Here is a 56,058-nt window from a genome sequence, read left to right on the forward strand (position 1 = left end):
ATGCGGTCGAGGTTACGCTCGGCGACCGAGGAACCACCGACGGACGACTGCATGCCGCCACCGAACATGTCGGACAGGCCGCCGCCCTTCCCCTTGTGCATCAGCACCAGCAGCATCATCAGCAGGCTGAAGACGATCAGGGCGATCGAGAACCCCAAAACCACGGCTGGACCAACTTCCTCGGATTCGGATGGACGGGGGCACAGCACCATGGCCGTGCCCCCGCAAGGGTACGACGTATCGCCGCTACCGCCTACTCTCGGCCGCGGCTACTGATCACGGAAGCGGACGATCTTGACGAACTCGTCCGCGTCCAGCGAGGCCCCGCCGACCAGGGCGCCGTCGATGTCGGCCTTGGCCATGATCTCGGCGACGTTGCCCGCCTTGACGGAGCCGCCGTACTGGATGCGGATCTTGTCGGCCACGTCCTGCGAGTACAGCTCGGCGAGCTTGCCGCGGATGGCGCCGCAGACCTCCTGGGCGTCGTCGGAGCCGCAGACCTTGCCGGTGCCGATGGCCCAGACGGGCTCGTAGGCGATCACGATCGACTCGGCCTGCTCGGCCGGGAGGTCCTTCAGACCGCCTTCGAGCTGCTCAAGGGTGTGGTTGACGTGGTTGCCCGCCTCCCGGACGTCCAGTTCCTCGCCGATGCACAGGATCGGGGTCAGGCCGTGCTTGAAGGCGGCCTTGACCTTGGCGTTGATCAGCTCGTCGGTCTCGCCGTGGTACTGCCGGCGCTCGGAGTGGCCGATCGCCACGTACGTGCACTTCAGCTTGGCGAGCATCGGGCCGGAGATCTCGCCGGTGTAGGCGCCGGAGTCGTGCTGCGAGATGTCCTGGGCGCCGTACTTGATCTTGAGCTTGTCGCCGTCGACCAGGGTCTGCACGGAGCGCAGGTCGGTGAAGGGCGGCAGAACGGCGACCTCGACGGCCTCGTAGTCCTTGTCGGTCAGGGCGAAGGCGAGCTTCTGGACGTGCGCGATGGCCTCAAGGTGGTTGAGGTTCATCTTCCAGTTGCCCGCCATCAGCGGCGTGCGCCCGGCAATGTTTGATGCGGCCATTGAGGTCAGTCCTCCAGTGCGGCGAGGCCGGGGAGCGTCTTGCCCTCGAGGTATTCGAGGGAGGCGCCGCCACCGGTCGAGATGTGACCGAATGCATTCTCGTCGAAACCGAGCGTACGCACGGCCGCGGCGGAGTCACCGCCGCCCACGACGGTGAAGCCGTCCGAGTCGACGAGGGCCTGGGCGACCGCCCTGGTGCCGTCGGCGTAGTCGGGGTGCTCGAAGACGCCCATGGGACCGTTCCAGAAGACGGTGGCTGCGTCGGCGAGCTTCGAGGCGTACAGCTCTTGCGACTTCGGGCCGATGTCCAGGCCCAGCTGGTCGGCGGGGATCTTGTCCGCGTCGACCACGGTGTGCTCGGTGGGGGCCTTGGCCTTCAGGTCCGGGAAGGCCGGGGCGGCCACGACGTCGACGGGGAGCACCAGCTCGACGCCGTTCTTCTTGGCGCGCTCCATGTACTCGGTGACGGCCGGGATCTGGTCCTCCTGGAGGAGGGAGATGCCGACCTCGTGGCCCTGGGCCTTGAGGAAGGTGTAGGCCATGCCGCCGCCGATGAGCAGGCGGTCGGCCTTGCCGAGGAGCTCGTCGATGACGGCGAGCTTGTCGGAGACCTTGGCGCCGCCGAGGACGACGACGTAGGGGCGCTTGACGTCCGCGGTGAGCTTCTTGAGGACGCCGACCTCGGTGGCGATGAGGTAGCCGGCGTAGTGCGGCAGCCGGGCCGGCAGGTCGTACACGGAGGCGTGCTTACGGTGCACCGCGCCGAAGCCGTCACCGACGTAGACGTCGGCGAGGGCGGCCAGCTGGTCGGCGAACTCGCCGCGCTCGGTGTCATCCTTGGAGGTCTCGCCGGGGTTGAAGCGCAGGTTCTCGACGACCGCGACCTGGCCGGGCTGCAGGCCGTCGACAGCGGCGTGAGCGGCGGGGCCCACGGTGTCCTGGGCGAAGGCGACCGGGGCGCCGAGGAGTTCGCCGAGGCGCTCGGCGACGGGCAGCAGCGAGAAGGCCGCGTCCGGCGCACCCTTGGGGCGGCCCAGGTGCGAGGCGACGACCACCTCCGCGCCCGCGTCCGCGAGCGCCTTCACGGTGGGCAGCACGGCGCGGATACGGCCGTCGTCGGTGATCGTCCCGTCGGCGAGCGGCACGTTGAGGTCGGCGCGGACGAAGACCCGCTTTCCGCTCACGCCGTCGGCGAGAAGTTCGTCGATCGTCTTCATTGAGTGGACTCCTGATGAGGGCTTTTTATGCCCCTGATCGTAAAAGGACGTGGGCCGGGCGCAGGACAGGGCCCGGACGGCGCGACGTTGCGCTGCCCGAGCCCTGCTCTCACTTCGAGGTCCTGCTGGGGGCGATCAGAGCTGGCTGCCGACGAAGACCGTGAGGTCCACGAGGCGGTTGGAGTAGCCCCACTCGTTGTCGTACCAGCCCAGGATCTTCACCTTGTTGCCGTCCTGGACCATGGTCAGGGACGAGTCGAAGGTGCAGGAGGCCGGGTCGCCGACGATGTCCGAGGAGACGATCTCGTCCTCGGTGTAGGCCAGGTAGTCCTTGAGCGCGCCGTCCTCGGAGGCCTTCTTGAACGCGGCGTTGACCTCGTCCTTGGTGACCTCGCGCGACAGCTCCACGACCAGGTCGGTGGCGGAGCCGGTCGGGACCGGCACGCGCATCGCGATGCCGTCCAGCTTGCCCTTGAGCTGCGGCAGCACCAGGGCGGTGGCCTTCGCGGCACCGGTGGTGGTGGGGATGATGTTCTCCGCGGCGGCGCGGGCGCGGCGCAGGTCCTTGTGCGGGAAGTCCAGGATGCGCTGGTCGTTGGTGTAGGCGTGCACCGTCGTCATCAGGCCGTTGACGATGCCGAAGTTCTCGTCCAGGACCTTCGCCATCGGCGCCACACAGTTGGTGGTGCAGGAGGCGTTGGAGATGACGTGGTCCTTCGCCGGGTCGTACTTCTCCTGGTTGACGCCCATCACGATGGTGATGTCCTCGTTCTTGGCCGGAGCCGAGATGAGGACCTTCTTGGCGCCGCCCTCGAGGTGCTTGGCGGCGTCCTCGCGCTTGGTGAAGATGCCGGTCGACTCGATGACGATGTCGACGCCCAGCTCGCCCCACGGAAGGTCCGCGGGGTTGCGCTCGGAGAGCACCTTGATGGTGTGTCCGTCGACGGTGATCGTGTCGGCGGTGTGCGTGACCTCCTGCTTGAGGCGGCCAAGAATCGTGTCGTACTTGAGCAGGTGAGCCGTGGTGGCGGTGTCACCCAGGTCGTTGACAGCCACAACCTCGATGTCCGCACCCTGCTGCAGGAGTGCGCGGAAGTAGTTACGACCGATACGACCGAAGCCGTTGATGCCTACGCGGATCGTCACGAACCGATCTCCTCGTTGGTACGCCGGCCATGCGATGCCGGCGAGCTGTATTTGGGATGTCCCCGACCACCCCCGACCCTACCCCTCTGGGGCCCCCGCGGTGACATCGAGATGCCGCATACACGGGCAGGCTGTCCGTACCCATCGGTAGGGGTACGGACCATCCCGGATCGAAGGTCGTTTCACTCCTGTTTGTTAGGGAGTGACGGTGCTTCTTGACGGTCTTTTCACTCGTTCGTGAGCGGGTCGGCTCACCTGATGCACGACGTTTCCGCGCACCGTTGAGAGGGGGTTCCGCTCACCTGTTGCGTGATGCCGGAACGCACGCCGCGAACATCGCCGGCCGCGACCCGCGATCCGCCGCGCATGCCCAACTGCCAAGGCACTGGAGGCAATCGACCGCACCCCTCACCGCACGCGTTCGACGCCCCGTACCACCGCGTCCACCGGCGCCACGCCAAGGAGTGAGGCATGACCTCATGGTGCCCGGTCCGTTGGTGCCCGAGTAGTGCCCGATGGCCGGTACTTGACCCTCACCGAACCCAGCGCTCAGCGCTCAGCGCTCGGCACTCGGTACTCGGCACTCGGCACTCGGCACTCGGCACCCGGTTCTCGCGGAGATGCCGTGGGGACACAAATGCCGGTGCCGACCACCCGAACGGACGTCGGCACCAGCTGTTTGACACTGTGTCGGCTAGCCCCGGCTAGCCCACCAGGTTGTCCGCCAGTTCCTCGGACAGGTTGGCCTCCGTGCCCGGGATGCCCAGGTCGGATGCGCGCTTGTCCGCCATCGCCAGCAGCCGGCGGATCCGGCCGGCGACCGCGTCCTTGGTCAGCGGCGGGTCGGCGAGCGCACCCAGCTCCTCCAGGGAGGCCTGCTTGTGCTCCATGCGCAGCCGCCCTGCCGCCGCGAGGTGTTCGGGAACCTCCTCGCCGAGGATCTCCAGGGCCCGTTGCACCCGGGCGCCGGCGGCCACGGCCGCACGTGCCGAGCGGCGCAGATTGGCGTCGTCGAAGTTGGCCAGCCGGTTGGCGGTCGCCCGCACCTCGCGCCGCATCCGGCGCTCCTCCCAGGCCAGCACGGACTCGTGCGCGCCGAGCCGGGTGAGCAGGGCGCCGATGGCGTCACCGTCGCGGACGACCACCCGGTCCACCCCGCGCACCTCGCGGGCCTTCGCCGCGATGGACAGCCGGCGGGCGGCGCCGACCAGGGCGAGCGCGGCCTCGGGCCCCGGGCAGGTGACCTCCAAGGAGGAGGAGCGGCCGGGCTCGGTCAGCGAGCCGTGCGCCAGGAAGGCCCCGCGCCAGGCCGCCTCCGCATCGCAGGTGGCCCCCGAGACCACCTGCGGGGGCAGCCCGCGGATCGGGCGTCCCCGGCCGTCGACCAGACCGGTCTGGCGGGCCAGCTGGTCGCCGCCCGCGACCACGCGCACGACGTAGCGCGAACCGCGGCGCAGTCCGCCGGGCGCCATCACGATCAGTTCGGAGCTGTGTCCGAAGATCTCCAGGATGTCCCGCTTGAGGCGCCGGGCCGCCATCGCGGTGTCCAGCTCCGCCTCGATCACGATGCGCCCGCTCACCAGGTGGAGGCCGCCGGCGAACCGCAGAATGGCGGAGACCTCCGCCTTCCTGCAGCAGGTCCGGGTGACGGGGAGCCGGGAGATCTCGTCCTTCACCGCTGCCGTCATCGCCATGGGCCGATCCTTCCATGCATCCGAAAAATACGGTCGTACGCGGCGGCCAACAGCTCCGGGTCGTGCCGGGGGCTTCCGTCGGTCCGGGCCACCGGGGCCAGCTCGACCGCGGCTCCGAGCCGCTTGGCGGCCTCGGTGAGCGAGTCCCGGTCGGGCACGGCGGCCTCGTCGGCCAGCACCACGTCCAGGGCGAGTTTAGGGGCGTGTCGCCCCAAAACCTCCAAATGACGCTGCGGGGAGAAGCCGTCGGTTTCTCCCGGCTGCGGAGCGAGGTTCAGGGAGAGGACTTTGCGTGCCTTGGTCGCGGTGAGCGCGTCGAGCAGTTCGGGGACGAGCAGGTGTGGGATGACCGAGGAGAACCAGGAACCGGGTCCGAGCACCACCCAGTCCGCGTCCAGGACGGCGGCCACGGCCTCGGGGACGGCGGGCGGGTCGTTCGGCACGAGGTGCACCGACTGGACCTCGCCCGGGGTGAGGGCCACGGTGGCCTGGCCGCGGACGGTGTCCACGTCGTCCGGCCGCTCCGGGTCGTGCCCCTTGACCAGGGCCTGGAGTTCCAGCGGCACGGCGGACATGGGCAGCACGCGCCCGTGCGCGCCGAGGAGCCTGCCGACCAGGTCGAGTGCCTGGACGTGATCGCCGAGCTGCTCCCACAGGGCGACGATCAGCAGGTTGCCGACCGCATGGTCGTGCAGGTCGCCCTGGGAGTGGAAGCGGTGCTGGATGACGCGGGCCCAGGTCTGGCCCCAGTCGTCATCACCGCACAGCGCGGCCAGGGCCTTGCGGAGATCGCCGGGCGGGAGCACGCCCAGTTCGTCGCGCAGACGCCCGCTGGAGCCGCCGTCGTCGGCCACCGTGACCACGGCGGTGAGGTCGCCGGTGATCCGGCGCAGTGCGGCCAGGGAGGCGGACAGGCCCATGCCGCCGCCGAGGGCGACCACCTTGGGCTGGGCGCCGCGCCTGCGGGGGCGCCCGCCGCGGGCCTCGGCGGGCCGGGCCGTGCGGGCCTCCGCCGTGGTGCGGCCCGTGCGGCCCTCCGGCACCATCCGGCGCAGCCTGCTCAGCCGGGGTGTGCGGTCCGTCATTCCCGTCCCATGTCCCGGTGTACGACCACCGTCTCCACGCCTTCGGCCGCGAGGCGCGCGGCGAGCTTCTCCGACATCGCCACCGAGCGGTGCTTGCCGCCGGTACAGCCGATGGCGATGGTCACGTACCGTTTGCCCTCACGCCGGTAGCCCGCCGCGATGAGCCGTAGCAGCTCGGCGTACCGGTCGAGGAACTCCTTGGCGCCGGGCTGGTTGAAGACATAGGCGGCGACCTCGTCGTTGAGGCCGGTGAACGGGCGCAGCTCCGGGACCCAGTGCGGGTTGGGCAGGAACCGCATGTCCGCGACCAGGTCGGCGTCGACCGGCAGGCCGTACTTGAAGCCGAAGGACATCACGGTGGCCCGCAGCTCGGGCTCCTCGTCCCCGGCGAACTGGGCGTCCATCTTCGCGCGCAGTTCGTGCACGTTGAGGCTGGAGGTATCGATCACCAGGTCGGCGTCGCCGCGCAGCTCGCGCAGCAGCTCGCGTTCGGCGGCGATGCCGTCGACGATGCGGCCGTCGCCCTGGAGAGGGTGCGGGCGGCGCACCGACTCGAAGCGGCGGACCAGCGCCTCGTCGGAGGACTCCAGGAAGACGATCCGCCGGGTCACGTTCCGGGTGGCGAGGTCGGCGAGGGACTCGCGCAGGTTGTCGAAGAAGCGCCGGCCGCGCACGTCGACGACGACCGCGATCCGTGCCACGTTGCCCTGGGAGCGGGCGCCCAGCTCCACCATGGTGGGGATCAGGGCGGGCGGGAGGTTGTCGACGACGAACCAGCCCAGGTCCTCCAGGCACTTCGCCGCTGTTGAGCGGCCCGCTCCGGACATGCCGGAGATGATCACCAGCTCGGGGATGGCCACCTCGGCCCCGGCGGGTGTGACGTCCGTGGTCACCTGTGCTCCGTTTTCCTGCACCGCTTCCTGCGGTTCACCGGCCGCCTGTTCTCGCTCCGGTGTGGGCTGTGCGTCGTGCTCGGTCATGGCTCCTGCCCCCGTCGTCCGTCCGGGACGCCCGCGGTCGCGGGCTCCCCCGGGGAACCCGCCGTCGCGTCGGGTTCCTCGTCCTCAATGATCTCTCCGGTCGCCGTGTTCACGGCGGGTGCGGCCGGAGCCGCCTGGGCGAGGGCCGCGGCGATGGTCTCCGCCGTCTTGCGGCCTATCCCGGGCACCTCCTGGATTTGCTCGATTGTGGCGGAGCGTAGCTTCTTCACCGAGCCGAAATGCTTGATGAGCGCCTGTTTGCGGGTGTCGCCGAGGCCGGGCACGTCGTCCAGGGGGCTGGAGCGGAATCGCTTGGCGCGTTTGGCGCGCTGGTAGGTGATCGCGAAGCGGTGGGCCTCGTCGCGGACGCGCTGCAGCAGGTAGAGACCCTCGCTGGTGCGGGGCAGGACCACCGGGTCGTCCTCGCCCGGCACCCAGACCTCCTCCAGGCGCTTGGCGAGGCCGCACACGGCGATGTCGTCGATGCCCAGCTCGTCCAGGGCACGCCGGGCCGCCGCGACCTGTGGCTGCCCGCCGTCGACCACGACGAGCTGCGGCGGGTACGCGAACTTCCTGGGACGGCCGTCGTCGTCCTTGAGGGAGGAGGCCAGGGAGTCGGTCAAGGAGCCGGTGAGGGAGCTGGTGAGGGAATCACCGTCGACGTGAGCCGTCCCGCCGGTGGACGTGTGTTCGCCGTCGCCGGGGGTGTGCTCGCCGTTGGTGAGCGTGTCCGCGCCGTCGGCCCACTCCCCCGTCCTCTCCTTCTCGGCGAGGTAGCGCCGGAAGCGGCGGGTGATCACCTCGTGCATGGAACGGACGTCGTCCTGGCCGGCGAAGCCCTTGATCTGGAAGCGGCGGTACTCGCTCTTGCGCTGGAGCCCGTCCTCGAAGACCACCATGGAGGCGACGACGTCGTCGCCCTGGAGGTGCGAGATGTCGTAGCACTCGATGCGCAGCGGAGCGCTGTCCAGGTCGAGGGCCTCGGCGATCTCCTCCAGGGCACGCGAGCGCGTGGTCAGGTCGGAGGCGCGCTTGGTCTTGTGCAGGGCGAGGGCCTGCTGGGCGTTGCGCTGCACGGTCTCCATGAGCGCCTTCTTGTCACCGCGCTGCGGGATACGCAGCGACACGTTCGCCCCGCGGCGGACGGTCAGCCATTCCTGGACCGGCTCGACCGGCTCGGGCAGGGCCGGGACCAGGACCTCCTTGGGGACGGCGTCCCCAGTCTCCTCACCGTAGAGCTGCTGCAGGGCGTGCTCGACGAGGGCTGCGGTGGTGACCTCCTCGACCTTGTCGGTGACCCAGCCGCGCTGGCCGCGCACCCGTCCGCCGCGCACGTGGAAGATCTGGACGGCCGCCTCCAGCTCGTCCTCGGCCACGGCGATGAGGTCGGCGTCGGTCGCGTCGGCGAGCACGACCGCGCTCTTCTCCATGGCCTTCTTCAGCGCCCCGATGTCGTCGCGCAGGCGGGCGGCCCGCTCGTACTCCATCTCCTCGGCGGCCTCCGTCATCTGCTTCTCCAGACGGCGGAGGTAGGTGCCGGTGCGCCCGGCCATGAAGTCGCAGAACTCCTCGGACAGCTCCCGGTGGTCCTCAGGAGTGATCCGGCCCACGCAGGGGGCGGAGCACTTGCCGATGTAGCCGAGCAGGCACGGGCGGCCGGTACGGGCCGCGTTCTTGAAGACACCGGCCGAGCAGGTACGCACCGGGAAGACACGCAGCAACAGGTCGACGGTGTCGCGGATGGCCCACGCATGGCCGTACGGCCCGAAGTACCGCACGCCCTTCTTCTTGTGACCGCGCATCACCTGCACGCGCGGGAACTCCTCGCTCATCGTCACCGCGAGGTACGGGTAGCTCTTGTCGTCGCGGTACTTGACGTTGAACCGGGGGTCGTACTCCTTGATCCAGGAGTACTCCAGCTGCAGGGCCTCGACCTCCGTGGACACGACCGTCCACTCCACGGACGCGGCGGTGGTCACCATCGTCCGGGTACGCGGGTGCAGGTTCGCCAGGTCCTGGAAGTAGTTCGCCAGGCGCTGGCGCAGGCTCTTCGCCTTTCCGACGTAGATCACCCGGCGGTGCTCGTCACGGAACCTGTACACCCCCGGAGAGTCCGGGATCTCACCCGGCCTGGGGCGGTAGCTGGAGGGATCGGCCATGTCTCACACCCTACTGGCGAGCACCGACACCGCGTCGTGCCTGTGGACAACGCCCGCGCCCATGATCCCCGGCCGCACGACGGTCCTCTCGCAGCGCGCCCGTACCAGGGCGCACAGGGGGCCACCGCACCCGAGGGAGCGCCAAAGGGGCATGGTTCGGCCCGTATGGCCACGACGCCGTCCGAGGTGTTGTCGGGGCCTGGTCAACACGCTTCAATGCGGGGGAACTCCGGGCCGTGCACACCCGCGCACGCGTACGCCACACCCGCCTACGGGCGCCCCCCGTGACCCGCGGGGCGGCCCGGAACCCGCCTCCACGGTCTGACCAGCCGTGGCGACCCCTCACAGAAAGGCTTCCGTGCATGCGGCATGCCACAGAGCACGCGGACCTCACCCCCATGGAACTGGACAGGGCCCTGCGGGGCGGCCCCTTCCATGTGGCGTTGCGCGCCGCGATCGCCGCCCGCGGGCTGCCGCTCCAGCGCGTCCAACATCATCTGTCGCGCCACGGCGTCAAGGTCGGCGTGACCAGCCTGAGTTACTGGCAGCAGGGCGCCCGGCGCCCGCAACGCCCCGAGTCGCTGCGCGCCGTCCGTGCGCTGGAGGAGATCCTCCGACTGCCGGAGGAGTCCCTGATCCGGCTGCTCACCGACGCGGACACGCCCTCGGCTGCCGGTCACCCGGCGGCGCCCCGCTTCGCCGGCTCCCCGGTGAAAACCTCGGACGTCGTGTCCCGGCTCCTGGCCGAGCTGGGCTGGCCCCTCGACAGCGGCCTGCACACCCTGGGCCATCACGAACGCGTCCGCATCGGCGCCCGCCGCGAACTCGCCGGCCGCGAGTCCCAGCACATCGTGCGGGCCCAGCGTGACGGCGTGGACCGCTACGTCGCCGTCCACCACGGCGACCCCGGCTGCAGCCCCCGCGACATGACCGTCCACGCCCTGGAGAACTGCCGCACCGGACGTGTCCGTCCGGACCACGACTCGGGCGTGCTGCTGGCCGAGATCCTCTTCGACACCCGGCTGCGCTCCGGCGACACCTTCCTCTTCCGGTACGGCATCGTCGACGGCACCGCCGGCGTCTCACGCGAGTACGTCCACCGCTACGGCTCGGGCGGCCAGTACGCCCTCCAGGTCCGCTTCAACGAGGGCGCGCTGCCGACCCGCTGCCACCGCTTCACCCAGCACACGCCCACGGCCCCTCGCGGCGGCCACCAGGAACTCCCCGTCAACCGCCCGCACCGCAGCGTGCACCTGGTCGAACCCCGGATCCGGCCGGGCATGGTCGGCATCGGGTGGGAGTGGGAGTGAACGGCCGGCCGGAAGCACCCGGTGAGTGCCAGGACCGCACCCGGTGAGTGCCGGGATCGGGTGAGCGGGCCGGGGAGAGAAGGGCACCGCCCGCCCTGATCCGCAGGCCCGTCAGGCCTCAGGCCCCCGGACCGGCGATGATCCTGCCCTTCGCCGTCTTCACCGGGAGCTCGTTCAGCGGCACGGTGGCCGGCGACTCGACCACCTTGCCGGTCAGTGCGTCGAACTCGCTGCCGTGGCACGGGCAGATCAGCGTCGTCCCCTGGAGCTTGTTGATAGCGCATCCCGCGTGCGTGCAGATCGTGCTGTACGCCTTGAGGGCGCCGCTCCCGTCCCTGCTGACCACCACGTTGTGGTCCCGGTAGAGCTTGGCTCCGCCCTTCGCGACCTCGTTCTCGGCGCCGAGGTCGACGGACGCGGTCGGAGCCGCCTCGGCGGAACCGTTGCCAGGAGCCGAGCAAGCGGCCAGTCCGAGCCCGGCGACCGGAGCCACGGCGGCCCCTCGAAGGACGGTACGACGGCTCGCGGACTGTCGGGCGGGCATCTGTGTCTCCACTGCTGAGGGGGCTGGGAGGCCGACGATACCCGGACGGAACGACGGTGCTGGGGTGGGGGGCGGCGCACTGGAGGAGAGGCACGTGAGCGCCGTAGGGGCGCGCGGGCGTCGAATGGAGAAGTAGGTCGAGGTCGGGTTCGTGCACGTAAACGCTTACGCAAGCGTTTACGCGCGGGCCGTCGATGGGGTACGTTCCCGCTCAGGAGGTCTCACAGCCACTCGGGAGGTCTCACAGCCGCCCGGGAGGTTGCACGGCCATCAGGGAGGTCTCACAGCCGCCCGGAGGTCGCACAGCCGGGCACCTAGGTCGCCGACCGGTCGAAAGGTCGCGCGGGCCGGTAGCCACCGGCTGGGCCGGGAAAACTCCCGCGGCAGCTCACCACCGCAGTGGCCTCCGCCCCATCAGCCCCAGGGAGAGGGTCAGCAAGATGCCCACCATGGCCGACGTCGCCCGGAGCGCCGGGGTCTCCGTGGCGACCGTCTCCCACGTACTCAACGGCACGCGTCCGGTGCTGCCCCACACCCGCCAGGCCGTGCTGGACGCCGTCGACACGCTCGGCTACACGCCGAACACCCTCGCCCGTTCTCTGGTGACCTCACGCACCCGCTCCATCGGCCTCGCGGTGTCGGCGATCAGCAACCCGTACTTCACCGAGATCCTCCAGGGAGTCGAGGCCGCCGCCCTGGACGCGGGCTACAGCCTGCTCATCGCGGACCCGCACGACGACCCCGAGCACGAGCTGAAGGTCGCCCAGCTCCTGCACGAGCGCCGGGTCGACGGCATGATCGTCGTTCCCTCCGCGGACCCGCACGACCTCCTGACGTACCTGGGTCGTCATGCCGTACCCACCGTGTTCCTGGACCGGGTGATCACGGCCCATGGCGGCGCCCGACAGGCCACCTTCGACCAGGTCTGCGCCGAGAACACCGACCCCATGGCCCGTCTGGTCACCCACCTCGCCGATCTGGGCCACCGCCGCATCGGCCTCGTCGCCGGCCTGTCCGGGCTCAGCACCACCAGCGAGCGCGTCAACGGCTACCGCCAGGGCCTCACCACCGCCGGTCTCGCCCATGCCGACGATCTCGTGGTGTCCGGCAGCTCCGAGTCGGCCGGCGCCGAGCGTGCCACGGCCGACCTCCTCTCCCTCGCGGATCCGCCCACGGCCCTCGTCACCGCCAACAACACAATGACCATCGGGGCCCTGCGCGCCCTGCGCCGACAGGGCCTGAGCGTGCCGGACGACATCGCCCTGTGCTGCTTCGACGACTTCGCCTGGGCCGACCTGTTCTCTCCCCGGCTCACCGCCATCGCCCAGCCCAGCAGGGAGATCGGTGCGGAGGCGGCCCGAGTGCTCCTGGACCGTCTGGCCACGCCGGACCGGCCCGCCCGGACCGTACGGCTGCCCTGCGCCTTCGTCCACCGCACCTCCTGCGGGTGCCCGGAGGAGCCGGTCGCAGCCCCAGGCCCCCCATCGCCCGACGTCCGGAATCGAACCGACGCCGGGAACCCAACCGAACCAGCAGCGCAGTCCGAGCAGTCCGAGAAGGGAACCACCCCGTGATCGTCGTCGCCGGTGAAGCACTGATCGACCTGGTACCGCAGGGCCCGGGTGCCCTGGCGGGCCTGAAGCCGGCGCTCGGCGGCGGCCCTTACAACACCGCCGTGGCCCTCGGCCGCCTCGACTCGGCCACCGCCTTCCACTCCCGCACGTCGTACGACGCCTTCGGTGAGGCCCTGCTCGACGGGCTGCGCAGGGCGGGGGTGGACGTGTCCGGCGTGCAGCGCGGCGCGGAGCCGACCACGCTCGCGGTCGCCACCATCGACGCCGGCGGTTCGGCCGCCTACTCCTTCTACGTCGAGGGCACGGCGGACCGTCTGTTCAGCGCCCCGTCCGGCCTGCCCGCCGGGACGCGGGCAGTGTCCTTCGGTACGTGCTCGCTCGTCCTGGAACCCGGGGCGAGCGCCTACGAGGAGCTGATGCGGACCGCCGCGGAGCAGGGCGTGTTCACCGCGCTCGACCCCAACATCCGGGCGGGACTCATCCCGGCCCCGGACGCCTACCGGGCGCGTTTTTCCAGCTGGCTGCCCTCGGTCACGCTGCTGAAGCTCTCCGCCGAGGACGCCGAGTGGCTGGGCGGCACCCCGCGCGAGTGGCTGGCTTCGGGACCGTCGGCCGTGGTGGTCACGCGAGGCGGTGACGGCCTGACCGTGTTCACCCGGGACGGCGGGGAGTATTCCGTGCCGGGCGAGAAGGTCGAGGTCGTGGACACCATCGGCGCCGGAGACACGGTGAACGCGGCCCTCCTGCACGGTCTGTCCGTCCAGGACGCGCTGTCACCGCAGGCACTCGCCGCCCTGGGCGGGGACGGCTGGACCCGGCTGCTGCGGTTCGCGGCGCGTGCTGCGGCGATCACTTGCTCGCGGGCGGGGGCGGAGCCGCCGTACGCGGCCGAGCTGGGCGAGCTGTGAGCGGTCTGATTCCCCTGTTCTGCTGTCAAGGTGCGGCCGGTCCTGCGGTGCGGGTGCCTGTCGAGCCGCGGGGCCAGGGTGGCTGATGGTGGAACGAGCGGCGCCCCGCTGGGAGTTCCCGCGGGGCGCCGGTTTTTTGATGTCATGTCAGGACAGGCTCCGACTGGCCTGACTCGTCCTCAGACCTTGCGGGCCCGTGTGGTCTTCTTGGCGGCAGCCGTCTCCTTCGTGGCCGCGGCGGCCTTCTTGGTCGCCGTGTTGTTGGCCTTGGCCGTCACCGTCTTCTTGGCCGCCGTCTTGGCGGCGACTGTTTTCTTGGCCGCGGCCGTCTTCCTGGGTGAGGCGGGGCGCGGCACCTTCACCGGCTCGGCGTCGCTGATGCGGTCCGCGCCGAGGATCTCGCGCAGGAACTTGCCGGTGTGGCTGGCCGGAACGCCGGCGACCTCCTCGGGCGTGCCCTCGGCGACCACCAGACCGCCGCCCGCACCGCCCTCGGGTCCCATGTCGACGACCCAGTCCGCGGTCTTGATCACGTCGAGGTTGTGCTCGATGACGATGACCGTGTTGCCCTTTTCGACCAACCCGGCGAGGACCTTCAGCAGCTTGCTGATGTCCTCGAAGTGCAGACCGGTGGTCGGCTCGTCCAGGACGTACACCGTCCGTCCGGTGGAGCGCTTCTGCAGCTCGCTGGCGAGCTTCACCCGCTGCGCCTCACCGCCGGACAGAGTCGTCGCGGACTGGCCGAGCCGGACGTAGCCGAGGCCGACGTCCTTCAGGGTCCTCAGGTGCCGGGAGATCGCGGGGACGGCGTCGAAGAACTCGGTCGCCTCCTCGATCGGCATGTTCAGCACCTCGGCGATGGACTTGCCCTTGTAGTGGACCTCCAGGGTCTCCCGGTTGTACCGGGCGCCGTGGCAGACCTCGCACGGGACGTAGACGTCCGGGAGGAAGTTCATCTCGATCTTGATCGTGCCGTCGCCCGCGCAGTTCTCGCAGCGTCCGCCCTTGACGTTGAAGGAGAAGCGTCCGGGCAGATAGCCGCGGACCTTCGCCTCGGTGGTCTCGGCGAACAGCTTGCGGATGTGGTCGAAGACGCCGGTGTAGGTCGCCGGGTTGGACCGCGGGGTGCGGCCGATGGGTGACTGGTCGACGTGCACGACCTTGTCGACGAGGTCGTCGCCGTCCACGCGCGTGTGCCGTCCGGGGACGCTGCGCGCGCCGTTGAGCTCGCGGGCGAGGTGCGTGTACAGGATGTCGTTGACCAGCGTGGACTTGCCGGATCCGGACACGCCCGTGACGGCCGTGAACAGACCCAGCGGGAAGGACACGTCGATGTCCTGCAGGTTGTTCTCGCGGGCGCCGTGCACGGTCAGCTGCCGGGACGGGTCGCGGGGACGCCGTACGTCCGGGAGCGGGATCGACTTGCGACCGGAGAGGTACTGGCCGGTCTGGGACTCGGTGTTGGCGAGCAGTTCCTTGAGGTGGCCGCTGTGCACGACCTTGCCGCCGTGCTCACCGGCGCCCGGACCGATGTCCACGATCCAGTCGGCGACCTTGATGGTGTCCTCGTCGTGCTCGACCACGATGAGCGTGTTGCCCATGTCGCGGAGCCGGACCAGGGTCTCGATCAGCCGGTGGTTGTCGCGCTGGTGCAGGCCGATGGACGGCTCGTCCAGGACGTAGAGGACGCCGACGAGGCCGGAACCGATCTGGGTGGCCAGGCGGATGCGCTGGGCCTCGCCGCCGGAGAGGGTGCCGGCCGCGCGGTTGAGGGAGAGGTAGTCCAGGCCGACGTCGACCAGGAACCGGAGCCGTTCGTTGACCTCCTTCAGCACCCGCTCGGCGATCTTCTTGTCGCGGGCGTTCAGCGTCAGCTGACCCAGGAAGTCCGCGCAGTCGCTGATCGACATCGCGGAGACCTCGGCGATGGACTTGTCCATGACCGTGACCGCGAGGACGATCGGCTTCAGCCGCGTGCCCTGGCAGGAGGGGCAGGGCACCTCGCGCATGTAGCCCTCGAAGCGCTCGCGGCTGGCGTCGCTCTCGGCCTCGCTGTGCCGGCGCTTCACAAAGGGCACCGCGCCCTCGAAGGGCGTGATGTACACGCGCTCGCGCCCGTAACGGTTGCGGTAGCGCACCTCGATCTGGGTCTTGTGGCCGTAGAGCAGGGCCTTCCTGGCGCGCTGCGGCAGGCCGGCGAAGGGGATGTCGGTGCGGAAGCCGAGCGCGTCGGCGAGGGCGCCGATCAGGCGGCCGAAGTAGTCCTTGGTGTGCCCGTGCGACCACGGGTGGATGGCGCCCTCGTCCAGGGACTTGTCCTCGTCCGGGACGATCAGCTCGGGGTCGACCTCCATGCGCGTACCGATGCCGGTGCACTCGGGGCAGGCGCCGAAGGGCGAGTTGAAGGAGAAGGAGCGCGGCTCCAGCTCCTCGAAGGACAGGTCGTCGTACGGGCAGTACAGGTGCTCCGAGTACATGCGCTCGCGCTCGGGGTCGCCCTCGGGGAGGTCCACGAAGTCGAGCACGACCATGCCGCCGGACAGGCCGAGGGCGGTCTCCACGGAGTCGGTGAGGCGGCGCTTGGCGGACTCCTTCACCGTGAGGCGGTCCACGACCACCTCGATGGTGTGCTTCTCCTGCTTCTTCAGGATCGGCGGCTCGGACAGCTGGATGGTCTCGCCGTCCACGCGTGCGCGTGAGTAGCCCTTGGTCTGCAGGTCGGCGAAGAGGTCCACGAACTCGCCCTTGCGCTCACGCACCAACGGCGACAGCACCTGGAAGCGGCTCCCCTCCGGCAGTTCCAGGACCTTGTCGACGATGGCCTGGGGCGACTGGCGCGAGATCGGGCGGCCGCACTCGGGACAGTGCGGCTTGCCGATGCGCGCGAACAGCAGACGCAGGTAGTCGTAGACCTCGGTGATGGTGCCGACCGTCGAGCGCGGGTTGCGCGAGGTCGACTTCTGGTCGATGGACACCGCAGGCGACAGGCCCTCGATGAAGTCGACGTCCGGCTTGTCCATCTGGCCGAGGAACTGCCGGGCGTACGAGGAGAGCGACTCCACGTAGCGCCGCTGCCCCTCGGCGAAGATCGTGTCGAAGGCCAGCGAGGACTTGCCCGACCCAGACAGGCCCGTGAAGACGATGAGCGAGTCGCGCGGCAGGTCGAGCGAGACATTCTTGAGGTTGTGCTCGCGCGCGCCACGGACGATGAGACGGTCGGCCACGCCGGTCCGCACCTTTCTTGAGAGAAGTGACAGGGGCGGGGCCCCCGTGCTTCTTCGAGACTAGGGGGAGCCACTGACAACGCCGGTCGGATCCCCGGTCGCATAACAATCCCCGACCATCCAGCATGCCCGACGCCGCCTCCGACGATATAGCACGCACTTTCGATTTGCGGGCGGGCTTCACCACCTTCACCCGAAGGTGTGGCGGGACTAGGGTCAGGGTCATGATGGATCACGCTCATGACCTGGCATGTGTACGTGACGCGACGGAACGGCTCCTCACCGCTGTCGCCGAACTGGACAACGCGTCACCCGCCGAGCCGTCACGGCTTCCCGGCTGGACCCGTGGGCACATCTTCGCCCACCTCGCCCGCAACGCCGACGCGCTCGTGAACGTCCTCGAGGGCCGCCCCATGTACACGAGCGCCGAGGCGCGCGACGCGGACATCGAAAAGGACGCCCCGCGCCCCTTGGACGAACAGCGCACCGACCTGCGCGAGAGCGCCGCCCGCTTCCAGGAGGCGGGGGCCGTGCCGGCGGACTGGTCGCGCACGGTGGAGCTGCGCAACGGCGTCACCGACTCCGCGGCCCGGGTGCCCTTCCGCCGGTGGGCCGAGGTCGAGCTGCACCACGTGGACCTCGGGATCGGCTACGAGCTGGAAGACCTTCCTGCGGACTTCACGGAGCGCGAGATCGAGTTCCTGGCCCAGCGCTTCTCCGGGCACTCCGAAGTCCCCGCGACCCGCGTCACGGACGGCACGCGCGCGTGGAGCACGGGACGCGAGGCGTCCGGGCCCGAGGTCACGGTCAGCGGCACGCCGGCCGACCTGCTGGGCTGGCTCGCCGGCCGCCGTGAGGGGGCCGCGCTGGAGACGAAGGGCGGAGCGCTACCGACGCTGCCCCCTCTGTAGCGCGAGGACGATCCGCCGGTGTGGCGCGAGGACGGTCCGCCGGGCGCTCGGCCGCTATAGGCTGATCCACATGACGTACAGCGGAGAGGTCCGGGTCGGCGGACCGGCGGACGTGCACGAGCTGAAAGACCTGATGATCACCAAGATCGCGGTCGGCCCGATGGACAACAACGCCTACCTGCTGCGCTGCCGGGCCACCGACGAGCAGCTGCTGATCGACGCGGCCAACGAGGCGCGGACGCTCCTCTCCATGATCGGTGACGACGGCATCGCGTCCGTCGTCACCACCCATCGCCACGGGGACCACTGGCAGGCTCTCGCCGAGGTCGTCGCGGCCACGGGCGCCCGCACGTACGCCGGACGGGAGGACGCGCCCGGCATCCCGGTGCCCACCGACGTCCCGGTCGACGACGGCGACGTCATCAGGGTCGGGCAGGTGGAACTGACCGCGCGCCACCTCGTCGGGCACACGCCGGGTTCGATCGCGCTCGTCTACGACGACCCGCACGGACACCCGCACGTCTTCACCGGCGACTGCCTCTTCCCGGGCGGTGTCGGCAACACGCACAAGGACCCCGAGGCGTTCGCCAGCCTGATCCATGACGTCGAGACGAAGATCTTCGACGCACTTCCGGACGAGACCTGGGTCTATCCCGGACACGGGAACGACACCACGCTGGGTACGGAGCGGCCGCACCTGCCGGCGTGGCACGCGCGCGGGTGGTGAACGGGCCGGGCACCCCTGGCCTCAGGTCCCTTCCTCCAGCGCGGGTGGCTCGGCGAGTGACCGTCTCCGCGCGCCCCGTGTGAACGTTTCGCACACGACGGACTCAAGTGCGCGCTCCCGACGGCCGGCGCCGCGCGGTCAACTGGTTCCTGCCCCGCCCGGGACGGCAAATCCCGCGCGGGATGGGGTCGCCGGTCTGCCCACCACGCCCAAGGCCGGCGGCCCAGGCCAGGGAGGGCTGGGCCGGCCGGGCGTCCGCGCGTAGCGTGCACCCGGGGCCACTCCCGCCGAGAAGCCGTGGCAGCCGCTCGGGAGGCTACGCGTCCGCGCGCGTGGCCCCCAGCAGCGCGGCGACCCGCTCGACGCCGAACACGTACCCCTGCACCCCGCAGCCCGCGATCACGCCGTCGGCACGCAGTGAGACGTACGAGTGGTGCCGGAACGACTCGCGCTGGTGGATGTTGGAGATGTGCACCTCCAGCACGGGCATGCCGTCGCAGGTGTTGAGCGCGTCCAGAATCGCGACCGACGTGTGGGAGTAGGCCCCGGGGTTGATGACGATCCCGCAGTGGTTCAGTCTCGCCTCGTGGATCCAGTCGACCAGTTCGCCCTCGTGGTTGGACTGCCGGAGGTCCACCGTGCCGCCGTGCGCGGCCGCCGCCTTGACGCACATCGCCTCCACGTCGGCGAGCGTGTCGCTGCCGTAGATCTCGGGCTGGCGCTGACCGAGGAGGTTCAGATTGGGCCCGTTGAGGATCATGATCGGGGCGTTGGCCAGGGTGCGGGGCACGGTTCCTCCGGTCCGTTCGGGGCGGTGCGTCGGCGACCGCTGCTCGGACCCGGTTTATCACGGTGCGCGGAACGCGTGACCGGCCGCGTGCGCCGGTCGGCCCGGCGCAGGCCGGGTGTACGCCGGGACCTCCGTGATCACTCCCGTGCACCCCCGTAACCACTGATCACTGTAGGTAGTTGACACGGCATGTATCGTGTACGCACCGTAAGAACCCCTTCCATGCCACGCCTCGCGGCCGCCTCGCTCGTCGGGACCGCGATCGAGTTCTACGACTTCTTCGTCTACGGCACCGCCGCCGCCCTGGTCTTGGGGCCGCTGTTCTTCCCGACGTTCTCGCCGGTGGCGGGGACACTGGCGGCGTTCGGGACGTTCGGGGTGGGGTTCGTGGCCCGGCCGCTGGGCTCGGTGCTGTTCGGGCATCTCGGTGACCGGCGCGGACGGCGGCCCGTGCTCGTCGCCTCGCTGCTGCTGACCGGCGCCTCCACGGTCGCCGTGGGATGCGTGCCGACGTACGGGGCGATCGGCGTCGCCGCACCGGTGCTGCTGCTGGTGCTGCGCTTCCTGCAGGGGCTGGGGCTCGGCGGGGAGTGGGGCGGAGCGGTGCTGCTGACGGCCGAGCACGCGCCACCGGGGCGGCGCGCTCTGTGGTCGAGCTTTCCTCAAGTGGGTCCCGCGCTGGGCTTCGTGCTCGCCAACGGGGTGATCCTCGCGCTGTCGGCGTCGCTGTCCGACGCCCAGTTCGCGCAGTGGGGCTGGCGGGTGCCGTTCTGGGCCGCCGGTGTGCTGGCCCTGGCCGGGCTGTGGCTGCGCTCGTCGCTCACGGAGAGTCCCCGCTTCCTGGAGATCGACGACCACGCGCGCGTACCGCTCGTGGAGGTCGTGCGGCATCACGGGCGGCTGGTGCTGCTGACGGCCGGGGCGCTGGCCGTCGGGTATGCCGTGTTCTACGCCGTGACGACGTGGTCGCTGGCGTATGCGACGGAGCGGCTCGGTGTGAGCCGTACCGTCATGTTGACCTGTGTCATGGCCGCCGTGGTGGTGAAGGGGGCTCTCACTCCCCTCATGGCCCTGCTGGGCGACCGGTACGGCCGCCGTTGCCTGTGCCTGGTCGGGTGTACGGCCTGTGCGCTGTGGATGCTGCCGATGGTCGCGTTGCTGGCGACCGGTGAGCCGCTGCTGATGTTCCTCGGCATCCTGGGCGCGCTGGTCGCCTTCATCACCATGTTCGCGGTGGTCGCCGCGTATCTGCCGGAGCTGTACGAGGCGCGGCTGCGCTGCACGGGGGCCGCCGTGGGCTACAACCTCGGCGGGGTCCTCGGCGGCGCCCTCACCCCGATCGTGGCCACGGAACTGGCCGCGCACGGCGGCCGCGTTCCGTGGGGCGTGGGCGTGTACCTGACGGGCATCGCTCTGCTGAGCCTGGTCTGCTTCGCGCTGCTGCCGGAGACCCGGCCGGTGCCCGCCGCGGCGGTGGAGCCGGTCGCGGGCTGACCGGGCGTGCTGACCAGGCGTGCCGGCCGGGCGTGCTAGCCAGACGGGTCGCCGTTACAGGTCGTCCTCACGGGTTGATGGCCAGTTCGAGATAGGCCGTGAACAGCACGAGGTGGACTCCGCCCTGGAGTGGTGTCGCCCGGCCCGGGACCACGGTCAGGGAGCTGACGACCACGGTCAGCGCGAGAAGCAGCATGTGGGTCGGGCCGAGTCCGAGGACGAGCGGGCCGGGCAGCCAGACGGAGGCGAGGGCGACGGCCGGGATGGTCAGGCCGATGCTGGCCATCGCCGAGCCGAGCGCGAGGTTGAGGCTGGTCTGCACGCGGTCCCGGCGGGCGGCGCGCACGGCGGCGATCGTCTCGGGCAGCAGCACGAGCAGCGCGATGATCACACCGACGACCGCGTGGTGCAGGCCCGCCGCCTCCACGCCGGCCTCGATGGTGGGCGACACGCCTTTGGCCAGGCCGACCACGCCGATCAGCGCGAGGCCGAGCAGTCCGAGGCTGATCCACGCGTCGCGTGCGGACGGAGGCGAGGCGTGACTGTCGGCGGTGATGACCTCGCCCTGCCGGGTGATCGGCAGGAAGTAGTCACGGTGCCGTACGGTCTGCGTGGCCACGAACAGGCCGTAGAGGATCAGCGAGGACAGTGCGGCGAACGTGAGTTGGAGGGACGAGAACTCGGGGCCGGGCTTGCTGGTGGTGAACGTCGGCAGCACCAGGCTGAGCGTGGCCAGGGTCGCCACGGTCGCCAGCGCGGCCCCGGTGCCCTCGGGGTTGAACACAGCGGTGCCGTGGCGCAGGGAGCCGACGAGCAGACAGAGACCGACGATGCCGTTGCAGGTGATCATCACGGCGGCGAAGACGGTGTCGCGGGCCAGGGTGGAACTCTTGGCGCCCCCGTCTGCCATGAGGGTGACGATCAGGGCCACCTCGATGATCGTGACGGCGATGGCCAGCACCAGGGAGCCGAAGGGCTCCCCGACGCGGTGGGCGATCACCTCGGCGTGGTGCACGGCCGCGAGGACGGACACGGCAAGGACCAGGGTCACCACGGCGACGACTGCGCCGGGCAGGCTACGGCCCCAGGTGAAGACCAGCAGGACGATCGCGAGCACCGGCACGAGGAACGTCCACTGAGTGGAGAGTGACCTGAGCCGAGTGATCATGGGGCGATGGTCGCAGACGCCTGCGGGATTCGCATTCCGTGCCTTCTGAGCCGCTTTGACCTCTGTCTGCTCTTTCTGGATCCTTCCTCATCCTTTCTGGGGCGCGGTTGAGTGTGCGGTGTGCAGGGTCGGCGCGGGGTCCCGGCGTCACCGGTCGAGTCGGCCGCCGTCAGGCGTCGACGCTGTCCTTCGGGGCGCCTTCGGCCTGTGTGTTCGCCGCCTCGACGGCCGCCTGCTTCCGGGACGCCAGCAGGCTGGTGACGGTGGTGACGGCCAGGACCACGCAGATCACGCCGAGGGAGACCGGTGTGCTGATCTCGGGGACGTGGACCCCGGACTCGTGGAGCGCGTGCAGCACCAGCTTGACGCCGATGAATCCGAGGATGACGGACAGGCCGTACGACAGGTGGACCAGCTTCTTCAGCAGACCGCCGATGAGGAAGTACAGCTGCCGCAGCCCCATCAGGGCGAAGGCGTTGGCCGTGAAGACGATGTACGGGTCCTGGGTCAGGCCGAAGATCGCGGGTATGGAATCCAGGGCGAACAGCACGTCGGTGGTACCGATGGCGAGCATCACGACCAGCATCGGGGTCATGACCCGCTTGCCGTTCTGCTGGATCCACAGCTTGGTGCCGTGGTACCGGTCGGCGACGCCGAACCTGTGCTCGACGGCCTTGAGCAGCTTGCTCTCCTCGTACTCCTCGTCCTGTTCCTCGGCGCGGGCCTCCTGGACGAGCTTCCAGGCGGTCCAGATCAGGAAGGCGCCGAAGAGGTAGAACACCCAGGAGAAGCTGGCGAGGATCGCGGCTCCCGCGGCGATGAACACGGCCCGCAGGACCAGGGCTATGAGGACACCGAAGAGCAGGACGCGCTGCTGGTACTGCGTGGGGACGGCGAACTTCGCCATGATCAGGACGAAGACGAAGAGGTTGTCGACGCTGAGCGATTTCTCGGTGACGAAGCCGGCGAAGAACTCGCCGGCCGGCTGACCGCCGCCGAAGACGTACAGACCGAGGCCGAAGAGCCCGGCCAGGGCGATCCAGACGGCCGTCCAGACGCCCGCTTCCTTGATGGACACGTGATGGGGCTTGCGACCGATGAAGAAATCGACCGCGATCAGGGCGGCCAGGCCCGCGATCGTCAGCACCCACAGGGTCGGGGAGACTTCCACTGCACCTCCGGCATGTCGAAACGGCAAACACATCAGCGTTGTCGCTGCCGGAGGTCTCTTCCACCCGGTTCGGGCCGGCGCCCCGGGATCCACATCGATCCGTACTGACGGGTGCGCCGCATCAGGGAGTACTCCCCTCCGTACGGAAGACGGTACCCCAATCACCAAGGAAAGGTAAAGTCAAAAGTAAAGAAAGTTTCAAATTCCCAGGTCAGATGCTCTTTACTAGTACTTGGTGCGAGCTCGCGACACCTCCGTCAACACCCGCTCGAGAATCTCGCTGTCCGCGGGCACGAGCGAGGGTTCGTACGTCCAGGCGTGCCCCACCCAGGGATCGGCCAGGTGGTCGTCGGGTACCGGAGTGAGTCGCACGAGCGAACGCCACAAAGGGTCGAGCAACGGGCCGTACGCGGCGGCGTCCTCGCGGTCTGCGACCATCAGGAGGTGGACACCGACGGCCGGGCCCTCGTCGGCGAGATAGCGCAGCTGGGTCACCGCCCGGTCGCCGAAGCCGTGCGGGAAGTCGTTGACGATCAGCAACTGCTGGGCGGTGTCGATATCCGCCGGCAGCGACTCGGCCGCGCCGCCGCGGACCGCCATCTGCACCAGGTCGACCCGCCGCGTGAGGCGCGCGAGAACGTCCGTCACGCCCGCCGCGCCGGTGCCGGGTGGCGCGGCCAGTGCCCCGGTCCGGGTCAACGGCTGGAGTGTCCCGGCGCCGGCGCCGGCCGGGTCGATGACCTGCAGGGCGAACTCGCCCACAGGATGGACGGCCAGCAGCCGGGCCGCCACCGCGACCGCTGTCTCCAGGGCCAGCCGGCGCGAGTCGGCGGAGTCCGGGAAGGCGCCGCCGGATTCCGCCACAGGCCCGCTGTCGATCCACAGGCCCCGCGCCAACGGCAGTCCGACCAGCAGCGGAATGCGCAGCGGCTCACTCTCGGGGAGATGGAGATCGCCGAGCCGCACGGCCATGGGCGGCTCGGCCGGGACGTGGTAGCCGTGCCAGACCGGGTTGTCCCAGCCGGCGTACGCCGGCGTGAGTGCGGGCTCGACCACCTCGGACTCGGCGGTGAGTTGAGCGAGGTCGCGGTCGAAGGCAGCCCGCGCCTGGCCGACCAGGTGGGCGTGCCGGGCGTGGGCCTCCTCGCGTGCGGCGTCGCCCGCGCCGCCGAGCCTGCCCCGCGGATCGGCGAGGAGCTGGTCGAGTTCCTTCTCCAGGCGCGAGTCGGCGAAGTCGACGGCGCTGCGCAGCGCGGCCGTGCTGCGGGCCAGGTCCTCGAACATGCCCCAGACCTGGTTGTACAGCCGCTCCTCCATGGACCAGCCCACCGCGTCGCCCGCGACGGGCCGCCCCGGTTGACCGGGCTGCCCGCTCGGATCCGCGGGGGCTGGGGGTACGGGCGGGGGCGGGGCCGCAGGTGTACGGCGCCGGCCCGGGTGCGTGTAGTCGATCGGCCCGCCCGGTGTCCGCGCCTCGGGCGCGTCCTGAGCGTCGTGCGCGGGGGTCGGACGTGGCACCGAAGAGGCCGGCGTCTCCTGGGGCTGTTGCGGCGGAACCGCGCGGGCGAGGCTGCGCGCCACCGCCTCCTCGATGTCCGCCGCGAGTTCGGTGGCCCCGGGCACGCCCTGGTCGGCGAGGAGCGCGGCGAGCCCGCCCGCGTAGCCCTGGCCGACCGCTCGTACCTTCCAGGCACCCTGTCTGCGGTACAACTCCAGGGCGCAGGCAGCCGATTCGGCGTCCAGGCCGGCGAGGGCGAAGCGGACGATCTCGGTGCCGTCGGGATCGGTGACCGCCGTCCGTGGCGCGGCGACCGCGCCGAAACGGAGCACCGCTCCGGGCTGCGTGGGCAGGGCCAGCAGCACGGTGACGCGATGCACGGCATCGGGCACGGCTGCCAGGTCGACGGCCAGGCGGTGCTCGGCGGCGGCCTGCCCGGAAACCTCGATCCCGGGCAAGGCGGGGGCGCCGGGGTGGGCCACCCACTGGGCGCCGTGCACACGACCGTGCTCGTCGCCGAGGGTGGCCCCCGCCAGCACCGGTACTCCGGCCGAGATCCGGATCTCCAAACGGGTCCGGGAGAGCGGGTGGTTCTGTCCCCGCACCAGCTCGGCCGTCATCGCCCGTCGCCCCCTGTGTCGTGTTGTCGTGCGCGTCCGGACCCGCGAGCGGGCCGTTCTGCGCGAGCGGGCCTTCTACAGGTGCGGGCTGATGGCCGGCATCAGGTCCTGGAAGGTACGGCCGTTGGCCGGGGTTCCGAGGGCAGTCATCGTCCAGCCCGATCCGGCGCGGTGCACCTTGGCCATGATCTGGGCGGTGTACTCGCCGCCGCCGGCCAGCGTGTAGCGGGCCAGCTCCTGGCCGTTGGTCTCGTCCACCAGACGGCAGAAGGCGTTCTCCACCTCCTGGAAGGTCTGCCCCGTGAAGGAGTTGACGGTGAAGACGATCTGGTCGATGTGGACCGGGATGCGCTGCAGGTCCACGAGGATGGCCTCGTCGTCGCCGCCCTGGCCGACGCCGCCGACCAGGTTGTCGCCGGTGTGACGCACGGAGCCGTCGTCGCTCACCAGGTGCCGGAAGAAGACGACGTCCACGGGCTCCTTGTCGGCGAACAGCACCGCCGAGGCGTCCAGGTCGATCTCCCGTGTGCGTGAGCCGAACAGACCGCGCCGCTTGGCCGCCTTCCAGCCGAGACCCATACGGACCGCGGTCAGGCTGCCACCGTCCTTCTTCTCCAGGCTGATGGCCTGACCCTTGGTCAAGTTGACGGTCACGGCTGCTTCCCCTCTCGGTGTTCCCCTGTTGCCGCGCGATGCGCGGTTGTCGAGAACCCTACGCAGGAGCACTGACAGTGCCGAACCCCGGTCCGCGCTTTGTGTCGGTGTTGCAACACTGCGCGCATTTACCGAGGTCCGGCACTGTGGCGCGGACTCAGGCGATACCCGCCTCGCGCATCTGGCGCAGTTCCTTCTTCATCTCGGAGACCTCGTCACGCAGCCGGGCCGCGATCTCGAACTGCAGCTCGGCGGCGGCGGCACGCATGCGCTCCGTCATCTCCTCGATCTGCTCGGCGAGTTCGGCCGCCGGACGGTCCGTGGGCACTGCGGCCCCCGCCTTGCCCTTGGCCGACTTGCCGGCCTTCGCGGCCGTCCCTCCCTTGGCCGCCTTGTCGCCGAGCGACGGGACGGGTGCCTTGGCGCCCTTGCCGTCCTTCAGCTTGCGATAACCGGAGCCGAGCAGCTGCTCGGTGTCGACCTCCTCGCGGGCGATCTGCGCGACGATGTCGTTGATCTTCTTGCGCAACGGCTGCGGGTCGATGCCGTTGGCCTTGTTGTACGCGACCTGCTTCTCCCGGCGCCGGTTGGTCTCGTCGATGGCCTTCTCCATCGCCGGGGTGATCTTGTCGGCGTACATGTGGACCTGGCCGGAGACGTTGCGCGCCGCGCGGCCGATGGTCTGGATCAGCGAGGTCCCGGAGCGCAGGAAGCCCTCCTTGTCGGCGTCGAGGATCGCCACCAGGGACACCTCGGGCAGGTCGAGGCCCTCACGCAGCAGGTTGATGCCGACGAGGACGTCGAACTCGCCGGACCGCAGCTCGCGCAGCAGTTCCACACGGCGCAGGGTGTCGACGTCGCTGTGCAGGTAGCGCACCTGGATGCCGAGCTCCAGGAAGTAGTCGGTGAGGTCCTCGGCCATCTTCTTGGTGAGTGTGGTGACCAGGACGCGCTCGTCCTTCTCGGTGCGCTTGCGGATCTCGTGCACCAGGTCGTCGATCTGCCCCTCGGTGGGCTTGACCACGACCTCCGGGTCGACCAGGCCGGTCGGGCGGATGATCTGCTCGACGACACCGTCCCCGCGGGACAGCTCGTAGGTTCCGGGGGTCGCCGACAGGTAGACGGTCTGCCCGATGCGCTCCTGGAACTCCTCCCACTTCAGCGGCCGGTTGTCGAGGGCGGAGGGCAGCCGGAAGCCGTGCTCGACCAGGGTGCGCTTGCGGGAGGCGTCGCCCTCGTACATGGCGCCGATCTGAGGCACCGTGACGTGCGACTCGTCGATGACGAGCAGGAAGTCGTCCGGGAAGTAGTCCAGCAGCGTGTTGGGCGGGGAGCCGGGCAGGCGGCCGTCGAAGTGCATCGAGTAGTTCTCGACACCGGAGCAGGTGCCGATCTGACGGAGCATCTCGATGTCGTACGTGGTCCGCATCCGCAGGCGCTGGGCCTCCAGGAGCTTGCCCTGCTTCTCCAGCTCCGCGAGGCGCTCCCCCAGTTCCTTCTCGATGTCGTTGACGGCCCGCTCCATGCGCTCGGGGCCGGCGACGTAGTGGGAGGCGGGGAAGACGTACAGCTGCTGGTCGTCGCTGATGATCTCGCCGGTGAGCGGGTGGAGCGTGGACAGGGCCTCGATCTCGTCGCCGAACATCTCGATGCGCACGGCCAGCTCTTCGTAGACCGGGAAGATCTCGATGGTGTCACCGCGGACGCGGAAGGTGCCCCTGCTGAAGGCCACGTCGTTGCGCGTGTACTGGATGTCGACGAAACGGCGCAGCAGCTCGTCCCGGTCGATCTCGTCGCCGACCCTGAGAGGGACCATCCGGTCCACGTACTCCTGCGGAGTACCTAGGCCGTAGATGCAGGACACCGAGGCGACCACCACGACGTCACGACGGGTGAGCAGCGAGTTCGTCGCCGAGTGGCGCAGGCGCTCGACCTCCTCGTTGATCGAGGAGTCCTTCTCGATGTAGGTGTCCGACTGCGGGACGTAGGCCTCGGGCTGGTAGTAGTCGTAGTACGAGACGAAGTACTCGACCGCGTTGTTCGGCAGGAGTTCGCGGAACTCGTTGGCCAGCTGGGCGGCCAGTGTCTTGTTCGGAGCCATGACCAGCGTGGGACGCTGAAGCTTCTCGATCATCCACGCGGTGGTGGCGGACTTGCCGGTGCCGGTCGCGCCGAGCAGGACGACGTCCCTCTCACCGGCCTCGACGCGCTTGGCCAGCTCGGCGATGGCCGCCGGCTGGTCGCCGTTGGGCTGGTAGGAACTGACGACCTCGAAGGGCGCCACCGTGCGTTCGATGTGGGAAACGGGCCGCATGCCATCAACCGTACGACCCCCCACTGACAACGGGCTCGGGTCAGCGGTTCTGGGGGGTGCGGGAGGCTCGGGAACCCGCGTGGCGGAGCGGCCCGCGGACGGGGCGGAGCGGCAGGTGCCGGACATGGTGGGAGGCGACGGTGGCGGCCGGGACACCCGGTTTGAACTCGACCGGGGGCAGCGCGGGCTTGCCCATGACGATCAGCGGGTCGAACATCACGACGACGCCGGCGAGGAGCAGGAAGGCCAGTGGGCCGATCAGCATCAGCGCGAGCACGGAGGTCGGCGAGTCGCCCGGGGTCGTGTCGGGGACGCCGTGGAGGTGGACGCTGAGGGCCGCCATACCGGTGTAGTGCATCCCACTGACGGCCAGGCCCATGACGAGGCTGGCTCCCACGCTCCACAGGAGGCCCCGGACGCGCCCGGCGGCCCACAGGGCGGTGGTGGCGGCCACGACCGCTATGACGACGGAGGCGGCCACGGTGAGCGTGTTGTACTGAAACCGCCCGTGGAAGCGCATGCCCGCCATGCCGAGGTAGTGCATCGAGGCGATGCCCAGACCGGTGACCGTGCCGCCGGTGAAAAGGGGGATGCCGGTGGCGCCCCGGTAACCGACGATGAAGATCCCGAAACCCACCATGACGATGGCCAGGCCGAGGCTCGCGTAGGTCATCGGTTTGTCGTAGTGCATCGGGATGTCCTTGATGGTGAAGCCCATCATGGCGATGAAGTGCATGGTCCATATGCCGGAGCCGATCGCCGCGGCGCCCAGGGCCAGCCAGGCGGGCCTCCAGGAGTGGCTGACCAGCAGGGACCGGGTCGTGCAGCGCAGGCCGAGGGCACCACCGAGGCACGCCATCACATACGCGGCCAGCGGGGTGACGACCCCGTAACTGAATCCGTCGACCGTGCCTTGCATGCGCGGCTGCCCTTCCGCCTTCTTGCGTCCCGGAATACCTGACATGTGCCCCCGTCCCAGGACCGCGGCGGCGGTCAGGGTAGACGCAGAGAGTATGACCCCCACCGGAATGGTCGAACGATTTTCCGGCAAAGAAACACGGCCCTGCCCCAGTTGTGCGGCACCCATGAGCGGACGCGGGCGGTGGTATTCATTCTGTGGCCGTCCTGCGCGCGCGTGTCGTCGCTCCCGGGCTGAGAAAATCTGGTGCTGTCGGTGTTCTCTCGACGCGAGGAGTACGTATGCACGTGCACGCGCGCGCTGTCGCCGCCACGGCCGTCGCGATCCTGGCAGCGGTGACCCTGCTGAGCCCCTCGTCCCCCGCGCGGGCCGGTGAGACCGGCGACGCCACGGTGATCGCCCACCGGGGCGCCTCGGCCTACGCCCCCGAGAACACCCTCGCCTCCATCGACAAGGCGGCACAGCTCGGCTTCACCTGGGTGGAGAACGACGTCCAGCGCACCAAGGACGGCCGGCTGGTCGTGATCCACGACGACAGCCTGGCCCGCACGACAAACGTCGAGGACGTCTTCCCCGGACGGGCACCGTGGAAGGTGAAGGACTTCACCGCGGCCGAGATCGCCCGGCTGGACGCGGGCAGCTGGTACTCCCCCGCATACGCGGGCACACGCGTGCCGACACTGGAGCAGTACATGCGCCGGGTCGAGCACAATCACGAGCGGCTGCTGCTGGAGATCAAGAATCCGGAGCTGTACCCCGGCATCGAGCAGCAGACCCTGAAGCTTCTCGGCAACGAGGGCTGGCTGGACCAGCGGCACCTCGGGCGGCTGGTCGTGCAGAGCTTCAGCGCGGACAGCGTGCGGACCGTGCACGAGCTGAAGCCGGCTCTCACCACCGCCTTCCTGGGCAAGCCGCCGGTGGCGCAACTGCACGCGTACGCGCGCTTCGCCGATCTGGTCAATCCCTCGTACGGCTCGATCTCCGCCGGCTACGTCTCCTCCGTGCACGCCGTCACCGGGCCGCACGGCAGGCGGCTCGGTGTGTTCGCCTGGACGGTGGACGACAAGGTCGCCGCCTGGCAGGTCGTGGGCTACGGCGTCGACGGGATCATCACGAACAAGCCCGACGTGGTGCGGGCGGCGCTGCGCGCAAACTGAGCCGTCGTCCCTGGTCGGGGGCGTTGACCAAGCTCCTATCAGGTCATGGTCCGCCCGGCCGGAGCCATGAGAACCAGGTTCCGGCGGCCGGGCAGAACAACGCGAAGACAGCCCAGCAGGGCGCCAGTCAGTGGCAGAGCCACGACCGCCGGAACCCGCGTACGAGTATCAATGTCAGTGGCGGGCCGTACGGTGGGTTCATGGACAGTCACGGGCAGGACGAGCAGCAGGTCGTGTGGGCCGTCGTGGGCACCGGTATCGGTCCGCTGATGCTGGCGGCGACGCGTGCCGGTCTGGTCAACGTCGTCTTCCACGCCACGGACGCCGTGCGCGAGCGGACGCTGGAGCGCCTCGCGGCACGGCTGGGGACCGAGCCCGTCGAGGCTCTGGACTCACCGCTCCTGGCCGAGGCGATACGCCAGATCGAGGCGTACTTCGCGGGCGAGCGCCACGATTTCGATCTTCCCCTGGACTGGTCGCTGATCTCCGGGTTCAACCGGCAGGTGCTGCGCGAACTGGCCTCCGGCGTCCCGTACGGCACGGTGGTGGGCTACGGCGATCTGGCCGGGCGGGTCGGGCAGCCCGGCGGGGCGCAGGCGGTGGGCGCGGCGATGGGCTCCAATCCGCTGCCGGTCGTCGTGCCGTGCCATCGGGTGGTGGAGAGCGACGGCGGTATCGGGGGCTTCGGGGGCGGTCTGGAGGCCAAAAGAAAGCTGCTCGCCTTGGAGGGTGTGCTGCCCGAGCCGCTGTTCTGACACGGGCGGGGCCACAAGCGTTTAGCCGGGAGTGCGGATCGCCAGAGATGAGGGAGGACCGACGGACAGGAGGCGGGCGCGTGGTGCTGGTGTTGTCGGAAGAAGTCCGGGAGGCGATCGGCGCACGGCGGCCCGTGGTGGCCCTGGAGTCCACGATCATCGCGCACGGGCTTCCGCGTCCACGAAATCTTCAGGTGGCGCTGGAGCTGGAGGACGTGGTGCGCCGGGAGGGCGCGGTGCCCGCCACCGTCGCCGTGGTGGACGGGCGCCCGCGCGTCGGCCTGGACAAGGAGCAGTTGGAGCGGGTCGCCAACGAGAACGGCATCCGCAAGCTCGGCCACCGCGATCTGCCCCTGGCCGTGGCGGCGGGAGCGAGCGGGGCGACCACGGTGTCGGCGACGGCACAGCTCGCGGCGCTGGCCGGCGTCCGGGTGTTCGCGACGGGCGGCCTGGGCGGTGTGCACCGGCAGTGGACGGTGACGCAGGACGAGTCGGCGGATCTGGGCCTGCTGGCGCGGACCCGGATCACCGTGGTCTGCGCGGGCGTGAAGTCGATCCTGGACGTGCCGGCGACCCTGCAGCGCCTGGAGACGCTGGGCGTGGCCGTCGCGGGGTATCGCACCGAGTGGTTCCCCGGCTTCTACCTGTCCGACTCGGGTCATCCGGTCGACTGGACGCTGGACAGCCCGGAGCAGGTCGCGGAGGTCATGCGGGCGCAGGACACGCTCGGCGCGCGGGAGTCGGCTCTGATCGTCGCCAATCCCGTCCCGCAGGAGGAGCAGCTCGATCCGGCCCTCCACGCGCGTGTACTCGCGGACGCGCTGCGCGCCTGTGAGGAGGAGGAGATCACCGGCCAGGCCGTCACCCCGTTCCTGCTGGACTACCTGGTCCGGCACACGGACGGGGCCTCACTGAGCGCCAACCTGGCGGCGGTGCGCGGCAACGTGCGGCTGGCGGCCCGGATCGCCACGGCGTGGACCAAGGGGTGACCACGAGCAGGGCCGGGGCGCTGCTGGTCGTCGGGGACGTCGTCACGGACGTCGTCGCCCGGCATCGGGGTCCGCTCGCCGGGGGCACCGACACCGCGGCCGTGATCCGGACGCTGCCGGGCGGCGCGGGCGCCAACGTGGCCTGCTGGGCCGCCGACGCGGGCTGTGCGGACGTACGGCTGCTGGGTCGGGTCGGTGCGGATGCGGTGCGGTGGCACGAGCGGGAGCTGGTCGCAAACGGTGTGCGGCCGCGGCTAGTGGTCGATCCGCAGGCAGCGACCGGAACGGTGATCTGCCTGGTCGACACCGGTGCGGCGGCCGAGCGTACGTTCCTCACGGACAGCGGTGCCTCGCTGCGGCTCGAGCCCGCGGACTGGTCGGACGCGTTGCTCGACGGGGTCGCCCGGCTGCATCTCTCGGGCTATCTGCTGTTCTCGGAGACCAGCCGAGCCCTCGCGGAGGTGGCGCTCGCGGCGGCACGCGCGCGTGGGGTGCCGGTCAGTCTGGATCCCGCGTCGGCGGGCTTCCTCGTGGAACTGGGCGTGGACCGTTTCCTGGCGTTCGCGGAGGGGCTGGACGTGCTGTTGCCCAGCCGGGACGAGGCGTGTCTGCTGACCGGGCTGTCCGACTGGGCGGACGCGGCGACCAAGCTGAGCCGGGTCGTCCCGCTGGTGGTGGCCAAGTCGGGTGCGGACGGGGCGCTGGTGGCCCGCTCCGGAGACGCGCTCGCCCGGGTTCCGGCGGCCGCGGCCACGCCCCGGGACACGACCGGCGCCGGTGACGCCTTCACCGGCGCCTTCCTCGCCGCCCTCGTCGCAGGCGCGGATCCCGGGGAGGCGGCACGGGACGGATGCCGGGCGGGCGCGCGGGCGGTGGAACACGTGGGCGGCAGACCGCCCCCTCGGGGCAGGGAGAGCAGGGACTCACCCCCGTAGGCGAGCATCTGGCACCCGGCACAGCTCACCAAGGCCGGCCAGGCGGAGCCGCGCTCGCCGTGAGCGGTCCAGGCGAGCCTCGCCGCGCCGGCCGCACGGCAGGACAACGACGTCCGATGCTTCGACCCCTGCGACCTCCGCCTCAGCCCTTATGCGACCTCCGCCTCAGCTCTTACGACCCCACGCCGAGATCATCGGCGCCGTCGCCAGGTCCATGCCCCCCGCTTCCACGTTCGCCAGGTGCCGGTCGATCTCCTCGTCGGTGGCCAGGCCCGCGGCGACGAGCTGCTCGCGGATCTGGCGGACCGTGGCGGACTCCAGCGCGCTGCAGGCGGGTGAGGACATGGGGAAGTACGCGTCGGCCTCCACCCCGCGCAGTCCGGCCTCGCGGAGCAGGCGCGGGAGCTTGCGGCCGTAGGACAGGTCGGCGCCTCGGTGGGCGAGCAGTTTGCGGAAGCCGTGCCGCAGCCGGTTGGCGAGCTGCTGCTCGGGACCGTACTCGTCGGGGCAGATCAGGGGCTGCAGGGCGGGGTCGGCGTCCTCGATCAGCAGTCGTCCGCCGGGCCGCAGCGCCTTGACCATGGACCGCAGCGCCCTTTCCCGGTCCGGTACGTGGACGAGGACCAGCCGGGCGTGCACGAGGTCGAAGCCCTCGGCCGGTGGCTCCTGCGCGCCCACGTCGTGGACCCGCACCTCCACCGGGTGCCTGGCCACGGCGGCAAGCCGCGAGGTGTCGATGTCGGTGGCGACCACCTTGCCCGTCGGACCGACCTTCTTGGCGAGCCAGGACACCACCGAGGTGCCGCCGGCCCCGACCTCCCAGCAGCGCCAGCCAGGTCCGAGTCCGAAGCCTGTGAGGTGCCGGAACGTCGTGGGATCGAAGAGGGTGGCGAAGGCGTCGAAACGCTGTCCCGCCTCCGTCTGCTGGTTGTCGAGGAGGTACCCGTCGGATCGCGTCATGCGGCGATCATCCCAGCCGCCCCCGTTGTCCGAAGCGGCCGACGCTCCGTCCACAGGCGGGAACAACCCCGTCCACAGGCGGGAACAACCCCGTCCACAGGCGGGAACAACCCCGTCCACAGGCGGGAACAACCCCGTCCACAGACGGGAACAAAGCGGAACGGCCTGTTCCCACAGGCTTACCCGCCCTTTGCGCGGGACTGGCAGACTTTCCGGGCAGGACGCGAAAGCGGTGTGCGAGGAGATCCAGGCAAGGAGACCCAGATGTCCATGGCGGGGAATCTGCGGAAGGTCACGGGGCTGGGCAGGGTCGGTGGTCTGCGCAAGGTGGCGCGGCTGGCCCGGCGGCGGTCGCGCGTGGACCTGAGCCATCCCGCCAGGTCGCCGCTGGGCTCCTCGGTCGTGAACTGCGTGATGTACCAGGACGGCGTCCGGGTGCCGGGGTGCACCGACCTGGTGGATGCCGTGAAGATGGTGCGCAAGCGCGGCGAGGGTTTCGTCTGGCTGGGGCTGCACGAACCGACGGACCATGAGTTCGCGGGCATCGCCGAGCTGTTCGACCTGCACCCGCTGGCGGTGGAGGACGCGGTCGAGGCCCATCAGCGCCCGAAGCTGGAGCGGTACGGGGAGACGCTGTTCGCGGTGTTCAAGACCGTCTGCTACGTGGAGCACGAGAAGTTGACGGCGACGAGCGAGGTGGTGAACACCGGCGAGATCATGGTGTTCGTCGGTGAGGACTTCGTCATCACGGTGCGGCACGGCCGGCATGGCTCACTCGGCCCGTTGCGGGAGGAGCTGGAGGCGGATCCCGGGCAGCTCGCGAAGGGGCCGGCGGCGGTGTTGCACGCGATCGCCGACCATGTCGTCGACGACTATCTGAACGTCACGGACGCGGTGCAGGCCGACATCGACCAGGTCGAGGCGGACGTGTTCTCGGAGAGCGGTGAGCGGACCGACCCGGGGCGCATCTACCAGTTGAAGCGTGAACTCCTCGAACTGAAGCGGGCGGTGGTGCCGCTCGCGCGACCGGTGGAGGATCTGTCCATCCGGCCGATACGGGTGATCGACCCCGAGATACAGGCCTATTTCAGGGATGTCCTGGACCATCTGATGCGGGCCAAGGACCAGATCGCCGCGTTCGACGAGCTGCTCAACTCGATCCTGCAGGCGCACCTCGCGCAGGTGACGGTCGCGCAGAACGAGGACATGCGGAAGATCACGGCGTGGGCCGCGGTGATCGCCGTGCCGACGATGGTCTGCGGGGTGTACGGCATGAACTTCGACCACATGCCCGAGCTCCACTGGCGGTTCGGATACCCGCTCGTCATGGGCGTGATGGTGCTCGCCTGCGGCGTGCTGTACCGGGGCTTCCGGCGCAACGGCTGGCTCTGACGCCGTTGCGCCGGGAGGGCCGGCAGCTCGCGGAGGAGGGGACGGGCGGCTCGGCTCAGCCGTTCCAGGCGGGGTGCCGTGGGTCGTCGGCGCGGACCAGCACGTCGGCCGTGGCGGCGGGGTCGTTCTCGGCCTCGTAGCGCTCGAAGGCGGCGAGCGTCCAGTGGTCGGTCTCGGGGGTACGGCGGCGCAGGGCGCCAGGAGAGAGGAGGACGTGGACGGTCAGGTCGAAGGGGAACCAGTGGCCCAGAAGGAGGGGGCCGTGCAGCAGCAGGATCCCGCCGGGTGGCAGCTGGACGTAGGCGCTGCGGGTGGCGCGGTCGGTGGCCGGGTCCCACAGGTCGGGCAGGACACGGCCGTCGCCTCCGGGGTCGAGCGGGCCGAAGACCTCGCGCCAGAGGGCGTTCGTGTCGAACCAGCCGCTGTAGTACGACTCCACGTCCCGCCGCCCGTGTTCCAGGCGCAGTGAGGCGGGGCGCACGAAGCCCTCGGAGCCGACGACGAGCGACGGCCGGCCGCGCACGCGCAGCGCCTCGGCGACGCGCTCGGCCAGGTCTCCGGGGCGTGCGGCAGGCGCACCGTCGAAGCCCACACGGGTCCAGGCACCGCCGTCGGCCGGTGCCAGCCCGACGAGCCGGTCGGCCAGCAGCTCGGCCAGCCGGTCCCAGGTGATCGCTTCGAGTCGCACGGGCCCATGATGCCGGGTGACATCGGAGACCGGGGCGGGGGGCTCTCGGCTGCCGACGCACAGGTGGCTCGGCGGGAGCGAGACGGTGACTCGGCGGAGGGAGAGAAAGGTGGCTCGGCGGAAGGCGGGAAGGTGGCTCGGCGGGAGCGAGAAGGCGGCGTGGGCCGGGGTGGGAGCGGTGGGTGGGGACGGGGAATGAAGCGCGTATGGCACGACTCGCAACTTCCCTCTTCCCCGGCGGACTTGTCGTCGTCCAGCCGTTGCGGCGCAAGCGCTGTGCCGGGTGCCGGCGTGGGCCGCTGTCGCTGCTCATGCTGGAGGACGGGGCGCCGCGCTGCCTCGACTGCGCGGATCTGGGGCACCTGGTGTTCCTGCCGCGTGGCGACACCGCGCTGACCCGGCGGTCGCGGGAGGAGGGCACGTTGTCGGCGGTGGTGGTGCGGTACAACCGGCGCCGGAGCCGGTACGAACGGCAGGGCGTGCTGGTGGAGGAGGACGCCCTGGCGCGGGCCGAGGCGCGGTGCCTGGCGGACGCGGAGGCCCGACATCGCCGGCGGGTGCGGGACGCGAGGCGCAGGGAGGCGGAGGACGAGCGTTTCGCCGCAGCGTTCGCGGCCGAGATCCGGCGGCTGTTTCCCGGGTGCCCGGCGGAGCGGGCCCGGGAGATCGCGGCGCACGCGTCCGCGCGGGGCAGTGGGCGGGTGGGGCGCAGTGCGGCGGGGCGGGCGTTGTCGGAGGGGGCGGTGATCTCGGCGGTCGTGGCGTCCGTGCGGCATGTGGACACGTCGTACGACCAGCTGCTGATGACCGGCCTGCACCGGTACGAGGCGCGGCGGCGGATCGCGGAGGTCGTGGAGGGCGTGCTGCGGGGGTGGGGGTGGGGGGAGATGGCCGACGCCGGGTGAGGGGGCGGGGGTGGTGGACGCCGGCGTATGGAGTGGCGGTTCTCGGGCATGGGCAGGGGCCGGGGTTTGGGGTTCACTCGGAGTGAGGCGTTGTGGGGTGATCGGGCGACATGGAAGCGGGGTGTGGAGATGGTCGAGGGGCCGTTCTTCGTGTTGGCGGTGCTGGGGGTCCTGGGGACCGGGCTGGTGGCGGGCGTCTTCTGCGCGTTCTCAACGTTCGTGATGCGGGGCCTGGCCTCGCTGCCGCCCGCGCAGGGCGTGGCGGCGATGAACGCGATCAACGTGGCCGCGGTGACGCCTGCCTTCATGCTGGTGTTCAGCGGTACGGCGGTGCTGTGCGCGATAGTCGCGGTGGTGACGTTCGTGGTGTGGCCGGCCGACGGGAAGGCGGCACTGCTGCTGGGCAGCGCGCTGTATGTGTTCGGGTCCTTCGGGCTGACCCTGGTCGCGAACGTGCCGCGCAACGACAGGCTGGCCCGGATGACGCCGGGCACCGCGGAGGCGGCCGAGTTCTGGCCGGCGTACGTGCGCGAGTGGACCTTCTGGAACCACGTCCGGACCGTCGCCTCCGCAGCCGCCGCCCTCGCGTACGTGGTCGCCCTGACCTGATTGTCCTCTCCCCCGGGGCGCCGGTCGCCATTCTGCGCAGGTGACAGCGGCGACGTATCGTGGCGAAAAGGGTGCCGCCCGATGACGTACAGCCCGGCGTGAGCGCAGTGCCCCGGTTTGCGTACGCGAGGTAGCCGACCATGGCCGATCCCAAGGGGTTCATGAACACGCCGCGCCAGGAGTGGCCGCGGCGGCCCGTCGAGGAACGGGTCCGGGACTGGGACGAGGTGTACGTCCCGGGCGCGCTGCTGCCCATCATCAGCAAGCAGGCGGACCGGTGCATGGACTGCGGCATCCCGTTCTGCCACGACGCGTGCCCGCTGGGCAATCTGATCCCCGAGTGGAACGACCTGGTGTCGCGGGAGGACTGGCTGGCGGCGAGTGACCGGCTGCATGCCACGAACAATTTTCCCGAGTTCACGGGGCGACTGTGTCCGGCGCCGTGCGAGGCGGGGTGTGTGCTCGCGATCAACCAGCCGGCCGTCACCATCAAGAACGTCGAGTGTGCGATCGCCGACCGGGCCTGGGAGGAGGGCTTCGTCCCGCCCCGGCCGCCGGACCGTCTGACCGGGAAGACCGTCGCGGTGATCGGCTCGGGGCCGACCGGGCTCGCCGCCGCGCAGCAGCTGACGCGGGCCGGGCACACGGTGGCCGTGTACGAGAGGGACGACCGGATCGGCGGGCTGATGCGGTACGGCATCCCCGAGTTCAAGATGGAGAAGCGGCACCTGGAGAGCCGGCTGGAGCAGATGCGGGCGGAGGGGACACGGTTTCGTACGTCGACGGTGGTCGGACGGGACGTGCCGGCGACGGAGCTGCGGGCGCGGTACGACGCCGTGGTGATCGCCACAGGTGCCACGGCGTGGCGGGAACTTCCGGTGCCGGGTCGGGAGTTGAACGGGATACACCAGGCGATGGAGTATCTGCCGCTGTCCAACCGGGTGTGTGAGGGGGATCTGGAGGTCTCGCCGCTGTCGGCGGCGGGCAGGCACGTGGTGATCGTGGGGGGTGGGGACACCGGGGCGGACTGTCTGGGGACGGCCGTGCGGGAGGGGGCCGCGTCCGTGACGCAGCTGGACATCTACGCGCAGCCGGGCGCCGAGCGGGACGACGAGGCCGAGCCGTGGCCGACGTACCCGAAGATCTACCGGCTGTCGGCGGCTCACGAGGAGGCGCGGGACCTGCGGACGGCTCCCGAGGCGCACGCGGACGCGCGCTTGTTCGCGGCGTCCACGCTGCACTTCGACGGGGACGAAAGGGGGCATGTGCGGTCGCTGCATCTGGTCGAGGTCGACGAGCGGCGTCAGCCGGTGTCGGGCAGCGGGCAGACGCTGCCCGCCGACCTCGTCCTGCTCGCGCTCGGTTTCTCCGGGCCCGATCGGGAGGACGGGATCATCGATCAGCTGGGGCTGCGGCTGGAGCCTCGCGGCACGATCTCCCGGGACCGTGGCTTCGCGACGAACGTGCCCGGGGTGTTCGCGGCCGGGGACGCGGCCCGCGGGCAGTCGCTCATCGTGTGGGCGATCGCGGAGGGACGGGCGGTGGCCGCGGCCGTCGACCACTATCTGACGGGACGTTCGGTGCTGCCGGCGCCGATATCGCCGTACGACCGTCCGATGGCCGTGTGACGGCGCGAGGTCGTGAGGCCGTATGGCCCCGTATGGGCGTGAGGCCGTGAGGTCGTCGTGAGGGCGTGACGGTCGGCTGTCAGTTCTTCCTCTCGTCCGTTCCCGCGATCTTGCCCGTGGCGAGGGCCACCCGGTTCCAGGTGTTGATCGTGAGGATCAGGGCGAGGACGTGGGCCAGTTCCTCGTCGTCGAACTGGGTGGCCGCGCGGGCGTAGACGTCGTCGGGTACGCCCGCGTCGGCAACGAGGGTGACCGCTTCGGTCAGGGCGAGGGCCGCCTGCTCCTTCGGGGTGAAGAAGTGCCGGGCCTCGCGCCAGACGGCGACCATGTGCAGCCGGTCCTCGCTCTCGCCGGCCTTGCGGGCGTCGTTGGTGTGCATGTGGAGGCAGTAGGCGCAGTGGTTGAGGTGGGAGGCGCGGATCTGGATCAGTTCGACCAGCGCGGGGTCGAGGCCCGTGCGGGCGGCGGCGTCGAAGCCGATGAGGGCGCGGAAGACCTTCGGGGCGGACTTCGCGAAGTCCAGGCGCGTGCGGGCGGGCCGGGTCTCGGCCCCGGCGATCGCGGCGGCGGTGATGGCGGCGGGGGGCGTGGTGTCGGGCGCGTGCGTGGTGTTCATCGTGCTCATCGTGTTCGTCGTGCTCGTCGTGTTCGTCGTCATGTGCTTCAACCTATGACCCGGAAAGACCGGCTGTAGGGTGCATTTTCATGGTGGATTCGTGGGTCAATTCGGCGGAGCGGATCGGGGCCGACCTGCATCTGGATCTGACCGGGCAGGGCGGGCGGCGGGCCGCGTTGATCCGGGTGTTGCGCGAGGCCGTGCGCGACGGCCGGTTGGCGCCCGGCACGCGGCTGCCGCCGTACCGCTCGCTCGCCGCGGACCTGGGCGTGGCCCGGAACACGGTCGCCGACGCGTACGCGGAACTGGTCGCGGAGGGCTGGCTGACCGCCCGCCAGGGCTCGGGCACCCGGGTCGCGGACCGTGCGCGGCCACTGCGGCCCGCCGAGCGGGTGCCCAGGAAGAGCCCCGCACGCGCGCGTGGGCCGCGGCACGACCTCAGGCAGGGCACGCCGGACGCCTCGGCCTTCCCGCGAGCCGCCTGGTCGGCCGCGTATCGCAGGGCTCTGCAGGCGGCGCCGAACGAGGCCTTCGGGCCGGGGGATCCCGCCGGGCGGCGCGAGTTGCGCGAGGCGCTCACGGAGTACCTCGCACGCGCGCGGGGCGTGCGCACCACACCCGACCGGATCGTCGTCTGCTCGGGCTTCGCGCACGCGGTGCGGCTGCTGTTCGGACAGGGCGGGCCGGGCGGCGGTGTGCTGCGCGGCCCGCTGGCCGTGGAGGCGTACGGGCTGGGTTTCCACCGGGGCTTGCTCGCGGCGGCCGGCGTACGGACCGTGCCGCTTCCGCTGGACGAGCACGGGGCGAGCGTGGCGGAGCTGGGGCGGGAGCGGGCGGTGCTGCTCACGCCCGCGCACCAGTTCCCGACCGGGGGTCCGCTGCATCCGGAGCGGCGGGCCGCGGTGATCGACTGGGCACGCGCGCGTGGGACGGTGGTTCTGGAGGACGACTACGACGGTGAGTTCCGGTACGACCGCAAGCCCGTCGGCGCGCTCCAGGGTCTCGATCCCGAGCGGGTGATCCACATCGGCTCGGTCAGCAAGAGCCTGTCGCCGGCGCTGCGCCTGGGCTGGATGGTCCTGCCGGAGCGGTATGTCGAGCCCGTACTCGCGGTCAAGGGCGAGCGGGAGGCGTGGGCGAGCGTGCCGGAGCAGCTCGCGCTCGCGGACTTCGTGGTCTCGGGATCGTACGACCGTCATGTGCGGCGGATGCGGCAGCACTACCGGCGCCGTCGTGACCGCCTGGTCGCGGCGCTCGCCGCCCACGCGCCGCACATCGAGGCGACCGGTGTCGCGGCCGGGCTGCACGCCGTGCTGCGGCTGCCGCCCGGCACCGAGCGGTCCACGGTGAAGGCCGCCGCCTGGCAGGGTGTCGCCCTGGACGGCCTCGCCGCCTTCCGGCACCCGGCGACGGACATGCCGCCGGCGGACGGCCTGGTGGTCGGGTACGCCACCCCGCCCGAACACGCTTACACAGCCGCCCTGGAGGCACTGTGCGGAGTGCTGCCACCGCGGTGACGGCGCCCGCACGGCTTCCAGGGCGGCTTCTGACGGACATGGAGGTCGAGCGGAGAGGGCTGGAGAAGGGAGGTCTGGAGAAGAGGTCGGGCGGAAAGGCTGAGTGAGAAGGTGAAGAGGTGAAGAGGTCGGGAGAAGAGGTCGGCGAAGAAGGCTGAGCAAGAAGTAAAAACAAGCCGGTCCGGTCAGGAGAGCAGGAAGTCCGCCTCCCCCGCCTTCGCGCCCTCGATGAAGGCGGTCATCTCGTCCGTGGTGTAGATCAGCGCCGGGCCGTCCGGGTCGGTGGACTGGCGTACGGCGATCCGTCCGTCGGACAGCTTCATCGCCTCCAGGCAGTTGCCGCCGTTGCCACCGCTCCAGGGCTTGTGCCAGCCGACGCTGCCCAGCTCCCGCGCGGGCATGCCGTTGTAGACGCGACTGCGTGGCGTGATGTGGTTCATTCACAGCTCCTTGCGGAGATCCCGCAGGATCTCCTTCGTGCGTTGTGCCGTAGCGGCCTGCGCCGCCATGCGGTCCATGACCTCCAGGTGGGTCGCCACCTCGGAGCGCGCGTCCAGATAGACGGCGCCGGTCAGGTACTCGCTGTAGACCATGTCGGGCAGTTCCGACACGGCGAACCGGAAGAGCACGAAGGGCCCGTACGTCCCCGGGTGCGGCCCGTTGGCGAACGGTGCGACCTGGAGCGTCACATGGGGCAGCTTCGCGACCTCGAGGAGTTTGTCGATCTGTGCGCGCATCACCTCGGGACCGCCGATCGCGCGGCGCAGGGCGGTCTCGTCCATCACCACCCAGAAACGGGGGGCGTCGGGGCGGGTGAGGAGTTCCTGACGCTGCATGCGCAGGGCGACATGACGCTCGATGTCGTCGGGGCTCGTCTGGCCGACGGCGCCGGACCGGAGCACGCCACGCGCGTAGTCCTCGGTCTGGAGCAGGCCGGGGACGAAGTGCGGCTCGTAGGAGCGGATGAGGGAGGCGGCGCCCTCCAGGCTGACGTACATGGAGAACCAGCCCGGCAGGATGTCGTGGAACCGCTGCCACCAGCCCGGCTTGTTGGCGTCCTCGGCGAGCTGCACGAAGAGGTCGGCCTCGTCGTCGCAGACGCCGTAGGCCTTCAGCAGGAGTTGCAGGTACGGGATCTTCAGGGAGACCTCGGCCATCTCCATGCGCCGGACGGTGGCGGGGGCGACGCGCAGGACACGGGCGGCGTCCTCACGCTTGAGCCCGGCGCGCTCCCGCAGGTCCAACAGACGGCGGCCGAGGACCACCTGGCCCACGGTCGGCGCGGACCGTGGTTCGCTCACGTCGCACCTCCAACTGACAGACCAATCCGGCAAAAGAATCCCGACAGCCCTGCGGCGCCGTTCGAAGACTTGCCCGAAGATCCGGCCCGGATCGACGGCAGTCCCAATTGGCGCCGCTCGACGTGCTGTTGCGAGCAGTGTGCCACGGTCCTTGACCGAGTCACACAGCACTCTGCACTTTTCAGAGTGACACTTGCCAAGTGTTCACGGCGGGGAGATAGTGGCAAGCGTGATTCCGTCCGCGCCCTTAGGAACAGAGGCCGTCGCAGACCGTTCCCGTCTCGGTACGGCAACGGCAGATTCCCCTGGTGGGGACGGTGCCGAGCGCCGATTCCGCTTCGAGCTGGCCGCACACCCGGGTTCTCCCGCACAGGCGAGACGCCTGACGCGTGCCCGGTTGGCCGGCTGGTCGGTGTGCGCCGACACGTGTGACGACGCGGCCCTGGTCATCACCGAGTTGGTCACCAACGCCATCGTGCACACCGCGAGCAGTCGTGTGGTGTGCGAGCTGCACGACCACGACGACATGGTCCGCATAGCCGTGCGCGACGAGGGCTGTGCGCCCGGCGAACCTCACCCGGCCGCCCAGCGGCCCGACGAGGAGCACGGGAGGGGATTGCTTCTCATCGACACGCTGTGCCGGGCCTGGGGCGCCCATGAGCAGGGGCCGGGGCTGCTGGTCTGGGCCGAACTGGCCCGGCAGACCGACACGGCCCAGGACATGGCCGAGCCGCGCAACGACCTGGGCTGGGGCGCGCGTCCCAAGCCGGGCACCTCGCGCGGACCGGGCGAGGGGGAACCGACGGAATCCCGGCACGGGGCTCGGGCGGCCCCGTCGACCCCAGCGACTCCGGAAGCGCACGAGCCCGGACAGGACCGGGCGTGAGCGGTGCCGGCGACTTCGCAGGGGCGCACGTGAGCAGGTCCGACGGCTTCGGAAGGGCGTACGTGAACAGTGCCGACGGCTTCGGCCGCATCCGGACGAGCAGCGCCGGCGACTCCGGCCACGGTGGCGTCGCCTCCGGCCGAGCCCGCCTCGGCGGCGCCCTCGGCAACATCCTCGGCGGTACCGGTGCCTCCGGAGGGGCGACGGGCGGCGGCCCTGGAGTCTCGATGGGCCTGGACACCCTGGTCCGCCTCGGACGCCGCCGTCGCACGCCGGACCCGGCGCCCCTGCGGCTGTCGGTGCCCGAGGGCATGACCGCGCCGCTCGGCTGTGACGCGGTGGCCGTGCCGGACCGGATCGGGCAGCAGATCGTTCCGCGCCTGCCCCGGGTGGGGTGTGTGTACACCGACGGCGCGCGCTGGTGGTGGATCGTTCCGTCGGACTCCGACTACGCCCTGCCCTGGCCGGCCCCCGCCCACTACGCCCCCGGCGCCCTGGTCCCCCATGCCGCCCGGCTGATCCACCGCCCGGAGGGCACGATCCCCTACACCCCGCCGATCCCCCTGTACCTGGCCCTGTGCCGGGTGACCGGCACGACCCCGGACTGGTCCAGCTCCCTCTCCGCGTAACGGCGCGCCGACCTCCAAAGCGGTCGATACCTCAAAAGCGGGAGGGACCTCGAAAGCGGGCGGGCCGTCTCACTCGACGGCGTCACCACCCCGGACGATCACCAGGAACGTGTCCGTCGCGAGGTCCATCACGACCTCGGCGGGCAGCCCTTCGAGCCGCCGCGCATAGGCGAACTCCTCCGCGGGCCACGATCCACGCGGTCCGCCGGCGGGAAAGCGCTCGAGCACCTTTCGCCCGTTCACCATCTCGCACCTCCAGTTGGCGTCGTACTTATTGGAGTTAACGCCCTGGAGTGGGGTGACGCCCCGTTCAGTGACCCGACTGAGACGTAGTCGACACCTGTTCATCGCGGATCGTGATGTTTCGTTCACGTGGCGAAACGAGCGGGACGTAATGTGACCGTAACCGCACGTTCCGTGTCAGTTCTCGTACTCGTCGTCCGTTCCCGTACTTGCCGTCAATTCTCGTACTCGTCGTGGAACCGGAGGCGGTCGCTGCCGTACGGGCGCCGGCCGAGCGCGGTCAGGTCCAGCAGCCCGGCGACGGTGCCGAGGCCGTCCAGCCCGTCGTCGTACACCGAGTAGGTGTGGAAGACCTGGTCGCGCTCGCGGAGGAAGCAGCTGAGTCCGGGGCGCTCGACCTGCTCCCCGTCCCGCTCCACGGTGGCCTCGAAGTCGCGGTTGAAGTCGCCGTGGCAGGAGGAGTACCAGGGCACGGTCCAGCCCATGCGCGCCTTGAACGGCAGGATCCGGGTGAACGGTGCCTGCGAGACGGCCGCGAAGGCGGTGTTGCGGGCACGCAGATGGGCCAGGTGGCCGACCTGGTCGAGGAAGGCCGAGCAGCAGGGGCAGCCGGCCACCCACTGCGGCGCGAACATGAAGTGGTGGACGATCAGCTGGGCCCGGCCCTCGAAGAGGTCGAGGAGGGTGGCCTTGCCGTCGCCGCCCTCGAAGATGTACTCGGGGTCGACCTCCACCATGGGCAACTGCCGCCGGTCGGCGCTGAGCACCTCCTGCGCCCGGCTGACCGCCTCCTCCTTGCGCAGTAACTTCTCGCGCGCCGCCCGCCACTGCTCACGCGAGACGATCTCCGGAAGCGACATGGGCCCTCCTGTCCTACGGTCCGTTCTGGGTGCTGACCGCCGGGGCGGGCGAAACTCATCGCCGCGCGCCGAGAATTTTTTCCAGGTTCTCCGGAGGATCGCCCGCAGGGCCCGTACCGGAGTGGTGTCGGGCCAGGCGAACTTGAGGCAGCCGCGGGGCGCGGTCGCCACTGCGGTACGGCCGCCCGTACGGGCGGCGTGATCGTTCCGCGACCGATCAGGCGACGCCACGTGGGCCCCCGGAGAGCGAATCTCTTTCGGTCACGGCTCTCGCGCCGGAAAATGGGATGCGGTCGTTCGCGAGGAGCCGGATGATCACGTGGGGGACTGGGCCCGTGCGGGCGGGTGGGCCGGGCAGGTGGTCACCCGGGCAGGAGAACGGCCAGGTCCCGACGACATGGGGAGGTTCCTGCAGTGTGTGTGATGCCGGAGTGGAAGGGCGGCCGGTGACGGCCCCCGCCGTGCTGCGCCGGGCGGCCGGCCCGGATGCCGCCGCTGTCGCCGATGTCTGGCTGCGGTCGTTCACCGCCGCACTGCCGACGGTCGTCCGGCCGCGCACCGACGACGAGGTGCGCGCGTACATCCGGGACGTCGTGGTGCCGGCGCGGGAGACGTGGGTCGCGCAGGCGGACGGCGGCGTCGTGGGCATGATGGTGCTCGCCGGGGATCTGCTGTCGCAGCTCTATCTGCACCCTGAGTGGAGGGGGCGCGGTATCGGTGACCGGTTCGTCGCGCTGGCCAAGGAGCGCAGTCCCGGTGGGCTGAACCTGTGGACCTTCCAGGTCAACAAGCCCGCCCACCGGTTCTACGAGCGCCACGGATTCGTCGCCGCCGAGCACACGGACGGCAGCGGGAACGAGGAGCGGGAGCCGGACGTGCGGTACGTGTGGCGGCCTTGAGACGGCAGGGCATCAAGGTCGTAGGGCCTTGAGACGGCGGGACCTCAAGGCCGTACGGCTGCCTTGAGACGGCGGGACCTCAAGGCCGTACGGCTGCCTTGAGACGGCGGGACCTCAAGGCCGTACGGCTGCCTTGAGACCGCTGGGCCTCTGGACCGTGCGGCCTTGAGAGCGCGGGGCCCCGGGACCGTACGGGGCGAGGTCCCGCGGGGCGCGGCTCACCCCGCCGGTCTCCCCCACGTCCGCGTCTTCGGCAGCGGCTTCGCGTACCCGCCCGCGCGGCTCGTCTTCAGCCCCAGCGCGACCAGGGACTCCGCGAGTTTCACGGCCGCGCCGACCCCGTCGACGACCGGGAGCCCGAGCTTCTGACCCACCGCCTGCTGCAGTCCCGTCATCCCCGCGCAGCCCAGCACCAGGACCTCGGCGCCGGCCTCGCGGGCTCGTTCGGCGGCGGAGAGGAAGGCGGCCTCGGTGCGTGCCGGGTCGTCGGCGAGGTCGAGGACGCCAAGACCGGTGCCGGTGACGACGGCGCAGTTGCGGGCCACGCCGGCGGTCTCCAGGCTGTCCTCGATCTGGCCGCACGACCGGTCGAGGGTGGTGACGACGCCGTAGCGCCGTCCGAGGAGGCAGGCGAGGTGGGCGGCGGCCTCGGTGATGTCGACCACGGGCACGTCGACCAACTCCCGTACGCCTTCTCGTCCGTGCTCGCCGAAGCCGGCCATGACGACGGCATCGTACGGCGGCCCGTCGTAGGTGCGCAGAGTGTCGAGGACGGCGGCCGCGGAGAGGTAGCTGTCGAGCCACCCCTCGGCCGACGCCGGGCCCCAGGCGGGGGTGAGTCCGGCCACGGTGGTGCCCGGAGCGGCGGCGGCCCGCGCACCACGGAGGATCTCCTCGGTCATCTCCCGCGTGGTGTTGCAGTTGGTGACGACGATCCGCACGTCCGTCAGACCTCCGTCCCTGCCGTACGGGCCCGCTCGTCGCGGCACAGCACCAGGTACAGCCCGGCGGCCATCGCCGTGCCGATGAACCAGGAGTACGGCGCCACGTCGCTGAACGTCTTCACCAGCGCCAGCACCGCGGCGACCCCGGCGGAGGGCAGGAACGCCCACAACGCCTTGGGGTTGACGCCCTTGGTGTAGTGGTAGCGGGCGCCGGGGCCGGCGTCGAAGAGTTCGTCCACGTTCACCTTGCCTCGCTTGATCGCGTAGTAGTCGACCATGATCACGCCGAACAGCGGGCCCAGGAAGGCGCCGAGGCCGCCGAGGAAGTAGTTGACCACCGTCGGGTTGGAGAAGAGGTTCCACGGGGTGACGACCAGCGCGGCGACCGTGCTGATCATGCCGCCGACCTTGAAGGTGATCTTCTGCGGCCAGACGTTGGCCAGGTCGTACGCCGGTGAGACGAAGTTGGCGACGATGTTGACGCCCATTGTGGCGACGGCGAACGTCAGCGCGGCGACCACCAGCACCCAGGTGTTGCCGACCTTGGCGACCAGTTCGGCCGGGTCGGTGATGGCCTCACCGAAGACCTTCAGCGAGCCGGCCGTGACGATGACGGAGACGACGACGAAGGCGGTCGAGTTGATGGGCAGGCCCCAGAAGTTGCCGCGCCGCACGGACTTGTAGTCGGGCGCGAAGCGGGAGAAGTCGCAGAAGTTGAGCATCAGGGTGCCGTAGGTGGCGATGATCAGGCCGATCGCGCCGAACCACTGCCGCCACTGCTCACCGGTGGAGACCGGGTGCGGGGTGGAGGTGAGGGAGATGCTCCAGTGGGCCTTGGCCAGGACCCAGATGGCCAGCGCGATCATCACGAGCCAGATCGCGGGGCCGCAGAAGTCCTGGAACTTGCGCACCGATTCCATGCCCCGGCTGATGATCAGCGCCTGGATCACCCAGAGGGAGAGGAAGGAGATCCAGCCGAGGGAGTCCAGGCCGAGGAAGGAGTTGTGCGTCATCGACTCCAGGCCGGGCCAGGCCGCCAGCAGCATCACGTTGACGGCGACGGAGGCCAGGTAGGTCTGGATGCCGTACCACATGATGGCGATCACGGCCCTGATCAGCGCCGGGATGTTGGCACCCCAGATACCGAAGCTGATGCGGCTGACGACGGGGAAGGGCACGCCGTGGCGCTGACCGATCCGGCCCATCCAGTTCATGCCGATGAAGATCACCACGAAGCCGGCCAGCAGGGAGGTGAAGATCTGCCAGACGTTCATGCCGAGGACGAACAGGCCTGCGGCGAAGGTGTAGTTGCCGAGGTTGTGGACGTCGGACATCCACATGGCGAACAGGTCGAAGACCTTCCAGTTCCGCTCCTTGGCGGGGGCGAGGTCCTCGTTGGTGAGGCGCGGGTCGGGGACGAACTCTGTGACACCTGCGGCTTCGGCGCGGTCGGCTAGAGACACGGGGAGCCTCCCTGAGCGTAGGGACGGGGGGACGGCGGCCGTTTGTTTGGTATACCAAACTGCTTCATCCTCCCGCCGTCAAGAGCCTGGACCGATGTCGTCGCGGTTACTTCCCCGTAAAAGCACGCCCGGTTCGGCGAAGATGAACCTCATGAGCCCCACGACGAGCCCATCGACGGCCAAGTCCGAACCCCTCGGCGCAGTGCGCGAGCGTGTCCTGGCCACCCTGCGGCAGGACATCATCGCGGGCCGCCTCGGCCCTGGTGAACGGCTCGTCGAGCGGGAACTGGCCGAGCGGTTCAATGTCTCCCGAGTGCCGGTGCGGGAGGCGATCCGCGCCCTCGTCACCGAGGGCTTCGTCCTCTTCGAGTCGGCGCGCCGCACGGTCGTGCGCCGGCTGACCCCGGCCGACGTCAAGGAACTCTTCGAGCTGCGCGAGGCGTTGGAGGTCTACGCGTCCGGACTGGCCGCGAGCCGGGCGACACCCGAGGACCTGGCGGAGCTGCGCGGGCTGCTGGACGAGGCGGCGACGGCGACGAAGGCCGGCGAGGCCGAGGCGATCACGGACATCAACACCCGCTTCCACAACCGCATCCTGGCCATGGCCGGCAACAGCCTGCTCGCCTCGGTCATGGAACCCGTCGACGGCCGCCTGCGCTGGCTCACCCGGCAGAACGAGGAGTGGCCCCAACTCCTCACCGAGCACCGCGACTTGTACGACGCCATCGCCTCCGGCGACCCGGACCGCGCCCGCGACCACACGCTGGAGCACGTACGCGCCAACTATCGCTCGACGGTTCGCCACCTGTTCGGTGAGGACGCCGAGGCCCTCTGAAGGCTCTGCCCCGGCTACGGCAGCAGGCCGGCCGCGTGTGCCGCCGTGCGCAGGACGTCGCGCAGCATCTCGGGGGTGAGCCGGCCGGTGAAGGTGTTGCGCTGGCTGACGTGGAAGCAGCCGAACAGGTCCAGCCCGGCGGGACCCTCAGGGGCCTCAGGGGCATCTGGACCACCTGAGAGGGTGACGCGCGCGCCGTGGGCGAAGGCCGGGCGGGGGCGGGGCACGGCCCAGCCCGCCTCAGCGAACGCGGGCAGCGCCGCCTGCCAGCCGAAGGCGCCGAGGACCACGGCGGCCCTGAGCGTCGGACGCAGCAACTCCAGTTCCCGCACCAGCCAGGAGCGGCAGGTGTCGCGTTCGCCCGGGGTGGGCTTGTTGGCGGGCGGAGCGCAGTGCACGGGCGCGGTGACCCGCACGCCGTACAGTTCCAGGCCGTCGTCGGCGCTGACGGAGGTGGGCCGCGAGGCCAGCCCCACGTCGTACAGCGCCTGGTAGAGCACGTCTCCGGAACGGTCGCCGGTGAACATGCGGCCCGTGCGGTTGCCTCCGTGCGCGGCCGGGGCCAGCCCGATGATCAGCAGCCGGGCATCGGTCGGCCCGAAGCCGGGCACCGGCCGCCCCCAGTACGTCCAGTCGGAGAACGCGGCCCGCTTGGTCCGGGCCACCTCCTCCCGCCACTCGACGAGGCGGGGGCAGGCCCGGCATCCCGCGATACTCCGGTCGAGCCGCGCCAGGGCACTGCTGTCGTCCATACGGCCACGGTATGCCCGCTCGGAGAGGCGAGCGGGCGGGAAACGGACGGGAAAAACGCGTCCGGATCCACCGCCCCGGCGCGTTAGGGTCGGCGGTATGGCTGTGGCTCCCGAAGACGCTGACGAGAACGTGAACCGTGACACCGACGGCCCGGACGACACCGCCGCCGCCCCGGACGCCGAGGGCTCCGGAGCCGCCGACGCCCAGCCCGACACCCAGCCCGACGCCCAGTCGGTCGACCCGAAGATCGCCGCGGCGGTGGCCGCTGCCGAGGCCGCCGGCGCGGCGGCCGGTGAGACGGTGCGGATCGACAGCTGGATCTGGGCCGTCCGCCTGGTCAAGACCCGTTCCCTGGGCGCCACCGCCTGCCGGGGCGGCCACGTCCACGTCAACGGCGAGCGGGTGAAGGCCGCCCACTCCCTGCACATCGGCGACGAGGTGCGCCTCAGGCACGAGGGCCGGGAACGGATCGTGATCGTCAAGCGCCTGATCCGCAAGCGGGTCGGCGCCCCGGTCGCCGCCCAGTGCTACATCGACAACTCCCCTCCGCCCCCGCCCCGTGAGGCCACGGCCCCCGCCGGCCTCCGCGACCGCGGCACCGGCCGCCCCACCAAACGGGACCGCCGCGAGCTGGAACGCCTGCGTGGCCTCGGCGCTCCGGGCACACCGGGTGGCCGGAGCGGCCCGGGTGCGCTGGGTGGCCGAGGCGGTCCGGGTGCACCGAGTGACCGAGGTGGCCGGGGTGCACCGGGCGGCCGAGGCCGTCAGGGCAACCCTGGCGATCCGGGCAGCTCCGCTAGGTAACCCGGGGAGCCCCAGGAGCCCCGGCAATCTCCGTAGATCCTGCGGCTTCGGCAGGCCGACCGGGCGCCCCCGAGGACACTGGCCCACCTACGACGGCACGCCCCCCGAAGGCGCGGCCCCGCCCCGAGCCAATGCCCACGAGCAACAGCCACCGGCACCGGCAAGCCAGCCCTGCCGACACCCACACCCACACCCACACCCACACCCACACGAGCAACGCCGACCGAGCCCCCGCGCCCGGCCGACGTCACCCGCGGTGCCCCGCGGAGCTCACGCCCCGTGTCCCCCGCCCCGCACCAGACGCAGCAGGTCGGCGTTGTGGCCGCGGCGGGCCCAGGCGATCAGGGTGAGCGGCACCATGAGGATCAGCGGGGTCGCGGCGTTCTGGCCGTCGAAGGCGGTGAGCTGGACGATGAACGCGCCCACCATGAGCGCGCTCAGCGCCAGCGCCGACACCGACTGGAGGACCGGCACCAACAGCGCGATCGCGCCGGCCAGTTCGAGCGCGCCTATGGTGTACATGCCCGCGCTGCCCCAGCCCATCTTGTCGAAGGACTCGACCGCCGACGGATGCGCGATGAGCTTGGGCAGCGCGCTCGCGATCCCGAAGAACAGGGCGAGCAGCACCTGCACCGTGCGCAGCGCGATCCGGGCGACGCGGCCGCGGGTCGACGGGGAGGTCGTGCCCGCGCCCGCGCGGGAGGCTGCGGCGGTGGTGACGGGGGTGGAGGCGGTGGTCTCGGACATGAGGTTCCTTAAGAAGGTCGGGCGGTCCGGGAGGAAGCGGTCCCGGTTGCTTTCACCGTGATAGACCGGCCGGACCCCGAGAACTCATCGCGTTCACGCCATCGGAATCGCCCTCACCCAGATCCCGTCCGGTGTCAGATACGTGTCCACCTCAAGTCCCGCCTCCGCGAGTGCCTCCTCGAACTGTTCCTTCGTCAGTGGCCGGCTCCGGAACGTCTGGGTCCAGACCGCGTCCGGGAACACGTACTCGGCCCGCACCGAGTTCACCCCGTCACCGACCGGCTCCGAGGACGCGATCCGGACGGTGAAGCCGCCCGGGTCGACCCGCTCTCTGGGTACCTCCGCGTGGTAGTCCGCTCCCTCCCGCTGGATGAGCACGCAGCCGCCCTTCGCCACGTGCCGGGCGCAGGTGCGCAGCATGCCCCGGCGCACCTCGACGTCGCCGCTGTGGACGAGGAACGACGCCAGCATGACGACGTCGAACCGCTCGCCCAGGTCCAGGTCCTCGATGGGGCCGCATATCGTGCGCGCCCCGCGGACGCGGGCGAGCATCTGCGCGGACTCGTCGACCGCCGTGACCGTGAAGCCGCGCTCCAGCAGAGGATGGGTCACCCGGCCCACTCCGCTGCCCAGTTCCAGGATGTGTGCCCCGACGGGCACGGCCGCGGCGATGACGTCCGGCTCGTCCCACACCGGAAGGCGTGTGTACAGCTCGACCGCGCAGCCGTCCGGGGTGATCGCCCCGGGGCCCTTTCCCTCGTATCCCTCACGCATTTCGACCGTCATGCCCGAACAACGGACCGCCTCCGCACGGCCGTTCCCATCCGCCCCCGGTTCATTCGTTCGAGCTAATCGGCCCGGAACGGGAACCATCCATGGAGCGGGAACCATCCATGGAGCGGGAACCAGCCGTGGAGTGGGCACCATCCGTGGAGTGGGCACCATCCGGGGAGCGGAACCACTCGTGGAGCGGGAACCAGCCGTGCCCGATGTACCAGTGTCCGCCGGCCCGCAGATGGTCACCGACGGCCCGCTCCACCGTCGTGCGCCGCGGGAGCTCCGCGACGGGCAGGTCGGGGTCCCCGAAGACGAACTGGACGGGTTCGGTGTCGGCGGGCTCGGTCTCCTCACGGACGACGCGGAACCGCTCCTGGAACCGGACGATGTTGGACCGCGCCGCCAGGTACCGCTTCAACTGCGCGTCGAGCAGCCAGGAGTGGCACATGGCGGCCACCGGCCGCTCCTGCGGGAAGTGCGCGGTGAAGAACTGCCGGGCCAGTTCCAGCGACCGGTCGCAGGCGGAGGGTGTCAGCGGTCCGTGGAAGTCGGGGATGTGCAGGTTCAGGCAGGGCGTGCCGGGTGTCGCGTGCAGGCCGGCGGCGCGCATCGCCGCGGACGAGCGCTGCCCGAGCCGCGCACGCTCGAACTGCAGCCGCCCCAGTTGGTACAGCTCACCGCGGAAGTGATGGGCGAGCCAGCGCCACGACTGCACCCCCGCCCTGCCGTGCCGCCGGCGGTGCACCGCCAGCTGCCGCCCCAGGTCGGCGAGGGTGCGCCGGGAGATCTCGGAGGGGATACCGCGTTCCCGGTGCCGCGCGCGGGTGTGCGGGAGCACGGCGAGGAAGACGAACACGGCGAAGGTGTGCTCCAGCGCGGCGGGCACCGAGGCGAGCCGTGCGTCGAGGTCAGGTGTACGGCCCGGCTCGTCCGGGTCCCGCAGCACTTCCTCGGCGCACTCGGCGAGGAGCCTGAGCAGGCCCGGGTCCCCGGCCACCGTGCGCCGCAGCGCGACCAGCTCGTTGATGTCCTCGTGCGGTACGGCCAGGTCGAGGAGCAGTTCGGGCAGGTCGTCGGCGTCCGGCAGCACGGCGCATCCCCCTTCGGCGCACGTTGTTGGTGAGCGTCCCCGACGAAGAGTACGTTGCAAGGAGGAGCGGAGATCCGATGCGTACGGGTAGTGAGCCGGCGACCGCGCGCAGTGCACTGCGGGCGCGGTTGTGGCTGAGCGTCTGGGGCGTGGTCTGGGCGATTTTCGGCACGGCCGCCTTCGCGCTCGTCGGACGCCCCGGCTGGGCGGCCGCCTGCGGCGTGCTGTGGCTGGTGGCCACGATCGACATGGCCATGGTCCTGCGGCACATCCGGCAGGGCCCGCACTACCAGCCGGGCCGGAACGTACCGCCGTACCCACCGCCGGACGGTCCGCCCTTCCCCCGGACCCCACGGCCGCCGCGGCACCGCCACCCCTGATTCAGGAGCCAACCCCTGATTCAGGAGCCGCTCAGGAGTCACTCAGAAGACGCTCACGAGTCGAACCGGGCCGCCTTCAGGTACTCCGGGTTGGGGTCGAGCGCGGCGGCCAGCCGGAAGTGGCGTCTCGCCTGACCGGTCCGGCCCTGACGCTCGTAGGTGCGGGCGAGCGCGAAGTGCGCGAACGCGTTGTCCGGCTCGCGCTCCAGCACGATCGTGAACTCGAGTTCGGCGGGCCGCAGTTGGGCCGCCGCGAAGAAGGCGCGCGCACGGAGCAGACGGGCCGCGGTGTTCTCGGGGTGGACGGCGATGACCTCGTCGAGCAGCTTCACCGCACCCCGCGGGTCCCGCGCGTTGAGCAGTTGCTCGGCTGCGCGGAAGTCGATGACGTCGGTCTCCGGAGTGCGGCCGGTCGAACCGCTGGTCTCGGGCACGGCAAAGTCCTTCCCTCACTGCGCCGGTTCAACGCCATGACGGGGCACGCTATTCCGTATGACGGGGCGCGCTGTCGCGCGCCTGCCGTACGAGGTCGTCCCACACCTCTGCGACGCGCTTCTTCAGCTCGTCCAGGGGTACGTCGTTGTCGATCACGATGTCGGCGATCTGCCGGCGCTGCTCGCGGGTCGCCTGTGCGGCCATCCGCGCACGGGCGTCGTCCTCGGTCATGCCTCGCAGCCGGATCAACCGGTCGAGCTGGGTCTCGGGGCTCGCGTCGACGACGATCACCAGGTCGTACAGCGAGGAGAGACCGTTCTCGGTGAGGAGGGGGACGTCGTGGATCACGACGGCGCCGGGGGCGGCGGCGCGCTCCAGTTCGCGGGAGCGGGCGCCCACCAGGGGATGCACGATCGAGTTGAGGACGGCGAGTCTGCCGGGGTCGGCGAACACGATGGAGCCGAGGCGGGGGCGGTCCAGGCTGCCGTCGGCGGTGAGGATCTCCTCGCCGAAGGCCTCGACCACCGCGGCGAGACCGGGAGTTCCGGGCGCCACGACCTCCCGCGCGATGCGGTCCGCGTCGATCAGCACGGCCCCGTGCTCCACGAGCAGCCGCGACACCTCGCTCTTGCCGGCGCCGATGCCACCGGTCAGGCCCACTTTCAACATGAGCGGAAGCTTAGGCCCTGCCACTGACAGGGCCACCCCTGACGCCGTACCGGGAGCGGCCCTCGCGCTCCCGCCCTCGCGCTCCCGCCCTCGCGCTCCCTCGCTCAGTTCTCGGCCCCCTCGCTCAGTTCTCGCCCTCTCGCTCCGCCAGGAAGCGTTCGAACTCGCGCCCGATCTCGTCGGCGGACGGGATGTCGACCGGCTCGGCGAGCATGTTGCCCCGGGTCTCGGCGCCCGCGGCGGCGTCGTACTGGTGCTCCAGGCCCTGGACGAGCGCGGTGAGCTCCTCGTCGCCCTCCCGGATCTGCCGGTCGATCTCCGTCTGCGTGCGGTGCGCGTCCGTCCGCAGGGTGTGCGCGATGCCGGGGAGGACCAGTCCGGTGGCGGCCGTGATGGCCTCCAGGACGGTCAGCGCCGCGTCCGGGTACGCCGAACGGGCGATGTAGTGGGGCACGTGCGCGGCGACGCCCAGGACGTCGTGGCCGGCCTCGATGAGGCGGTATTCGAGGAGCGAGGCGGCGCTGCCGGGGACCTGTGCCTCGTCGAAGGGGCTGCGGCTGCCCGGGACGAGGTCGGTGCGGTTGCCGTGCGGGGTGAGGCCCACGGGGCGGGTGTGCGGGACGCCCATGGGGATGCCGTGGAAGTTCACGGACAGGCGGACACCGAGCCGCTCCACGATCTGCTGCACGGCTGCCGCGAAGCGCTCCCACTCCACATCCGGTTCGGGCCCGGACAGCAGCAGGAAGGGGGCGCCGGTGGTGTCCTGGACGAGGCGGACCTCGATGGAGGGCATCTCGTAGTCGGTCCAGTGGTCCCGCTTGAAGGTCAGCAGCGGGCGGCGGGCCCGGTAGTCGACGAGCCGGTCGTGGTCGAACCGGGCCACGACCTGGTGGGGCAGTGCGTCGAGGAGCCGTTCGACGATCTGGTCGCCGGTCTCCCCCGCGTCGATGTATCCGTCGAAGTGGTAGAGCATGACAAGTCCGGCCGACTCCTGGGCGAGCGCCATGTCGACGGCGGCGAGGCC

At 70.7% G+C, this 56,058-nt stretch carries 54 protein-coding genes (2 of these 54 cut by a window edge); 21 read left to right on the forward strand and 33 right to left on the reverse strand.

Translation table 11 applies throughout. The features are described 5' to 3' along the window. From secG to uvrC, 8 genes are all read right to left on the reverse strand, one after another. Positions 1-158: the 5' portion of a preprotein translocase subunit SecG gene (secG, locus tag ACGFYV_RS12750; protein WP_393878438.1), read on the reverse strand. Its footprint begins 73 nt before the window's first position; 158 of the gene's 231 nt are visible here — the first part of the coding sequence; its start codon is at positions 156-158; its stop codon lies off the left edge, out of view. A gap of 111 nt (positions 159-269) precedes the next feature. Beyond that, positions 270-1,046, reverse strand: a complete 777-nt coding sequence (gene tpiA / locus ACGFYV_RS12755; RefSeq protein WP_393878439.1) for a triose-phosphate isomerase — start codon at positions 1,044-1,046, stop codon at positions 270-272. Positions 1,047-1,066: 20 nt separating this feature from the next. Then, positions 1,067-2,278 (reverse strand): phosphoglycerate kinase, encoded by a 1,212-nt coding sequence (locus tag ACGFYV_RS12760; RefSeq protein WP_393878374.1) that lies wholly within the window; start codon positions 2,276-2,278, stop codon positions 1,067-1,069. 135 nt (positions 2,279-2,413) lie between these two features. Then, positions 2,414-3,424, reverse strand: coding sequence for a type I glyceraldehyde-3-phosphate dehydrogenase (gap, locus tag ACGFYV_RS12765; protein WP_393878375.1), 1,011 nt, complete (start codon positions 3,422-3,424; stop codon positions 2,414-2,416). A 704-nt stretch (positions 3,425-4,128) separates the two neighbouring features. Continuing rightward, complete coding sequence (gene whiA / locus ACGFYV_RS12770; RefSeq protein ID WP_145491577.1) at positions 4,129-5,118, reverse strand: DNA-binding protein WhiA; 990 nt, start codon at positions 5,116-5,118, stop codon at positions 4,129-4,131. Next, the gene (gene yvcK / locus ACGFYV_RS12775) at positions 5,109-6,203 is read right to left on the reverse strand and encodes a uridine diphosphate-N-acetylglucosamine-binding protein YvcK (protein WP_393878376.1); all 1,095 of its coding nucleotides are present in this window, start codon (positions 6,201-6,203) and stop codon (positions 5,109-5,111) included. Before yvcK ends, whiA begins: the two co-directional genes overlap by 10 nt. After that, positions 6,200-7,183, reverse strand: a complete 984-nt coding sequence (rapZ, locus tag ACGFYV_RS12780) for an RNase adapter RapZ (RefSeq protein WP_393878377.1) — start codon at positions 7,181-7,183, stop codon at positions 6,200-6,202. Before rapZ ends, yvcK begins: the two co-directional genes overlap by 4 nt. Continuing rightward, entirely contained in the window at positions 7,180-9,342 is a 2,163-nt protein-coding gene (gene uvrC / locus ACGFYV_RS12785) for an excinuclease ABC subunit UvrC (RefSeq protein ID WP_393878378.1), read from the reverse strand. The genes rapZ and uvrC overlap by 4 nt, the downstream gene beginning before the upstream one ends. Before the next feature lie 362 nt (positions 9,343-9,704). On the opposite strand from uvrC, the gene ACGFYV_RS12790 reads away from it, so the two are divergent. Continuing rightward, positions 9,705-10,652 carry a hypothetical protein gene (locus tag ACGFYV_RS12790; RefSeq protein WP_393878379.1) on the forward strand — a complete coding sequence of 316 codons (948 nt, stop codon included), beginning with the start codon at positions 9,705-9,707 and terminating at the stop codon, positions 10,650-10,652. A 118-nt stretch (positions 10,653-10,770) separates the two neighbouring features. Here the strand turns inward: ACGFYV_RS12790 and ACGFYV_RS12795 are convergent, their stop codons facing one another. Next, positions 10,771-11,196 carry a Rieske (2Fe-2S) protein gene (locus ACGFYV_RS12795; protein WP_393878380.1) on the reverse strand — a complete coding sequence of 142 codons (426 nt, stop codon included), beginning with the start codon at positions 11,194-11,196 and terminating at the stop codon, positions 10,771-10,773. A gap of 440 nt (positions 11,197-11,636) precedes the next feature. Here ACGFYV_RS12795 and ACGFYV_RS12800 point away from each other — a divergent pair, with 440 nt between their 5' ends. Beyond that, on the forward strand, positions 11,637-12,770 hold the full coding sequence (locus tag ACGFYV_RS12800; protein WP_393878381.1) for a LacI family DNA-binding transcriptional regulator: 1,134 nt from the start codon (positions 11,637-11,639) through the stop codon (positions 12,768-12,770). Continuing rightward, positions 12,767-13,678 carry a carbohydrate kinase gene (locus ACGFYV_RS12805; protein ID WP_393878382.1) on the forward strand — a complete coding sequence of 304 codons (912 nt, stop codon included), beginning with the start codon at positions 12,767-12,769 and terminating at the stop codon, positions 13,676-13,678. The genes ACGFYV_RS12800 and ACGFYV_RS12805 overlap by 4 nt, the downstream gene beginning before the upstream one ends. Before the next feature lie 179 nt (positions 13,679-13,857). On the opposite strand, the gene uvrA is transcribed toward ACGFYV_RS12805, so the two are convergent. Next, a complete protein-coding gene (uvrA, locus tag ACGFYV_RS12810; protein WP_393878383.1) occupies positions 13,858-16,902 on the reverse strand; it encodes an excinuclease ABC subunit UvrA in 3,045 nt (1,014 codons plus the stop codon). A 224-nt stretch (positions 16,903-17,126) separates the two neighbouring features. Between uvrA and ACGFYV_RS12815 the strand changes: the two genes are divergently transcribed. Together ACGFYV_RS12815 and ACGFYV_RS12820 are read left to right on the forward strand one after the other, a co-directional pair. After that, on the forward strand, positions 17,127-17,813 hold the full coding sequence (locus ACGFYV_RS12815; RefSeq protein ID WP_393878384.1) for a maleylpyruvate isomerase family mycothiol-dependent enzyme: 687 nt from the start codon (positions 17,127-17,129) through the stop codon (positions 17,811-17,813). 70 nt (positions 17,814-17,883) lie between these two features. Next, entirely contained in the window at positions 17,884-18,540 is a 657-nt protein-coding gene (locus ACGFYV_RS12820) for an MBL fold metallo-hydrolase (RefSeq protein ID WP_393878385.1), read from the forward strand. Positions 18,541-18,856: 316 nt separating this feature from the next. Here ACGFYV_RS12820 and aroQ read toward each other — a convergent pair whose 3' ends face one another. Beyond that, entirely contained in the window at positions 18,857-19,330 is a 474-nt protein-coding gene (aroQ, locus tag ACGFYV_RS12825) for a type II 3-dehydroquinate dehydratase (protein WP_393878386.1), read from the reverse strand. Positions 19,331-19,552: 222 nt separating this feature from the next. Between aroQ and ACGFYV_RS12830 the strand changes: the two genes are divergently transcribed. Then, positions 19,553-20,824 carry an MFS transporter gene (locus ACGFYV_RS12830; protein WP_393878387.1) on the forward strand — a complete coding sequence of 424 codons (1,272 nt, stop codon included), beginning with the start codon at positions 19,553-19,555 and terminating at the stop codon, positions 20,822-20,824. A 67-nt stretch (positions 20,825-20,891) separates the two neighbouring features. On the opposite strand, the gene ACGFYV_RS12835 is transcribed toward ACGFYV_RS12830, so the two are convergent. From ACGFYV_RS12835 to ACGFYV_RS12860, 6 genes are all read right to left on the reverse strand, one after another. Continuing rightward, a complete protein-coding gene (locus ACGFYV_RS12835; protein WP_393878388.1) occupies positions 20,892-21,992 on the reverse strand; it encodes a calcium:proton antiporter in 1,101 nt (366 codons plus the stop codon). 169 nt (positions 21,993-22,161) lie between these two features. Continuing rightward, positions 22,162-23,163 carry a TerC family protein gene (locus ACGFYV_RS12840; RefSeq protein ID WP_393878389.1) on the reverse strand — a complete coding sequence of 334 codons (1,002 nt, stop codon included), beginning with the start codon at positions 23,161-23,163 and terminating at the stop codon, positions 22,162-22,164. A 225-nt stretch (positions 23,164-23,388) separates the two neighbouring features. Further along, positions 23,389-25,281, reverse strand: coding sequence for a TerD family protein (locus tag ACGFYV_RS12845; RefSeq protein ID WP_393878390.1), 1,893 nt, complete (start codon positions 25,279-25,281; stop codon positions 23,389-23,391). Between the two features lie 75 nt (positions 25,282-25,356). Continuing rightward, complete coding sequence (locus ACGFYV_RS12850; protein WP_393878391.1) at positions 25,357-25,935, reverse strand: TerD family protein; 579 nt, start codon at positions 25,933-25,935, stop codon at positions 25,357-25,359. A 157-nt stretch (positions 25,936-26,092) separates the two neighbouring features. Then, on the reverse strand, positions 26,093-28,249 hold the full coding sequence (gene uvrB, locus ACGFYV_RS12855; RefSeq protein ID WP_393878392.1) for an excinuclease ABC subunit UvrB: 2,157 nt from the start codon (positions 28,247-28,249) through the stop codon (positions 26,093-26,095). Positions 28,250-28,289: 40 nt separating this feature from the next. Next, entirely contained in the window at positions 28,290-29,168 is an 879-nt protein-coding gene (locus ACGFYV_RS12860) for an MHYT domain-containing protein (RefSeq protein ID WP_393878393.1), read from the reverse strand. 287 nt (positions 29,169-29,455) lie between these two features. Between ACGFYV_RS12860 and ACGFYV_RS12865 the strand changes: the two genes are divergently transcribed. From ACGFYV_RS12865 to ACGFYV_RS12880, 4 genes are all read left to right on the forward strand, one after another. Further along, a complete protein-coding gene (locus ACGFYV_RS12865) occupies positions 29,456-30,325 on the forward strand; it encodes a glycerophosphodiester phosphodiesterase (RefSeq protein WP_393878440.1) in 870 nt (289 codons plus the stop codon). Positions 30,326-30,525: 200 nt separating this feature from the next. Further along, positions 30,526-31,080 carry a methylated-DNA--[protein]-cysteine S-methyltransferase gene (locus ACGFYV_RS12870; protein WP_393878394.1) on the forward strand — a complete coding sequence of 185 codons (555 nt, stop codon included), beginning with the start codon at positions 30,526-30,528 and terminating at the stop codon, positions 31,078-31,080. Between the two features lie 80 nt (positions 31,081-31,160). Next, positions 31,161-32,069, forward strand: coding sequence for a pseudouridine-5'-phosphate glycosidase (locus tag ACGFYV_RS12875; RefSeq protein ID WP_393878395.1), 909 nt, complete (start codon positions 31,161-31,163; stop codon positions 32,067-32,069). Continuing rightward, the gene (locus ACGFYV_RS12880) at positions 32,066-33,004 is read left to right on the forward strand and encodes a carbohydrate kinase family protein (protein ID WP_393878396.1); all 939 of its coding nucleotides are present in this window, start codon (positions 32,066-32,068) and stop codon (positions 33,002-33,004) included. Before ACGFYV_RS12875 ends, ACGFYV_RS12880 begins: the two co-directional genes overlap by 4 nt. A gap of 165 nt (positions 33,005-33,169) precedes the next feature. Here the strand turns inward: ACGFYV_RS12880 and ACGFYV_RS12885 are convergent, their stop codons facing one another. Continuing rightward, positions 33,170-33,964: a methyltransferase gene (locus ACGFYV_RS12885; protein WP_393878397.1), complete on the reverse strand. Its 795-nt coding sequence runs from the start codon at positions 33,962-33,964 to the stop codon at positions 33,170-33,172. Between the two features lie 264 nt (positions 33,965-34,228). Here ACGFYV_RS12885 and corA point away from each other — a divergent pair, with 264 nt between their 5' ends. After that, complete coding sequence (corA, locus tag ACGFYV_RS12890; protein WP_393878398.1) at positions 34,229-35,356, forward strand: magnesium/cobalt transporter CorA; 1,128 nt, start codon at positions 34,229-34,231, stop codon at positions 35,354-35,356. Positions 35,357-35,411: 55 nt separating this feature from the next. Here corA and ACGFYV_RS12895 read toward each other — a convergent pair whose 3' ends face one another. Continuing rightward, positions 35,412-36,044, reverse strand: coding sequence for a uridine kinase (locus ACGFYV_RS12895; RefSeq protein ID WP_393878399.1), 633 nt, complete (start codon positions 36,042-36,044; stop codon positions 35,412-35,414). Between the two features lie 206 nt (positions 36,045-36,250). Here ACGFYV_RS12895 and ACGFYV_RS12900 point away from each other — a divergent pair, with 206 nt between their 5' ends. From ACGFYV_RS12900 to ACGFYV_RS12910, 3 genes are all read left to right on the forward strand, one after another. After that, positions 36,251-36,949 carry a DUF2293 domain-containing protein gene (locus ACGFYV_RS12900; protein ID WP_393878400.1) on the forward strand — a complete coding sequence of 233 codons (699 nt, stop codon included), beginning with the start codon at positions 36,251-36,253 and terminating at the stop codon, positions 36,947-36,949. A gap of 129 nt (positions 36,950-37,078) precedes the next feature. Next, positions 37,079-37,558: a DUF1772 domain-containing protein gene (locus ACGFYV_RS12905; RefSeq protein WP_393878441.1), complete on the forward strand. Its 480-nt coding sequence runs from the start codon at positions 37,079-37,081 to the stop codon at positions 37,556-37,558. Between the two features lie 140 nt (positions 37,559-37,698). After that, positions 37,699-39,186 carry a glutamate synthase subunit beta gene (locus ACGFYV_RS12910; RefSeq protein ID WP_393878401.1) on the forward strand — a complete coding sequence of 496 codons (1,488 nt, stop codon included), beginning with the start codon at positions 37,699-37,701 and terminating at the stop codon, positions 39,184-39,186. A 79-nt stretch (positions 39,187-39,265) separates the two neighbouring features. Here ACGFYV_RS12910 and ACGFYV_RS12915 read toward each other — a convergent pair whose 3' ends face one another. Continuing rightward, a complete protein-coding gene (locus tag ACGFYV_RS12915) occupies positions 39,266-39,844 on the reverse strand; it encodes a carboxymuconolactone decarboxylase family protein (protein ID WP_393878402.1) in 579 nt (192 codons plus the stop codon). 47 nt (positions 39,845-39,891) lie between these two features. On the opposite strand from ACGFYV_RS12915, the gene ACGFYV_RS12920 reads away from it, so the two are divergent. Next, positions 39,892-41,319 (forward strand): PLP-dependent aminotransferase family protein, encoded by a 1,428-nt coding sequence (locus tag ACGFYV_RS12920; RefSeq protein ID WP_393878403.1) that lies wholly within the window; start codon positions 39,892-39,894, stop codon positions 41,317-41,319. 185 nt (positions 41,320-41,504) lie between these two features. Here ACGFYV_RS12920 and ACGFYV_RS12925 read toward each other — a convergent pair whose 3' ends face one another. Beyond that, positions 41,505-41,759 (reverse strand): DUF397 domain-containing protein, encoded by a 255-nt coding sequence (locus tag ACGFYV_RS12925; protein ID WP_393878404.1) that lies wholly within the window; start codon positions 41,757-41,759, stop codon positions 41,505-41,507. After that, entirely contained in the window at positions 41,760-42,620 is an 861-nt protein-coding gene (locus ACGFYV_RS12930; RefSeq protein ID WP_393878405.1) for a helix-turn-helix domain-containing protein, read from the reverse strand. A gap of 220 nt (positions 42,621-42,840) precedes the next feature. On the opposite strand from ACGFYV_RS12930, the gene ACGFYV_RS12935 reads away from it, so the two are divergent. Together ACGFYV_RS12935 and ACGFYV_RS12940 are read left to right on the forward strand one after the other, a co-directional pair. Continuing rightward, positions 42,841-43,506, forward strand: a complete 666-nt coding sequence (locus ACGFYV_RS12935; protein WP_393878406.1) for an ATP-binding protein — start codon at positions 42,841-42,843, stop codon at positions 43,504-43,506. A 227-nt stretch (positions 43,507-43,733) separates the two neighbouring features. After that, a complete protein-coding gene (locus ACGFYV_RS12940) occupies positions 43,734-44,135 on the forward strand; it encodes a hypothetical protein (RefSeq protein WP_393878442.1) in 402 nt (133 codons plus the stop codon). 69 nt (positions 44,136-44,204) lie between these two features. On the opposite strand, the gene ACGFYV_RS12945 is transcribed toward ACGFYV_RS12940, so the two are convergent. Together ACGFYV_RS12945 and ACGFYV_RS12950 are read right to left on the reverse strand one after the other, a co-directional pair. Then, positions 44,205-44,381: a hypothetical protein gene (locus ACGFYV_RS12945; protein WP_393878407.1), complete on the reverse strand. Its 177-nt coding sequence runs from the start codon at positions 44,379-44,381 to the stop codon at positions 44,205-44,207. Between the two features lie 212 nt (positions 44,382-44,593). After that, positions 44,594-45,238 carry a DUF899 domain-containing protein gene (locus ACGFYV_RS12950; RefSeq protein WP_393878408.1) on the reverse strand — a complete coding sequence of 215 codons (645 nt, stop codon included), beginning with the start codon at positions 45,236-45,238 and terminating at the stop codon, positions 44,594-44,596. A 446-nt stretch (positions 45,239-45,684) separates the two neighbouring features. Between ACGFYV_RS12950 and ACGFYV_RS12955 the strand changes: the two genes are divergently transcribed. Continuing rightward, positions 45,685-46,137: a GNAT family N-acetyltransferase gene (locus tag ACGFYV_RS12955; RefSeq protein WP_393878409.1), complete on the forward strand. Its 453-nt coding sequence runs from the start codon at positions 45,685-45,687 to the stop codon at positions 46,135-46,137. A 218-nt stretch (positions 46,138-46,355) separates the two neighbouring features. Here the strand turns inward: ACGFYV_RS12955 and ACGFYV_RS12960 are convergent, their stop codons facing one another. Both ACGFYV_RS12960 and ACGFYV_RS12965 read right to left on the reverse strand, forming a co-directional pair. Then, on the reverse strand, positions 46,356-47,078 hold the full coding sequence (locus ACGFYV_RS12960) for an aspartate/glutamate racemase family protein (RefSeq protein ID WP_393878410.1): 723 nt from the start codon (positions 47,076-47,078) through the stop codon (positions 46,356-46,358). A 5-nt stretch (positions 47,079-47,083) separates the two neighbouring features. Further along, positions 47,084-48,544 carry an NCS1 family nucleobase:cation symporter-1 gene (locus ACGFYV_RS12965; RefSeq protein ID WP_393878411.1) on the reverse strand — a complete coding sequence of 487 codons (1,461 nt, stop codon included), beginning with the start codon at positions 48,542-48,544 and terminating at the stop codon, positions 47,084-47,086. Between the two features lie 151 nt (positions 48,545-48,695). Between ACGFYV_RS12965 and ACGFYV_RS12970 the strand changes: the two genes are divergently transcribed. After that, on the forward strand, positions 48,696-49,379 hold the full coding sequence (locus ACGFYV_RS12970) for a GntR family transcriptional regulator (protein ID WP_393878412.1): 684 nt from the start codon (positions 48,696-48,698) through the stop codon (positions 49,377-49,379). Between the two features lie 14 nt (positions 49,380-49,393). On the opposite strand, the gene ACGFYV_RS12975 is transcribed toward ACGFYV_RS12970, so the two are convergent. After that, positions 49,394-50,131 carry a uracil-DNA glycosylase gene (locus ACGFYV_RS12975; RefSeq protein WP_393878413.1) on the reverse strand — a complete coding sequence of 246 codons (738 nt, stop codon included), beginning with the start codon at positions 50,129-50,131 and terminating at the stop codon, positions 49,394-49,396. A 97-nt stretch (positions 50,132-50,228) separates the two neighbouring features. Between ACGFYV_RS12975 and ACGFYV_RS12980 the strand changes: the two genes are divergently transcribed. Continuing rightward, positions 50,229-50,936, forward strand: coding sequence for an RNA-binding S4 domain-containing protein (locus ACGFYV_RS12980; protein WP_393878414.1), 708 nt, complete (start codon positions 50,229-50,231; stop codon positions 50,934-50,936). Positions 50,937-51,206: 270 nt separating this feature from the next. On the opposite strand, the gene ACGFYV_RS12985 is transcribed toward ACGFYV_RS12980, so the two are convergent. The 3 genes from ACGFYV_RS12985 to ACGFYV_RS12995 form a co-directional block, all read right to left on the reverse strand. Continuing rightward, positions 51,207-51,683: a DoxX family protein gene (locus tag ACGFYV_RS12985; protein WP_393878415.1), complete on the reverse strand. Its 477-nt coding sequence runs from the start codon at positions 51,681-51,683 to the stop codon at positions 51,207-51,209. A 93-nt stretch (positions 51,684-51,776) separates the two neighbouring features. Beyond that, complete coding sequence (locus tag ACGFYV_RS12990) at positions 51,777-52,469, reverse strand: class I SAM-dependent methyltransferase (protein WP_393878416.1); 693 nt, start codon at positions 52,467-52,469, stop codon at positions 51,777-51,779. 49 nt (positions 52,470-52,518) lie between these two features. Beyond that, entirely contained in the window at positions 52,519-53,550 is a 1,032-nt protein-coding gene (locus ACGFYV_RS12995) for an acyltransferase domain-containing protein (RefSeq protein ID WP_393878417.1), read from the reverse strand. A gap of 77 nt (positions 53,551-53,627) precedes the next feature. On the opposite strand from ACGFYV_RS12995, the gene ACGFYV_RS13000 reads away from it, so the two are divergent. Continuing rightward, positions 53,628-53,930, forward strand: coding sequence for a DUF6343 family protein (locus tag ACGFYV_RS13000; protein ID WP_393878418.1), 303 nt, complete (start codon positions 53,628-53,630; stop codon positions 53,928-53,930). Between the two features lie 53 nt (positions 53,931-53,983). Here ACGFYV_RS13000 and ACGFYV_RS13005 read toward each other — a convergent pair whose 3' ends face one another. The 3 genes from ACGFYV_RS13005 to ACGFYV_RS13015 all read right to left on the reverse strand — a co-directional run. Continuing rightward, on the reverse strand, positions 53,984-54,364 hold the full coding sequence (locus tag ACGFYV_RS13005; RefSeq protein ID WP_393878419.1) for a tetratricopeptide repeat protein: 381 nt from the start codon (positions 54,362-54,364) through the stop codon (positions 53,984-53,986). Positions 54,365-54,413: 49 nt separating this feature from the next. After that, positions 54,414-55,034, reverse strand: coding sequence for a dephospho-CoA kinase (coaE, locus tag ACGFYV_RS13010; protein WP_393878420.1), 621 nt, complete (start codon positions 55,032-55,034; stop codon positions 54,414-54,416). 124 nt (positions 55,035-55,158) lie between these two features. Next, on the reverse strand, positions 55,159-56,058 hold the 3' portion of the coding sequence (locus tag ACGFYV_RS13015; RefSeq protein ID WP_393878421.1) for a PAC2 family protein. It continues 39 nt past the right edge of the window; 900 of the gene's 939 nt are visible here — the last part of the coding sequence; its start codon lies beyond the right edge, outside the window — the gene reads right to left on this strand; the stop codon is at positions 55,159-55,161.

Origin of the sequence: Streptomyces sp. NPDC048297 (assembly GCF_043201585.1) — a bacterium.
In the GTDB taxonomy this organism is placed as follows: Bacteria; Actinomycetota; Actinomycetes; order Streptomycetales; family Streptomycetaceae; genus Streptomyces.

Coding starts and splice junctions, on each gene's coding strand:
- ACGFYV_RS12820 (WP_393878385.1), top strand. CDS start 17,884: ATGACGTACAGCGGAGAGGTCCGGGTCGGCGGACCGGCGGACGTGCAC.
- ACGFYV_RS12915 (WP_393878402.1), bottom strand. CDS start 39,844: ATGACGACGAACACGACGAGCACGACGAACACGATGAGCACGATGAAC.
- ACGFYV_RS12800 (WP_393878381.1), top strand. CDS start 11,637: ATGCCCACCATGGCCGACGTCGCCCGGAGCGCCGGGGTCTCCGTGGCG.
- uvrC (WP_393878378.1), bottom strand. CDS start 9,342: ATGGCCGATCCCTCCAGCTACCGCCCCAGGCCGGGTGAGATCCCGGAC.
- ACGFYV_RS12835 (WP_393878388.1), bottom strand. CDS start 21,992: ATGATCACTCGGCTCAGGTCACTCTCCACTCAGTGGACGTTCCTCGTG.
- ACGFYV_RS12885 (WP_393878397.1), bottom strand. CDS start 33,964: ATGACGCGATCCGACGGGTACCTCCTCGACAACCAGCAGACGGAGGCG.
- ACGFYV_RS12920 (WP_393878403.1), top strand. CDS start 39,892: ATGGTGGATTCGTGGGTCAATTCGGCGGAGCGGATCGGGGCCGACCTG.
- ACGFYV_RS12845 (WP_393878390.1), bottom strand. CDS start 25,281: ATGACGGCCGAGCTGGTGCGGGGACAGAACCACCCGCTCTCCCGGACC.
- ACGFYV_RS12760 (WP_393878374.1), bottom strand. CDS start 2,278: ATGAAGACGATCGACGAACTTCTCGCCGACGGCGTGAGCGGAAAGCGG.
- whiA (WP_145491577.1), bottom strand. CDS start 5,118: ATGGCGATGACGGCAGCGGTGAAGGACGAGATCTCCCGGCTCCCCGTC.
- ACGFYV_RS12940 (WP_393878442.1), top strand. CDS start 43,734: ATGGGCCTGGACACCCTGGTCCGCCTCGGACGCCGCCGTCGCACGCCG.
- ACGFYV_RS12910 (WP_393878401.1), top strand. CDS start 37,699: ATGGCCGATCCCAAGGGGTTCATGAACACGCCGCGCCAGGAGTGGCCG.
- uvrB (WP_393878392.1), bottom strand. CDS start 28,249: ATGCGGCCCGTTTCCCACATCGAACGCACGGTGGCGCCCTTCGAGGTC.
- ACGFYV_RS12985 (WP_393878415.1), bottom strand. CDS start 51,683: ATGTCCGAGACCACCGCCTCCACCCCCGTCACCACCGCCGCAGCCTCC.
- ACGFYV_RS12945 (WP_393878407.1), bottom strand. CDS start 44,381: ATGGTGAACGGGCGAAAGGTGCTCGAGCGCTTTCCCGCCGGCGGACCG.
- ACGFYV_RS12980 (WP_393878414.1), top strand. CDS start 50,229: ATGGCTGTGGCTCCCGAAGACGCTGACGAGAACGTGAACCGTGACACC.
- rapZ (WP_393878377.1), bottom strand. CDS start 7,183: ATGACCGAGCACGACGCACAGCCCACACCGGAGCGAGAACAGGCGGCC.
- ACGFYV_RS13000 (WP_393878418.1), top strand. CDS start 53,628: ATGCGTACGGGTAGTGAGCCGGCGACCGCGCGCAGTGCACTGCGGGCG.
- ACGFYV_RS12795 (WP_393878380.1), bottom strand. CDS start 11,196: ATGCCCGCCCGACAGTCCGCGAGCCGTCGTACCGTCCTTCGAGGGGCC.
- ACGFYV_RS12790 (WP_393878379.1), top strand. CDS start 9,705: ATGCGGCATGCCACAGAGCACGCGGACCTCACCCCCATGGAACTGGAC.
- ACGFYV_RS12990 (WP_393878416.1), bottom strand. CDS start 52,469: ATGACGGTCGAAATGCGTGAGGGATACGAGGGAAAGGGCCCCGGGGCG.
- ACGFYV_RS12830 (WP_393878387.1), top strand. CDS start 19,553: ATGCCACGCCTCGCGGCCGCCTCGCTCGTCGGGACCGCGATCGAGTTC.
- ACGFYV_RS12970 (WP_393878412.1), top strand. CDS start 48,696: ATGAGCCCCACGACGAGCCCATCGACGGCCAAGTCCGAACCCCTCGGC.
- ACGFYV_RS12925 (WP_393878404.1), bottom strand. CDS start 41,759: ATGAACCACATCACGCCACGCAGTCGCGTCTACAACGGCATGCCCGCG.
- ACGFYV_RS12950 (WP_393878408.1), bottom strand. CDS start 45,238: ATGTCGCTTCCGGAGATCGTCTCGCGTGAGCAGTGGCGGGCGGCGCGC.
- yvcK (WP_393878376.1), bottom strand. CDS start 6,203: ATGACGGACCGCACACCCCGGCTGAGCAGGCTGCGCCGGATGGTGCCG.
- ACGFYV_RS12815 (WP_393878384.1), top strand. CDS start 17,127: ATGATGGATCACGCTCATGACCTGGCATGTGTACGTGACGCGACGGAA.
- ACGFYV_RS12900 (WP_393878400.1), top strand. CDS start 36,251: ATGGCACGACTCGCAACTTCCCTCTTCCCCGGCGGACTTGTCGTCGTC.
- ACGFYV_RS12905 (WP_393878441.1), top strand. CDS start 37,079: ATGGTCGAGGGGCCGTTCTTCGTGTTGGCGGTGCTGGGGGTCCTGGGG.
- ACGFYV_RS12860 (WP_393878393.1), bottom strand. CDS start 29,168: ATGCAAGGCACGGTCGACGGATTCAGTTACGGGGTCGTCACCCCGCTG.
- ACGFYV_RS12870 (WP_393878394.1), top strand. CDS start 30,526: ATGGACAGTCACGGGCAGGACGAGCAGCAGGTCGTGTGGGCCGTCGTG.
- corA (WP_393878398.1), top strand. CDS start 34,229: ATGTCCATGGCGGGGAATCTGCGGAAGGTCACGGGGCTGGGCAGGGTC.
- ACGFYV_RS12975 (WP_393878413.1), bottom strand. CDS start 50,131: ATGGACGACAGCAGTGCCCTGGCGCGGCTCGACCGGAGTATCGCGGGA.
- coaE (WP_393878420.1), bottom strand. CDS start 55,034: ATGTTGAAAGTGGGCCTGACCGGTGGCATCGGCGCCGGCAAGAGCGAG.